The organism is Deltaproteobacteria bacterium (genome assembly GCA_023382265.1).
GTDB lineage: Bacteria > JAMCPX01 > JAMCPX01 > JAMCPX01 > JAMCPX01 > JAMCPX01.
In genome coordinates this window covers 1-57,671 of record JAMCPX010000073.1, presented here as the reverse complement: position 1 = coordinate 57,671, position 57,671 = coordinate 1, and the positions used below count along the sequence as shown (strand labels likewise).

The 57,671-nt window shown below is 38.6% G+C and carries 54 protein-coding genes and 1 tRNA gene (1 of these 55 running past the window's edge); 34 read left to right on the top strand and 21 right to left on the bottom strand.

Annotation, left to right across the window (positions count from 1 at the left end; translation table 11 throughout):
- The 7 genes from M1381_12325 to M1381_12295 form a co-directional block, all read right to left on the bottom strand.
- A protein-coding gene (locus tag M1381_12325; GenBank protein MCL4479856.1) for a hypothetical protein crosses the window boundary here: on the bottom strand, nucleotides 1-1,284 show its 5' portion. Its footprint begins 1,062 nt before the window's first position; the window shows 1,284 of its 2,346 coding nt (coding positions 1-1,284); the start codon lies at nucleotides 1,282-1,284; its stop codon lies beyond the left edge, outside the window.
- A gap of 110 nt (nucleotides 1,285-1,394) precedes the next feature.
- Nucleotides 1,395-1,895: a DUF3106 domain-containing protein gene (locus M1381_12320; GenBank protein MCL4479855.1), complete on the bottom strand. Its 501-nt coding sequence runs from the start codon at nucleotides 1,893-1,895 to the stop codon at nucleotides 1,395-1,397.
- Complete coding sequence (locus M1381_12315) at nucleotides 1,895-2,155, bottom strand: hypothetical protein (protein MCL4479854.1); 261 nt, start codon at nucleotides 2,153-2,155, stop codon at nucleotides 1,895-1,897. Before M1381_12315 ends, M1381_12320 begins: the two co-directional genes overlap by 1 nt.
- A 1-nt stretch (nucleotide 2,156) precedes the next feature.
- Nucleotides 2,157-2,648 (bottom strand): hypothetical protein, encoded by a 492-nt coding sequence (locus M1381_12310; protein MCL4479853.1) that lies wholly within the window; start codon nucleotides 2,646-2,648, stop codon nucleotides 2,157-2,159.
- The gene (locus M1381_12305) at nucleotides 2,623-3,156 is read right to left on the bottom strand and encodes a sigma-70 family RNA polymerase sigma factor (GenBank protein ID MCL4479852.1); all 534 of its coding nucleotides are present in this window, start codon (nucleotides 3,154-3,156) and stop codon (nucleotides 2,623-2,625) included. Before M1381_12305 ends, M1381_12310 begins: the two co-directional genes overlap by 26 nt.
- Nucleotides 3,157-3,244: 88 nt before the next feature.
- Entirely contained in the window at nucleotides 3,245-4,690 is a 1,446-nt protein-coding gene (locus tag M1381_12300; protein ID MCL4479851.1) for a hypothetical protein, read from the bottom strand.
- A gap of 118 nt (nucleotides 4,691-4,808) precedes the next feature.
- Nucleotides 4,809-5,687, bottom strand: coding sequence for a hypothetical protein (locus M1381_12295; GenBank protein ID MCL4479850.1), 879 nt, complete (start codon nucleotides 5,685-5,687; stop codon nucleotides 4,809-4,811).
- Between the two features lie 207 nt (nucleotides 5,688-5,894).
- Here M1381_12295 and M1381_12290 point away from each other — a divergent pair, with 207 nt between their 5' ends.
- From M1381_12290 to M1381_12215, 16 genes are all read left to right on the top strand, one after another.
- Nucleotides 5,895-7,100, top strand: a complete 1,206-nt coding sequence (locus tag M1381_12290; GenBank protein ID MCL4479849.1) for a cofactor-independent phosphoglycerate mutase — start codon at nucleotides 5,895-5,897, stop codon at nucleotides 7,098-7,100.
- 177 nt (nucleotides 7,101-7,277) lie between these two features.
- On the top strand, nucleotides 7,278-7,919 hold the full coding sequence (locus M1381_12285) for a Crp/Fnr family transcriptional regulator (protein ID MCL4479848.1): 642 nt from the start codon (nucleotides 7,278-7,280) through the stop codon (nucleotides 7,917-7,919).
- 6 nt (nucleotides 7,920-7,925) lie between these two features.
- Complete coding sequence (locus tag M1381_12280) at nucleotides 7,926-8,684, top strand: 3',5'-cyclic-nucleotide phosphodiesterase (protein MCL4479847.1); 759 nt, start codon at nucleotides 7,926-7,928, stop codon at nucleotides 8,682-8,684.
- A 1-nt stretch (nucleotide 8,685) separates the two neighbouring features.
- Nucleotides 8,686-9,531 (top strand): acetyl-CoA carboxylase, carboxyltransferase subunit beta, encoded by an 846-nt coding sequence (gene accD / locus M1381_12275; protein ID MCL4479846.1) that lies wholly within the window; start codon nucleotides 8,686-8,688, stop codon nucleotides 9,529-9,531.
- Between the two features lie 2 nt (nucleotides 9,532-9,533).
- Nucleotides 9,534-10,046 carry a DUF456 domain-containing protein gene (locus M1381_12270; protein ID MCL4479845.1) on the top strand — a complete coding sequence of 171 codons (513 nt, stop codon included), beginning with the start codon at nucleotides 9,534-9,536 and terminating at the stop codon, nucleotides 10,044-10,046.
- A gap of 103 nt (nucleotides 10,047-10,149) precedes the next feature.
- Nucleotides 10,150-11,124 carry a porphobilinogen synthase gene (gene hemB, locus M1381_12265; protein ID MCL4479844.1) on the top strand — a complete coding sequence of 325 codons (975 nt, stop codon included), beginning with the start codon at nucleotides 10,150-10,152 and terminating at the stop codon, nucleotides 11,122-11,124.
- 16 nt (nucleotides 11,125-11,140) lie between these two features.
- Complete coding sequence (locus M1381_12260) at nucleotides 11,141-12,247, top strand: radical SAM protein (GenBank protein MCL4479843.1); 1,107 nt, start codon at nucleotides 11,141-11,143, stop codon at nucleotides 12,245-12,247.
- 11 nt (nucleotides 12,248-12,258) lie between these two features.
- Nucleotides 12,259-12,462, top strand: a complete 204-nt coding sequence (locus M1381_12255; GenBank protein MCL4479842.1) for a DUF4177 domain-containing protein — start codon at nucleotides 12,259-12,261, stop codon at nucleotides 12,460-12,462.
- Nucleotides 12,455-12,859, top strand: coding sequence for an RDD family protein (locus M1381_12250; protein ID MCL4479841.1), 405 nt, complete (start codon nucleotides 12,455-12,457; stop codon nucleotides 12,857-12,859). Before M1381_12255 ends, M1381_12250 begins: the two co-directional genes overlap by 8 nt.
- 84 nt (nucleotides 12,860-12,943) lie before the next feature.
- Nucleotides 12,944-14,530, top strand: coding sequence for an Ig-like domain-containing protein (locus M1381_12245; protein ID MCL4479840.1), 1,587 nt, complete (start codon nucleotides 12,944-12,946; stop codon nucleotides 14,528-14,530).
- 296 nt (nucleotides 14,531-14,826) lie between these two features.
- Nucleotides 14,827-16,014 carry an iron-containing alcohol dehydrogenase gene (locus M1381_12240; protein MCL4479839.1) on the top strand — a complete coding sequence of 396 codons (1,188 nt, stop codon included), beginning with the start codon at nucleotides 14,827-14,829 and terminating at the stop codon, nucleotides 16,012-16,014.
- Nucleotides 16,011-16,466, top strand: coding sequence for a PTS sugar transporter subunit IIA (locus M1381_12235; GenBank protein ID MCL4479838.1), 456 nt, complete (start codon nucleotides 16,011-16,013; stop codon nucleotides 16,464-16,466). The genes M1381_12240 and M1381_12235 overlap by 4 nt, the downstream gene beginning before the upstream one ends.
- Nucleotides 16,467-16,468: 2 nt before the next feature.
- Nucleotides 16,469-17,227: a hypothetical protein gene (locus tag M1381_12230; GenBank protein MCL4479837.1), complete on the top strand. Its 759-nt coding sequence runs from the start codon at nucleotides 16,469-16,471 to the stop codon at nucleotides 17,225-17,227.
- 5 nt (nucleotides 17,228-17,232) lie between these two features.
- Nucleotides 17,233-17,979, top strand: a complete 747-nt coding sequence (locus tag M1381_12225) for an ABC transporter ATP-binding protein (protein MCL4479836.1) — start codon at nucleotides 17,233-17,235, stop codon at nucleotides 17,977-17,979.
- Complete coding sequence (locus M1381_12220) at nucleotides 17,980-19,665, top strand: hypothetical protein (GenBank protein MCL4479835.1); 1,686 nt, start codon at nucleotides 17,980-17,982, stop codon at nucleotides 19,663-19,665.
- A gap of 4 nt (nucleotides 19,666-19,669) precedes the next feature.
- Nucleotides 19,670-20,656 carry an HD domain-containing protein gene (locus M1381_12215; protein MCL4479834.1) on the top strand — a complete coding sequence of 329 codons (987 nt, stop codon included), beginning with the start codon at nucleotides 19,670-19,672 and terminating at the stop codon, nucleotides 20,654-20,656.
- Nucleotides 20,657-20,701: 45 nt separating this feature from the next.
- Here M1381_12215 and M1381_12210 read toward each other — a convergent pair whose 3' ends face one another.
- Complete coding sequence (locus M1381_12210) at nucleotides 20,702-21,391, bottom strand: hypothetical protein (protein ID MCL4479833.1); 690 nt, start codon at nucleotides 21,389-21,391, stop codon at nucleotides 20,702-20,704.
- 249 nt (nucleotides 21,392-21,640) lie between these two features.
- On the opposite strand from M1381_12210, the gene M1381_12205 reads away from it, so the two are divergent.
- Nucleotides 21,641-24,343, top strand: a complete 2,703-nt coding sequence (locus tag M1381_12205; GenBank protein MCL4479832.1) for a DEAD/DEAH box helicase — start codon at nucleotides 21,641-21,643, stop codon at nucleotides 24,341-24,343.
- 50 nt (nucleotides 24,344-24,393) lie between these two features.
- Nucleotides 24,394-24,466 (top strand) — tRNA-Lys (locus M1381_12200).
- 185 nt (nucleotides 24,467-24,651) lie between these two features.
- Here the strand turns inward: M1381_12200 and M1381_12195 are convergent.
- Nucleotides 24,652-25,020, bottom strand: coding sequence for a DUF488 domain-containing protein (locus M1381_12195; GenBank protein MCL4479831.1), 369 nt, complete (start codon nucleotides 25,018-25,020; stop codon nucleotides 24,652-24,654).
- Between the two features lie 313 nt (nucleotides 25,021-25,333).
- Nucleotides 25,334-27,154, bottom strand: coding sequence for an NHL repeat-containing protein (locus M1381_12190; protein ID MCL4479830.1), 1,821 nt, complete (start codon nucleotides 27,152-27,154; stop codon nucleotides 25,334-25,336).
- Between the two features lie 383 nt (nucleotides 27,155-27,537).
- Here M1381_12190 and M1381_12185 point away from each other — a divergent pair, with 383 nt between their 5' ends.
- Both M1381_12185 and M1381_12180 read left to right on the top strand, forming a co-directional pair.
- Nucleotides 27,538-27,831, top strand: coding sequence for a type II toxin-antitoxin system prevent-host-death family antitoxin (locus M1381_12185; protein MCL4479829.1), 294 nt, complete (start codon nucleotides 27,538-27,540; stop codon nucleotides 27,829-27,831).
- Nucleotides 27,828-28,259: a type II toxin-antitoxin system VapC family toxin gene (locus tag M1381_12180; GenBank protein ID MCL4479828.1), complete on the top strand. Its 432-nt coding sequence runs from the start codon at nucleotides 27,828-27,830 to the stop codon at nucleotides 28,257-28,259. Before M1381_12185 ends, M1381_12180 begins: the two co-directional genes overlap by 4 nt.
- Before the next feature lie 84 nt (nucleotides 28,260-28,343).
- On the opposite strand, the gene M1381_12175 is transcribed toward M1381_12180, so the two are convergent.
- The 5 genes from M1381_12175 to M1381_12155 form a co-directional block, all read right to left on the bottom strand.
- Complete coding sequence (locus M1381_12175; protein ID MCL4479827.1) at nucleotides 28,344-29,501, bottom strand: anhydro-N-acetylmuramic acid kinase; 1,158 nt, start codon at nucleotides 29,499-29,501, stop codon at nucleotides 28,344-28,346.
- A gap of 84 nt (nucleotides 29,502-29,585) precedes the next feature.
- Entirely contained in the window at nucleotides 29,586-31,808 is a 2,223-nt protein-coding gene (gene priA / locus M1381_12170; GenBank protein MCL4479826.1) for a primosomal protein N', read from the bottom strand.
- The gene (locus M1381_12165; GenBank protein ID MCL4479825.1) at nucleotides 31,808-32,227 is read right to left on the bottom strand and encodes a hypothetical protein; all 420 of its coding nucleotides are present in this window, start codon (nucleotides 32,225-32,227) and stop codon (nucleotides 31,808-31,810) included. The genes priA and M1381_12165 overlap by 1 nt, the downstream gene beginning before the upstream one ends.
- Nucleotides 32,228-32,428: 201 nt before the next feature.
- Complete coding sequence (locus tag M1381_12160) at nucleotides 32,429-33,034, bottom strand: GNAT family N-acetyltransferase (GenBank protein MCL4479824.1); 606 nt, start codon at nucleotides 33,032-33,034, stop codon at nucleotides 32,429-32,431.
- Between the two features lie 135 nt (nucleotides 33,035-33,169).
- On the bottom strand, nucleotides 33,170-34,306 hold the full coding sequence (locus M1381_12155; GenBank protein MCL4479823.1) for a SpoIID/LytB domain-containing protein: 1,137 nt from the start codon (nucleotides 34,304-34,306) through the stop codon (nucleotides 33,170-33,172).
- A 69-nt stretch (nucleotides 34,307-34,375) separates the two neighbouring features.
- Here M1381_12155 and M1381_12150 point away from each other — a divergent pair, with 69 nt between their 5' ends.
- From M1381_12150 to M1381_12135, 4 genes are all read left to right on the top strand, one after another.
- The gene (locus tag M1381_12150) at nucleotides 34,376-35,845 is read left to right on the top strand and encodes a DnaJ domain-containing protein (GenBank protein ID MCL4479822.1); all 1,470 of its coding nucleotides are present in this window, start codon (nucleotides 34,376-34,378) and stop codon (nucleotides 35,843-35,845) included.
- A gap of 11 nt (nucleotides 35,846-35,856) precedes the next feature.
- A complete protein-coding gene (locus tag M1381_12145; protein ID MCL4479821.1) occupies nucleotides 35,857-36,780 on the top strand; it encodes a branched-chain amino acid transaminase in 924 nt (307 codons plus the stop codon).
- Nucleotides 36,777-37,793 carry a TrkA family potassium uptake protein gene (locus M1381_12140; protein MCL4479820.1) on the top strand — a complete coding sequence of 339 codons (1,017 nt, stop codon included), beginning with the start codon at nucleotides 36,777-36,779 and terminating at the stop codon, nucleotides 37,791-37,793. Before M1381_12145 ends, M1381_12140 begins: the two co-directional genes overlap by 4 nt.
- A gap of 159 nt (nucleotides 37,794-37,952) precedes the next feature.
- Entirely contained in the window at nucleotides 37,953-38,396 is a 444-nt protein-coding gene (locus M1381_12135; GenBank protein ID MCL4479819.1) for a hypothetical protein, read from the top strand.
- 233 nt (nucleotides 38,397-38,629) lie between these two features.
- Here M1381_12135 and M1381_12130 read toward each other — a convergent pair whose 3' ends face one another.
- The 5 genes from M1381_12130 to M1381_12110 all read right to left on the bottom strand — a co-directional run bounded on the left by M1381_12130 (nucleotide 38,630) and on the right by M1381_12110 (nucleotide 43,876).
- Entirely contained in the window at nucleotides 38,630-40,696 is a 2,067-nt protein-coding gene (locus tag M1381_12130; GenBank protein ID MCL4479818.1) for a heterodisulfide reductase-related iron-sulfur binding cluster, read from the bottom strand.
- 180 nt (nucleotides 40,697-40,876) lie between these two features.
- Complete coding sequence (locus M1381_12125; protein ID MCL4479817.1) at nucleotides 40,877-41,854, bottom strand: electron transfer flavoprotein subunit alpha/FixB family protein; 978 nt, start codon at nucleotides 41,852-41,854, stop codon at nucleotides 40,877-40,879.
- An 11-nt stretch (nucleotides 41,855-41,865) separates the two neighbouring features.
- Complete coding sequence (locus M1381_12120) at nucleotides 41,866-42,618, bottom strand: electron transfer flavoprotein subunit beta/FixA family protein (protein ID MCL4479816.1); 753 nt, start codon at nucleotides 42,616-42,618, stop codon at nucleotides 41,866-41,868.
- Between the two features lie 17 nt (nucleotides 42,619-42,635).
- Nucleotides 42,636-43,247, bottom strand: a complete 612-nt coding sequence (locus M1381_12115) for a TetR family transcriptional regulator (GenBank protein MCL4479815.1) — start codon at nucleotides 43,245-43,247, stop codon at nucleotides 42,636-42,638.
- A gap of 86 nt (nucleotides 43,248-43,333) precedes the next feature.
- Nucleotides 43,334-43,876 carry a hypothetical protein gene (locus tag M1381_12110; protein ID MCL4479814.1) on the bottom strand — a complete coding sequence of 181 codons (543 nt, stop codon included), beginning with the start codon at nucleotides 43,874-43,876 and terminating at the stop codon, nucleotides 43,334-43,336.
- Nucleotides 43,877-43,965: 89 nt separating this feature from the next.
- Here M1381_12110 and M1381_12105 point away from each other — a divergent pair, with 89 nt between their 5' ends.
- The 6 genes from M1381_12105 to M1381_12080 all read left to right on the top strand — a co-directional run bounded on the left by M1381_12105 (nucleotide 43,966) and on the right by M1381_12080 (nucleotide 50,623).
- Nucleotides 43,966-44,238 carry an HU family DNA-binding protein gene (locus M1381_12105; GenBank protein MCL4479813.1) on the top strand — a complete coding sequence of 91 codons (273 nt, stop codon included), beginning with the start codon at nucleotides 43,966-43,968 and terminating at the stop codon, nucleotides 44,236-44,238.
- Nucleotides 44,239-44,310: 72 nt separating this feature from the next.
- A complete protein-coding gene (locus tag M1381_12100; GenBank protein MCL4479812.1) occupies nucleotides 44,311-46,305 on the top strand; it encodes an ATP-binding protein in 1,995 nt (664 codons plus the stop codon).
- On the top strand, nucleotides 46,302-47,804 hold the full coding sequence (locus M1381_12095) for a response regulator (GenBank protein MCL4479811.1): 1,503 nt from the start codon (nucleotides 46,302-46,304) through the stop codon (nucleotides 47,802-47,804). Before M1381_12100 ends, M1381_12095 begins: the two co-directional genes overlap by 4 nt.
- A gap of 14 nt (nucleotides 47,805-47,818) precedes the next feature.
- Nucleotides 47,819-48,787, top strand: a complete 969-nt coding sequence (locus M1381_12090) for a P1 family peptidase (GenBank protein ID MCL4479810.1) — start codon at nucleotides 47,819-47,821, stop codon at nucleotides 48,785-48,787.
- On the top strand, nucleotides 48,787-49,350 hold the full coding sequence (locus tag M1381_12085; GenBank protein ID MCL4479809.1) for a HEAT repeat domain-containing protein: 564 nt from the start codon (nucleotides 48,787-48,789) through the stop codon (nucleotides 49,348-49,350). The genes M1381_12090 and M1381_12085 overlap by 1 nt, the downstream gene beginning before the upstream one ends.
- A 19-nt stretch (nucleotides 49,351-49,369) precedes the next feature.
- Nucleotides 49,370-50,623 (top strand): M48 family metallopeptidase, encoded by a 1,254-nt coding sequence (locus tag M1381_12080; GenBank protein ID MCL4479808.1) that lies wholly within the window; start codon nucleotides 49,370-49,372, stop codon nucleotides 50,621-50,623.
- A gap of 92 nt (nucleotides 50,624-50,715) precedes the next feature.
- On the opposite strand, the gene M1381_12075 is transcribed toward M1381_12080, so the two are convergent.
- Nucleotides 50,716-51,378 carry a nitroreductase gene (locus M1381_12075; GenBank protein ID MCL4479807.1) on the bottom strand — a complete coding sequence of 221 codons (663 nt, stop codon included), beginning with the start codon at nucleotides 51,376-51,378 and terminating at the stop codon, nucleotides 50,716-50,718.
- 224 nt (nucleotides 51,379-51,602) lie between these two features.
- On the opposite strand from M1381_12075, the gene M1381_12070 reads away from it, so the two are divergent.
- From M1381_12070 to M1381_12055, 4 genes are all read left to right on the top strand, one after another.
- On the top strand, nucleotides 51,603-53,165 hold the full coding sequence (locus tag M1381_12070) for an NAD(P)H-hydrate dehydratase (protein ID MCL4479806.1): 1,563 nt from the start codon (nucleotides 51,603-51,605) through the stop codon (nucleotides 53,163-53,165).
- The gene (polA, locus tag M1381_12065; GenBank protein ID MCL4479805.1) at nucleotides 53,146-55,740 is read left to right on the top strand and encodes a DNA polymerase I; all 2,595 of its coding nucleotides are present in this window, start codon (nucleotides 53,146-53,148) and stop codon (nucleotides 55,738-55,740) included. Before M1381_12070 ends, polA begins: the two co-directional genes overlap by 20 nt.
- Nucleotides 55,741-55,846: 106 nt before the next feature.
- A complete protein-coding gene (locus M1381_12060; GenBank protein MCL4479804.1) occupies nucleotides 55,847-56,737 on the top strand; it encodes a hypothetical protein in 891 nt (296 codons plus the stop codon).
- A gap of 78 nt (nucleotides 56,738-56,815) precedes the next feature.
- On the top strand, nucleotides 56,816-57,349 hold the full coding sequence (locus M1381_12055) for a transposase (protein ID MCL4479803.1): 534 nt from the start codon (nucleotides 56,816-56,818) through the stop codon (nucleotides 57,347-57,349).
- Nucleotides 57,350-57,671 lie beyond the last annotated feature (322 nt).

The window sequence follows — 57,671 nt, the reverse complement described above, 5'->3', positions numbered from 1 at the left end:
CTGAGTATTGTAGGGCTCGTTTGCGCCCGGATACGTCTGAGCCTCATCAACTCCTAGCAGACCTTCAATAATAAGCCCGTTCAGGTTAACCGTATCCCATAGATTCTGGGGGCTCCCGAGTGTAATGGTGGGAGCCTGTGTAGGTATGATCTTGAGAATAAGGGAACCGCTGCTCGGTAGTTGAGGTATAATAGTTTTGAGCAAACCAACAGGCAATGGCGGCGCGGTTATGCATATCATGCCGCTTTGATAAACAGCATAAAGTGCATCATTTATAACATCCTGTGAAACACCAAATGCCAGCATAGAATCCGTTCTTCCCGTATCTATTGTCGGAGGTATTACATTGTCCGGCGGCTTTTGTGCAAGGGGGGTTGGAGGACAATCGACTGAACCAATAGCAGACCCAATGCCTGCATCAAGATTTATTTGTGCGGCATTAGCCGTGATATTTAGTGCCTGATAGAAAAAAGAAGGCCTTACCTGATATGCGATCGGGGTGAAACTGCCGTGCATATAAAGGTTAACGTTTACGTTATTTATCATACCGGAGATGCTTGGTAAAAGCTGAGTGTTTACAAACTGTGTAATGACAGTATCAACCAGACTTTGTATAATAGGCTGAAGCAATTGATAGAAAAGATTGGCTACCGCACCTCCTGCCTGACACAGTATGCTGCCGCTGTTACTGCTTATATTCCCGACCGTAACATTGTTAAAAGTAATACTTGGGTTTCCAACCGTCTTAAATTTAAGATAATCTCCCGTAATCTGGGGCTGGATGTTTAGTGCGACGTTATTTGCATCCACATTTATATCATCTAAAGTTGTGCTGCAAAATCCCGCACAGAGAGGACATGAAGGAAGCGGCCAAACACATAAATTAAGAGTTGTCTCTGCGTCAGCAGTACCCTGTGGAATGTATCCATGGATCTCATTTACTGTTACCAATAAGCTCTGCGTGGATCCCTGCCATGAGAAGTTAAGGTTTGGCTGGCCATTGTACTGGGCAGGTATAGTAAGATGTAGATTCATGGGATCGATATAGCTTGTACATTGGCCACAGTCTCCACAGCTTCCACCCGAACAGATATGACTGCATGGGATGGGAATATTTGCTGTCAGTCCGGTAAAACTTTGTGAAATGTAATTAAACAACCTTTGATATATAACGAGGTTGACAGCATCGGGATGCCATCGAGGCGGACCATAAACATCTGCGTGTGAAATGATCGGTATAAAAATAAGAAAAAGTAACATTATTGTGAAAAAAGTCTTTTTCATGTACACCTCCGTTTATTTAATCATACACTAAAATCTGCAAAAGGCAAATGGCTTGACTAAAAAAATGCAACAGCATTGTCCCCTTATTTTTTTAAACGCATCTTTTGGTATTACTCTTTTTTGAGTTTGCGGTTTCTGATCAGTTCTTTTATTCTTTCCCTTTGTGCCGGTGTAATGCCTTTCCACTTTAAATATTGCCTCCTAAGAGCTTCTTTTTCTCTCGGTGATAAGGATTGGTAGATTTTATAATTTCTTAAAATGATCTGTCTTTTTGCGGATGGCATGGATTTCCACCTTTGATAATTATCCATTACGAGTCTTTTCTTATCCTCCGGGAGGTTTTGAAAATGTTTGTATTCCTTTATGATCCTTTTTTGCTCATCCTTTGATAAGGACTTGAACAACATATAATTTTGGATGATCTTCCCGCGTCTATCCTCGGGCAGGGACTGCCATTTTTTAAATGCCTTACTCAGTTCCTGTTTTTGTGCTTTAGACATTGATTCCCATTGTTTTTGGCCATTGGATACATTCACGGCTGTTTGTGCGTACACAATGGCTGACATAAACATAAGCCATAAAAAAAACACAACTAATTTAAAATATTTCATTATTTTTCCTCCTGCTCAAAGACCTTCATATACCTGTAAAGAGCAAGGTCCTCATACATAGCCATATCTTTTAAGATCTCCAAGTGTTTAATGATGTCTTTATCTTCTTTTTTGATGCTTTTATTTTGCTTTGCTGTTTGGGTAATGTAATGGGATGCCGTTCCTGTAAAAGTTGATGTATACGGCATACGCGGATGTGAGCTGCTATTTGGCCCTGCACCAATACCTGATAAAAATATCGCAATAATAATACCTGTCATCTCAACCCCCAGATTGATTTGTTTTACTTATAGCTCTTATTTCATCCATGTGTTCATACATGTCCATGTGTTCATACATGTCCATGTTTTTATACATATTCATATTTGCAAACATGCCGGTTCCGTGTATTCTTGCCCGGTAATTATGAATATGTGTTAAGGTCATTACCACAAGCAAAATAGCCATAACCGATGAGAGGGCATACACCCATTTAAGACCCTTCTTTCTACTGTCATATCCCGCATCCCGGTTTATTATAGCCCGATCGATCCTGTTTTTAAGTGAATCGGAAGGTTCATATTCGGGGATGGCTTTTATTGCATTGTCTATGTGCTTCAATTTATTGTAGTATGCGTTTGCTGCAGGACAATTGCCGATCAGGGCTTTTACCCTGTCAATGCCTCTATCATCAAGCTCGTTATCGACATATTCGGAGATACGGGACCTTGAAAATTTTAGCCTGATTTTACATATCAGATTTTTTATACTCATTGCTTAACCTCTTTCTCGCCCTGTTTAAAAGGGATTTTACGGCTTTTGTCGTATTATTGATCACCTTTGCTATTTCTTCATAATCCATGCCTTCATAGCTCCTGAGAACGATTACGGTTTTTTGATTCTCGGGCAGATTGTTTATACTGTTTAGTAAATCCTGCTCCATCTCATTAATTATGATCCTGTTCTCAGTGAATTGCTCTGCATCCACGGAAGGCTCTGCTTCGAGAGATGTGGTCCGTTTATCTTTACGATGTTCGTTTATGATTGTATTTGTGGCAATTGTGAAAAGCCATGTTGTAAATTTTCCCGTTGGTTCATAATACTTTGCGGATACATACATCTTTACGAATACCTCCTGTGTTATATCTTCTGCTGTTTCTTTATTCCCAGCCATTCTAAATACATAATTATATATCTTTTTGTTAAATCTTCTATACAGTTCATCAAATGCCACCCGATCGCCATTTTTGAGCTTGAGCATAAGTACTGTATTTTTATCCATCTCATCATTCATATTGTTAAACATGTCATAATAAATAAAGTTCCGGAACTAATCATATCTTATCTTAAAACGTGCGTTGAGATTCATATTACCATGTAATATCAGCGCCGAACAGTACCTGGGCAAGGGACACTGATGAATAGTATTTAAAATAATCGCCAGCTTTGAAATAATCGAATTCAAAAGGAAATGAAACATGTTTATTAATCGTATATGTGAATGTAAAATCGGTTTCAAATCCATAGAAGTCCGCTGTCATCTCGGGATATAACAATGCAGGCGTGATTGTAAATTCAATCGATTTTACAGGATAGAAATCCATGATACCTCCATAGGCAACAATTCCAAGTCCATTCCTGCCTGCAATCGCTATTGTTCCTGAATTAAGATTCTGGTTTATGCCGCCGTTAAAAAACAGATCTGTTTCTGTATTGTAAGGAAACACGGACATAAAGCTGTTTAAAGTACCCTGTGATATAATAGCCTGCATGGGTGTTTTATCGCCAGAGGAGATATTAAAGAATAAACCGATTTTACCAATATCGTCTATATGATATTTTATCTTAGCATCACCAAGATAACCGTAAGTCAGAAAATCACGGTTAAAGACCGGCTTTACGTTAGGACTGAAACAATTAACGCCTGAAATACTTCCGTTACCAAAATCAAGCACACCTGTAACATTAAATTCTAATTCGCCAAAATACTTGTCACCTGTTAACCCTGCCCAGTTTATGTTTGTACGTGATGAGGTTACCGGACCTCCATTTGAATACTCTTCCTGAATGCAGGTTTCTATCTCTGCTGCTTTTACCTTTCCGTAGACGGCAGACAGGCGATCCAAGGTTTCTCTATTAAAATCGGCCGAGTATATCATGCCGTTAAGTAAAGGTGCGAGTGTATTATCGGTGTCGTCAAAATTAGCATAAAACAACGTAATATACTCGAACAAGGAAAAACTATACGTTAATTCATTATCGTAAAACATGCTGGTTCTTGATGGGTCATAAAGCATGTAAGGCTCAACCTTTACTATGTTTAATTCATAAGAAAGAGGAATATTGAGTGTATCCGTCATATCATAATCAAATGTAATGGAAGGCTGATAATTATCAAAGATCAGGCTTGAACCGCCAATGATATGCATTTCACCTGCGGACAACGTTATACTATCCGACGGGTTAAAAGATACATAAGCCTTTCTGATAAAGTGTGTATCATTAAAATAATCGTTTACATTCTCTACACCGTAAAGGTTCAGGCTGTTATAAGAAAATGTCCTCCTCGAAAGCTCACTTGTGTAGAGTTCTAAAGCACCATCAAACCAGCCGCCCTGACTCAAATCAACCTCTGGCATAAGATATGCTGATGAAAAAGCTTCATCAGAGTATTGAACGCCGGGATTAAGCAAGCCAAGGTTTTTACCCTTCTGATACCTCAAACTTATGCTCCCTGTTGTAGAAACAGACCAGGCGTACGCTTTTACGGACATGATGTTAATACTAATGCATAGAAAAAGAAATTTATATCGCATATAATAATCCGTTATACGGTAACAAAGAACGGATTTATGTCTATGACAAACATCACAAAAAACAGGGGCGTATTGCCACACACCCCTGTAGAACACAAACCCGGTTTCTTACAATTTTTCAATCACAAGGGTTTAATGTAATTGGATTGCCATTAAGCGTTGCTGAACTATGTGAGAATACGAGAGTGTATGTTCCGATCGGGCTTCCATCCGTATCTTTTGTCAGGACGAGTATCACCGTGCCGTCTACAGGATGACAATAGCCTTGTTCATAGGTGAGGTTCGTGACCGTTATACCGGCAAGCACCTTTGCGAGTAAATGATCAACGCTGCCTGTTCCGTTCAATACCCTCTGGATAATAGTTGATGGAGTTGAAGAAGAAAGTGTATCGGCTGCATTAAAGTTTAAGCTAAGGTTGTGATTCATCACAACCTTGCCTCTTGGACTTATTGCAACCCGCGTCTCGTTAACCGTTATTGCCCTTGTTCTTGTGGTGCTTGTCTGAGATACAGTACCAGTTCTTACAATATCTGTGGTACCGCTTATATAGAGAGATGCGCCGTCCCATCTTGTTCTTTCAATGTCGCCATTCGTATCGATTGTTGTAGCTGTTACATTAGTTCCATCCGTAAATCTTGTAACAGTCATTGTTATGTTGCCGCTTGTCATAATGTTGGTGAAATAATTTGGTATACAGCCATTGCCAAAGTTGATGTCTAAAGTCCATGTTGTTGAATTCATTGTATTGGTAACTACCGGTTTTGTTACATTTGGACAAGCAGATGCCACAACACTTAAGCCGTAATCGGCTATACCAAGCTGGGAATTACTTACATTGGATAATGCAATTGAATCATTTGAAGCCCCGCTGATGGATTCCTCTGTCGTTTGAGCTATTTGAGCTGATGATTCGCCAACCGTTTGTTTGCCGCACCCTGTTAATTGAAATCCAACCAACACCATTATACCTAAAACCACTAAAGTCTTTTTAACCATTTTACCTTACCTCCCTTTTTACTTGATAAACAGGCTGTCTTAAAAAAAGTTCCGATGTGGTTATATATACATACTATTTTAATATCCTTGTGATATACATCACATGCCTGTCGCGCATTTTTGCGTAAGAATTAAAACAGGCTTTACTTTTGATTATAAATTATATAGCTTAGTGGTTATGCTTTACAGTATTTGAAAGGATTGGCTATGAAATATGTTATATTGCAAGGCGATGGTATGGCTGATTATCCCATTGAAAAACTTGACAGAGGCACACCACTCTCGGTCGCCAGAAAAAAGAATATAAATGAGCTTGCGAAAAAAAGCATTGTCGGAATGACAAGGACTATCCCTCACGGCATGCATCCTGGCAGTGATGTAGGTAATATGTCCATTTTTGGTTATGACCCGGAAAAATATTATACAGGCAGGGCTCCTATAGAGGCAGCAGGACAGGGCATAGAACTTAAGGGTAATGACGTTGCATGCAGGTGTAACCTTGTTACTCTGGGCATGCACGGGGCTAAAACAACCATGGATGATTACAGTGCAGGCCATATAACAACAGAAGAGGCCACGGAGCTTATAAATTCCCTTGCCGGTTCATTAAAAAGAGACGGTATAAAATTTTATCCCGGTGTTAGCTACAGGCATATAATCGTATGGTCATACGGTAATGATAAAATAAAAACCATGCCTCCGCATGACATAACCGATCAGGACATAAACTTAAATCTGCCTGAGGGTGAACGTTCTGATGAATTGATCTCGCTGATGAAAGATTCATGGGACATACTGTCATCACACCAGGTTAACAAAAGCCGCATAAAACAGAACAAAAAACCCGCAAATAGTATCTGGCTATGGGGGCTAGGAAAAGCAATGGCAATCCCTTCTTTTGAAGAGTTGTATGGTATTAAGGGCGCATGTATCTCTGCTGTTGATCTTGTAAAAGGCATAGGAAAACTTGCAGGACTTGATATAATAGATGTGCCCGGGATAACGGGTTATGTTGATACCAATTATAAAGGCAAGGCTGATTACGGGATTGAGGCATTAAACTCACATGACCTGATCTATATTCATGTCGAAGCACCCGATGAGGCAGGACACGAAGGTAATCTGCCCTTAAAGATAAAGGCAATAGAGGATTTTGATGAAAAGGTCGTAGGAGGTGTACTAAAAGGGATAAAACGATTTGGGACATTCAGAATGCTGATCATGCCCGACCATAGGACCCCTATCATAAAAAAAACCCATACAGAAGAACCTGTACCATTTCTTTTTTATGATTCTACAAACGAGGTAAAAAATGAATATGCTTACGATGAATTTGATGCAGAAAAGGGTGGTGTGTACATAGAGAATGGCTTTGAGATTATGCAGAAGCTGTTAAACGGCTGGGATGGATGACTTGTATGCCTGTTTGTATGCTAATACGGACGTGTTTAGTAAAGCGTCATTGTGAGGAATGGCACTTTGTACCATGACGAATCAATCCCTCATGGCCGGCAGATTGCTTTACTCGCGGAGACAATGTAATGATATTTAGTTCGTTCGTATTAATTAATAAAAGTTTACGGAGGTACCATGGAAGATGAATTATTTAACAGGTTTGGCAAAGAATTTCCAAAAGGGACAATCCTGTTTAAAGAGGGTGATACCGGTGATGATATGTATATTGTCAATACCGGTAAGGTAAAGATTTATAAAGAAGTTAGCGGTGCAGAGAAGGTACTTGCAATGCTTGGTGCATCCGATTTCTTTGGAGAGATGTCTTTACTCAACAAAAAACCGAGATCAGCAAGTGCAATGGTTGAAGAAAGCTCAAAGATACTCGTTATAAATAACAACACTTTTGATACTATGATCCGCAATAATGGTGAAATCGCAATAAGGATAATCAGGATACTTGCAAAAAGGCTTGAGGACGCAGATACCCAGATAACGAATCTTATGATAAAGGATGCAGGACAGCGGGTTGTAGTAACACTTTTAAAGCTTGGTGAAAGCGGTACAGGGGCAGAGAATGGAACACTAATACGTGCAGATATCGGCAGGCTCTCTATAATAACAGGGCTTGAGCATGATAAGGTAAAAACAATGATAGATAAACTTATAAAGGGTAGATTTGTAGAAACAACAGATCAGGGTATTGTGGTCAGGAATACGGATAATCTTAAAAAGTATCTCGATTATCTTATAATGAAGGAACAATTTGAAAACATGTGAGGTTGTATGAATATAAGAGTGCTCGGCTGCCACGGCGGAGAACTGCCCAATTACAGAACAACATCGTTTCTTATAAATGAACGGATCATACTTGATGCCGGTGCAATAACAGGCGTACTAACAATGGAAGAACAGCTCAATGTAGAACATATCTTTATCACACATTCACACGCGGATCATAGCAGGGATATTTTATTTCTTGCAGATAATGTTGTTGGATCTAACGGCAAAGGTTTTACCATATATGGAATGCCTGTTGTTCTTAAAGCCATAAAACAACATCTTTTCAACTGGCATATATGGCCTGATTTTACCGAGATACCTACAAAAGATGCACCGATTGTAAAGATGAGAGAAATAGGTGCACGGGAGACTATAAAGTTGGGAGGAATATCTTTTACAGCCTGCCCTGTAAATCATACCGTTCCAGCATCCGGTTTTATTATGGACGATGGGGAGAGCAGCGTTGTGTTTAGTTCGGATACGGGTTCAACGGATGAAATATGGAATATGGCATCAAACAAAGATAATCTTAAGGCCGTATTCATCGAATCTTCATTTCCTGAGGATAAGAGAGATCTCGCGTTATTGACAAAACATCTTACTCCACGAATGATTACAGAGGAGATAAAAAAGATAGGGAAAAGGGTTGCTGTTTACGTGTACCATATAAAACCGCAATTCTATGATCAGGTTAGCGGAGAACTTGGTAAAATCGATCCATCCATAGAGGTTTTAAAACTTAATCAAATAATAAAGATTTAAAATGGCACTATTGGGTTCTGGAGATAAAACAAAAAACAGTCTTGATGGCATGTGGTTAAAATGCAATAACTGCGGTGAAATAGTTTATAGAAAAGAAGTAGAAAAGAACCTCAAGGTTTGCCCAAAGTGTAATTATCACTTTAGATTATCTGCAAAAGAATGGATAAACATACTTATAGATGACAGCACTTTTCATGAATTATGGGCTACAATGGAATCTACAGATCCATTGGATTTTAGGGACAAAACTAAATACAGAGATCGATTAAAAGAGACAATCAAACAGACAGAATTAAAGGACGCCGTAATAACAGGTTATGGAACAATAAACGGATTGTTTATAAATATCGGTATCTTTGATTTTGATTTTATGGGTGGCAGCATGGGTTCTGTTGTGGGTGAAAAGATTACAAGACTTATAGAGAAAACTACAGAAGAGCAGTCTAATCTAGTTGTTATAACATCTTCCGGCGGCGCAAGAATGCAGGAAAGCATTTATTCACTTATGCAAATGGCTAAAACAAACGCAGCTTTAAATCGGTTAAATAAAACAAAGGCACTTTACATTTCACTGCTCACAGACCCGACAACTGGGGGAGTTGCAGCAAGTTTTGCAAGTATTGCAGATATAATGATTGCAGAGCCAAGGGCACTGATAGGCTTTGCAGGACCAAGGGTTATATCGGATACGTTAAGCCAAAAATTACCGGAAGGTTTTCAAAGAGCAGAATTCTTACTTGAACATGGGATGATCGATATGGTTGTAGAGAGAAAGGTTATAAAAAAAACCATTACCCAGTTGATAAGGCTGACAGGGAATATAGAAAAAAAATTACGGACCGATTAAGAATGAGCTTTTTTCAGACACTATTAGTAATACTTTTATTTTTGATTCTGGCGGCAGCATCTATATCTGTTGTGTTCGGTATGCCTGGGACGCTCATATCATTTATAGCCATTTTGGGCTTTGTCATCATAACAAAGGCACATTACATAGGATGGATAACGGTAATAATCTTTGGAGTCCTTACGTTGATCGGGGAGCTGGGAGAGACATTATGGGGCATTAAAGATGCAAAGAGGGCAGGGGTCTCCCGAAAGGGCCTGATTGCATCCGTAGGAGGTTCTATAGCTGGTTCGATAGTGCTTGCACCGTTCTTACTCGGGATTGGAGCATTGTTTGGTGCAGTCATAGGCGCATTTGCGGGTGCTTTTATTGTAACTCTTGCGGAGGCAAAAGGCCTTGATAATGCAACCAGAGGCAGCATAGCGGCAGCCTTTGGCAGATTAAAGGGTACCCTATTAAAGGGATTTATTGTAATAGCCATGACTGTTGTATGCTTTCTTGAAATAGTATTTTAACAAAACGAAATTCGTTTTATGCTTAGACGACTTAATATTTGTAAAAGTTGGAAATTTGATATAAGTATTATTAAATTCGTAAACAGGAGTTATTTATATGCCGATATACCCTATACACAGAGGTAGAAGAATAAGACGGACAAGCCAAATAAGGGACCTTGTAAGTGAAACGTACTTGAGTGTTAATGATTTCATATATCCTGTTTTTGTGACTTATGAAAAAAATACAAAAAAGGAGATTCGCTCAATGCCTGGCTGCTATCAAGAATCAATCAACTATTTGATTGAAGATATTCAGGAAGCAAAAGTGCTTGGTATACCCGCTGTAATGCTTTTCGGCATACCGCCTCAAAAAGATGAAACAGGTTCTGATGCATATAATGAAGAAGGCATTGTTCAAGAGGCAATAAAAGTTATAAAACAAAAGGTAAAGGATATCACTATTATTGCAGATCTGTGTTTATGTGAGTATACATCACATGGACATTGCGGGATAATTTCCGATAAAGATGTTCATAATGACAGGACACTTGAGTATCTTGGGAAGGTTGCAATAGCACAGGCAAAGGCAGGAGCAGATATTATAGCCCCATCGGGGATGATGGACGGCATGGTTCAGAAAATAAGACATTCACTTGATGAGAATGATTTTTCTTCCATAGCGATAATGAGTTATGCTGCAAAGTATGCAAGCAGTTTCTATGGTCCTTTCAGAGATGCGGCGGAGTCAATTCCGAAGTTCGGGGATAGGAGATCATACCAGATGGATTATAGAAATACGCGAGAGGCTATAAATGAGGTTTTAACGGATGTTGAAGAAGGCGCTGATATCGTAATGGTTAAGCCTGCATTAAGTTATCTCGATGTGATCTCCAGGGTAAAACGGGCAGCACTTTTACCAGTTGCAGCATACAATGTAAGCGGAGAATATTCAATGGTAAAGGCTGCAGCAAAGCTTGGATGGATTGATGAAGAATCGGTAATGATGGAGATACTGTATTCAATAAAAAGGGCGGGTGCCGACATGATACTTACATACTTTGCAAAGAGTGCTGCCAGAGAACTTAAACGCGCATGAGGGAATAAGCATAAATATGGAAAACACATATTTACCAAGGTTGATATTCTGGGAACTAACAGCACAGTGCAATTTAAGATGCATACACTGTAGGGCAGTTGCAATGCCGGAGAAGATGAAGGGTGAGCTCTCAACAAAAGAGATTTTCAATATCATTGATAATATTGCAGACTCTTACAAGCCCATACTCGTTCTTACCGGCGGAGAACCGTTATACAGAGAAGACATATTTGATATTGCGTCTTATGGCGTTTCAAAGGGATTGAGGATTGCACTTGCCACGAATGGAACCCTTATAGATGAGAAAAAAGCAAAACAAATAAAAAATGCCGGCGTAATCCGTGTTGCGATCAGCATTGACGGCGCCAATGCTGACGTTCACGACAGCTTCAGGGCTTTACCCGGATCATTTGAAGCAGCTATGAATGGAATCAGGTATGTCCAAAAAGCCGGCGTGGAAGTGCAGATCAACACAACAATAGCAAAGCATAATGTGCATCAGGTTGCCGACATATTTAACCTCGCACTGAACTTAAAGGTAAATGCGCTGCATTATTTCATGCTTGTTCCTGTTGGATGCGGAGTAATGATAGCGGATAGCGAGATGCTGCCTGCGACTCAGTATGAGGATATATTGAACTGGATGTATGATCAATTTACAGCTCATAAAGAGATCGAGTTAAAAGCCACCTGTGCGCCTCATTACTACAGGATTATAAGACAAAGGGCAAAGCGCGATGGCGTAAAATTGAGTTTCCAGACTCATGGCATGGCTGCTATGACAAAGGGTTGTCTTGCTGGCAGTGCTGTTGCCTTCATCTCAAGGCTTGGTATTGTACAGCCATGCGGTTATCTGCCGGTTGCAGCAGGCGATTTAAAGAAACAAACATTTGAAGACGTATGGGAAAATTCCCGGATCTTCAAAGAATTTAGGGAGCCTTCGCTTTTGAAAGACAAATGTGGTGCGTGTGAGTATAAAGCTGTATGCGCCGGGTGCAGGGCAAGAGCTTATTATCAAACGGGTGATTATCTTGATGAAGAGCCGTACTGTATCTATGTCCCGCCAGGATATGAAAAGAATATGACTGAGAATAAAAAAAATATAAGTATAGAAGTTCTTTAAGTATAACAAATATGGATAATAGCGGCGGGTTGGAGTATAAGGTAGTTGAGTTAAGTATTGTGACGGATTCTGAAATTGAGAAAGCCCTTAACGAATGGTGTAATAAGGGATGGGAATTTGACAGGATAACCTATGCAATGAAAGAAGCCCAGAGAAGACCTGTGATGGCATTCCTTATGTTTATTAAAAAAGGTGAACTGACAAAAGATGAATAGAGCGACCTTTCTTGAAAGGGTATCCGCAAAGTTTATAGATATGGCTTTTGCACTCATACTGGCGAGTGTACTATCTCCTATTGGTTCAATTACAGGGCTCGTCTATATACTCATTGCGGATGGGCTTATGGAGGGCAGATCCATTGGTAAACTATTGGTAGGCACAAAGGTTGTAATTCAGGATACATCTGCTCAATGCTCAATCCATAAATCCGTCCTGAGGAATATACCTTTCGGCTTTGCAGTATTTATGTTTATTATACCTGTGATAGGATTATTTTTATTTATATCATTTGGCTTGACTGTAATAGCAGTAGAAGTATATTTCCTTTACACGGACATTAATGGCCTGCGCATAGGTGATGTACTTGCAGATACTTTTGTAGTAAGGAAATAGTGTGCAAACAAAAAATATAAAAAATAATGTAAATCGTTTGTATATATGCTTACATAATATATGCTTACAGGGGGCACGGTGATAATGGAAAAAAAGGAATTAAAATATTTTAAGTGGAACGCAGGTTTGAGCAGGAGTAGGAATAGGTTTAAAACCAACCGCTACTACACTACCGCATTATTAGGATTAATAACTGTGATCGCGACCTTCCTATCATCCTGTCAGCATTCGGCATTAAATATGGGTTCCAATCCTGTTTTAAAAAATGCAACAGTCGCATACAATGATGCAGTATCTGTGGGTGCATTAAAATATGCAAAAGAAGAGATTTCAAATGCGCACAGACTTCTTATAAGAGGCAGACAACAGATCGCTGCAAATTCTATAGATGAAGGTAATCTGCTGTTAAAACTGTCCACACAGCTTTCTAACGAGGCAAAAGAAATTACCCTGATGAACAAAGCGAATGAAAATAAAAGCCAGAAATTTAACTTTAACTTGGCTCAGGCAAAAATGAAAAACCTAACCCCTGCGGAGCTTGAATATGAAAAATTATTGGCTGCTCATGGTGTAATCGGGCATGTTGTTCTAAATCCAATGATAGAATACACAAATGCTCCTGTAATAGAAGTCTCTGGTTATTCGATACCCGGGAGTATAATCAGGATCTATGGTGCAGAGTCCGACATGTGGGCAATGGCTGATGGAAAAACCGGTCAGTTTGATGCTGAAGTGCCGTTGGCACCAAATAAACTGAACCAGTTACAGGTTTATGCATTAAATACGGATCTCGATCCGGGAATAGCCAATATATTTCAGGATTCCATTATTCCTTCAGCCCCGAAAATGGGCAAGAGTATTGTTATGACAGGCTATAGTGTAGAGCATATAACGGGTTCTACAGAGCCCGATACGGTTGTTACAATAAATGGCAGCTTTGGTAAGATTTCCGGAACAACAAATGCGAGCGGTAGTTTTGATCAAAAAGTACCCATCAATATAAAAACAGCAAATCAAATTACCATTGCAACCATTGATAGAGCAGGCAATGTCGGTTGGCCTGAGCATTATGTCGTATTCCAGGCCGGCTCACCGCCTGCTTATGCACTTGAGGAGAGCAAGCAATATATCGGGATAACGGCTGCTTATCAAAACATTTTTGATAGCTCGTATCTTGATAGTCTGCATAGTACCTATGGTATAAATAAAGTGGCTTTAAATCCTTACGGAGCCTTTGTTGACTATACGAGGAAATTTTCTCATAGCCTCGGTGTTGATCTGTCCGGCGGATTTGGATATGCAAAATCGAATTTTGTATTTAATAACAGCAATGGTACATATAGAATGGTTATACTGTCAGGCTTGATTGCGCCGGAGTATCACATACTTATTAATAATTTTGATATTCATTTAGGACCCGGTATCGGAGTCTATTACCTCATGAAGCATTTGGATTATGCCTCTGTAAGTACATCGGAGGAGAATCTTAACTATTTCACATATAATGTGTCCGCTCAATTAGGTGTTAACTATTTATTTTCCTCAAGTTTTGCAATCTCCGGATTAGCGCGGCTCTCATGGGGAGATATCTCCAATATAAACAAACAAGGTGCTTCTTTAAATCTTGGTGGACTTTATATGGGAGTAGGGTTTGTTTATTATTTACATTAGTTTGATGTGAAACCCGATGTATCCGGCTGTGGTAGTTTGCTAAACATAGAATAAACAATGAAGCTACACAACGCAAGCGTCGGGGTATCCGTTATACCAGAGTACGCGGGCATACATTCTCTGGGTACCCGCTTTCGCGGGAATGACAGCATAGACGCTTTACCCCGGATGTAAACGCCGATGAAATCTTTTGATTATCCCGAAACAGTGAAAAAAGAGAGGCTCCATTCACACATTAAGCGTCATTTCCAAATAATTGTTGTAATAGGCAAAAAACTGCACTAAATTGGTCTATTATGGATAGTTTTTACTGGTATAGAAAAACAAAGGTTTATTTCGGCACCGGTGAATTTCAAAACGCAGCTAAGAGGGCAAGAGGATTCGGCGATAGGGCTTTGCTTGTAACGGGCAGGTCTGCGATGAAAAGGCTTGGCTTAACCGATAAATTGCTTCTTATGCTTGATAAAGAAGATATTCAAGCGGTTGTTTATGACAAAATTGAACCGAACCCAAGGGTTGATTCGGTTGACCAGGGCGCAATGATGGCTGAGAAAGAAGGCTGTGACTTTATAATAGCACTCGGCGGCGGTTCTGTTATGGACGCATCCAAAGGCATTGCCCTTGTTTCTGTAAGCAAGGGTTCTGTATGGAATTATATAAGAAGCTGGGATAAAGAACCCGATAGAATTAGCAATGCACTGCCGGTTATTACCATACCTACAATAGCTGCTACAGGCTCGGAACTGAACGGAACAGCAGTTATAACAAAATGGGATACGCACGAGAAGGCAGTACTCGAACATGAGATACTTACCCCTGTTTGTTCAGTGATCGATCCGGAGCTAACCGTTAGCACTAACAGCAAGACAACGGCAGATAGCGGAACCGATATATTATGCCATTTGCTTGAGACCTATATAACTGGTAATAATACATCGGATGTCTCCGATCGAATGACAGAGGGGCTCTTACAGATTGTTATTGAATATACTATAAAGGCAATTGCTTATCCCGATGATATTGAAGCAAGATCATATTTAAGCTGGGCAAGCAGTCTTGCGCTATCAGGCATACCGTCAGCAGGACGGGGAGGAAGTTTCCCAATCCATCAAATTGAGCATGTATTGAGTGGATGGTATGACATCAGTCACGGCAGGGGACTCGGCATTATACTTGTGCCGTATCTTGAGTTTATGCTTGACGTGAGACCGGAAAGGATTGCAAAACTTGGAGAAAGGCTTTTTGATTATACAGGTACCATGGAAGAAAAGGCAGAAGCCGCTATCCTTAAGATTAAAAATTGGCTTAATGAGATCGGTATAAAAGAACACCTGGAGAATGTAGGCATAAAACATGAAGCACTTGCCGTACTTTCAGAAGATGTTATAAGGTTGTACGGCTATAAGCATGGTAGCCTTTCAGGCAGTTCAAGACTTAATAAAGATGCTGTAGTTACTATATTAATTAAATCAATGCATGTATGACTATAAAACTTTCGAATATTGCAGATAAAAGACTTATACAAATAGGATTTGATATAAAAAAAAGAGATCCTGTACTTTTGCGTCTTATAGATATGCTTGTAAAAATAGATCCTTTTGAAGAAAGGGATATTTTATTTAACAAATTCATAGAGCGCGAGAGTGTTATGTCGACATCCATAGGCAGCGGTATTGCACTGCCGCATATTATATCCGATAAGATCGATAATACCTTGCTTGTGATTGGTATAGATAAGGATGGTATCGAGTATGACAAAACTACCGAGCCTGTAAAGATCGTATTCATGTTCATAGGACCGGCTCGAAACCGTGAATCATATCTTGATGCACTTGTAAGGGTATCAAGACTTTTAAAAGTAGAACAGAATAAAAGTAAGCTGCTCAATGTGAATACCCCCGAAGATGTTATGAACATAACAAATGGAATGGATTGAGCATGCCGGAATTACCAGAGGTCGAAGTGAGACGCATAGCAATGGAAAGAAACTTTAAAGAAAAGCGTTTACAGCATATAAATATTGTCAAAAAGGGTATTATTAAGCATAATGGATCGGAAAAAGATTTTTTAGAGAAATCGCTTGATCGGATTGATAGAAGGGGTAAATATTTAATATTTAAATTTTCAGGGAATAAAACCTTTGTATTGCATTTTGGCTTATTTGGTGAAATGGCTATTGCCGATTCAACGCGTGGTTTATCATCAATATGTGCAGAATTTGGTTTTAATACAGGAAAGAATTTATACATTTTTAAATGGGCATCAATATGGTTTAACAAGCAAATTGAGGAACTTGCCGTGCTTGGGTATGATCCCGTTGCAGAAAAGGATCGATTTACTCTGACATATCTGAAAGATTCATTATTGAAAAAGAAGACGAAGATGAAACGGTTTCTAATGGATCAGTCTATTATAGCGGGCATAGGTTCTGTTTATGCGGATGAGATACTATTTAAAGCAGGCGTACTTCCCATGCGGGATACCGGCTCGCTGAAAAAAGATGAATCAGAAAGGCTTTATCAAATGATTGTAAAAGTACTTGAAGATGCAATAAAAAAGACAGTGGCGTACGGAAGAGAAGACAGGCGATTTCTATCACTTGAAAATAGGGTTGACTGTCCTGTATGTTCTACAGGCATTGTAAAAATAAGATTTGCAGGGAGACGCACGGTTTACTGTCCGGTATGTCAGCATTGAACAATATGATCAAGATAGATAATATAACAAAAAATTTTACGAATATTAAAGCTGTTGATGATGTAAGCCTTGTTATAAAGGATGGCGAATTGTTTTCACTGCTTGGTCCTAATGGTGCAGGTAAAACAACACTTATGAAAATGATAGTAGGACTTTTAAATCCTGCATCAGGCGATATCCATATCGATGGACACAGTATCATGAAACAGCCTGTCGGTGCAAAAAAGCTCATTGGCTACATCCCGGACAGACCATTCGTTTATGAAAAACTTACCGGTTATGAATACATGCTTTTTGTTGCCAATATGTATAATCTCGACGGTTTTGACGTAGAGGAGTACGCACAGGAATTACTAAAGTTGTTTTCAATAGATAACTTTAAGGATGAACTCATAGAAGGGTATTCGCACGGGATGAAACAGAGACTTGTATTTGCATCAGCAATGATTCACAATCCAAAGTATATCATAGTGGATGAGCCCATGGTTGGACTTGATCCCCGCGGAATGGCACTGTTAAAAGCCATATTTAAAAGTATAAAGAAGAAAGGCAAGACTATACTCATGTCAACCCACGATCTGTTCATAGCAGAACAGCTTTCAGACAGGGTTGGGATCATAGATGGGGGCAGGATCATAGCGCTTGGTACTGTTCAGGAGCTAAAGGAGCAGGCAAACGTAAAAGGCGGTTCACTTGAAACCGTTTTCTTAAAGCTCACTCATGAAAACCTTGTTGAGGAGCTTGATCTATAAATGCGAGCCATCCAACCTGCACTCTTATCATTCAAAAGATTCACCTCTTTAAAAGATAATAAAAATAGAATAAAAATCATTGGTATGTTCTTACTGGCGATGAGTTTTTTTGTGGGTGAGTATCTCTTTTTTTCAACAATGCTTGTGTACTTCTCAAAGACAGAACTGATAGGTCAATTACTTATAGGAAAGATGCTTTACATGGTCAACCTTATATTTTTTGCCATGCTGATTTTCAGTAATATAATTACCGCCATATCAACTTATTATGTTTCAGATGATCTTTCTCTTCTTATCAGTATCCCTATAACCCTTGAGGAGTTTTTTTATGCAAGACTTGTACAAACAACTATTAAGAGTTCATGGATGGTTCTTTTATTCGGTGCACCCATTTATATTGCTTATGGTACAGTAATTGGAGGGAATATTTATTATTATATTGGTATGATTGTAGCACTCGCATCCCTTACCTTTGTTGCGTCAACCTTGGGTATTATATTCACAATGATTATTACATACATATTACCCGCAAGACGTTTTAGAGAGTTTATGCTGTTTATTTCTATTGTGGTGTTTATATCCATGTACATAGGTTTTAGAATCGCAAGGCCGGAACAGTTTTTAAATCCGCAGAAATTTGAGAATGTAATAGGCTATTTAGCAGCACTCCGCTCATCGCAATCAATGCTTTTACCGAGTACATGGCTAAGTATGACACTCTTATCTATGCTTTCATATAAATATAATGATGCCTTAAAGTCACTACTGCCACTTATCACAACAGCCTTTGCGGGTGTCAGCATAGGTGTATTCTCGGCATACCTTTTTTATATGAAGGGATTTACAAAGGCTCAAGAATCTAAAACTGCCAGGCTAAAAAGGAAAGGCATATTTTACAGATCATTCAACAAAATAATCGGGAAGAAGAATATATTTGTAAATGCGATAATCAAAAAGGATGTCCTTGGGTTTTTCAGAGATGCATCTCAGTGGTCACAGCTGCTTTTGCTTGGTGCGCTTGTACTTGTTTATGTTTACAATTTTACAGTGCTGCCTCTAAACGGCATACCTTTCCCGACCCTGTATATAAAAAATGCAGTTGCATTCTTTAATCTTGGACTCGCTGCATTTGTTATTACTGCTATATCTGCAAGGTTTGCGTTCTCCGCTGTCAGCCTTGAGGGACGGGCTATGTGGTTGATAAAGGTTTCCCCGAATGAACTTTCCGAACTGTTAAGAGCAAAGATTCTTTATAACCTTGTACCACTTTTGATTGTTGCATTCGGCATTGTTTATTTTACAAACCATGTGCTCGGTGTTTTCTGGTACATTATGTATCTGTCGATCTTTACGATGATGTTGTTGACGGCAGCGATTGCAAATCTTGGTGTTAGTTTTGGTGCAATCTACCCGAAATACCATTATGAAAATGTTGCCGACATTGCAATGGGGTTCGGCGGATTGTTGTTTATGATTGTAAGCCTAGGAATTACGGGGATTGTGCTTCTTATACAGTCAATACCCACATACAGGGTTATGAAGGAATTTGTATTTCCAGCAGGTCTTACATTTTATGATTACATCTGGATAAGCTTTATGTATCTTATATCATTTGCAACTATCGTGTATCCTGTTTTATACATAAGAGAAAAAGCAGAAAATGCGTTAAAGACGCAGGAAGGGTAGATATATGAAAAAAAGTATGGTTACAGATTTAAAAGAAGGAATGATAGTTGACAGCACCTTTCTTATTAAGGATAAGAATCTTGGTACAGGAAAGACTGGTAAAGATTATCTTACAATTGTATTGGGAGACAAATCGGGTGATGTAGAGGCAAGGGTGTGGGATAATGCAAAAGAGATAGATTCTACAATAAGCACTAATGACGTAATACAGGTGAGGGGAAGGGTAAATAATTATAAAGGTAAACTGCAGGTATCAGTTGACGAGATCAGATGGATCGATAAATCACTTGTAGAACTCTCCGATTATGTAATGAGATCTCTACGTTCATCCGATGAGATGTTTTACGAATTAAAGATGCTTATGGCTACGATGGACAATCCGCATTTGAAATCACTCACGGAGTTGTTTTTTTCGAAAGAAGATATGATTAATTTATTCAAAGCATCAAGTGCCGCAAAGAGCATACATCATGCTTATGCAGGAGGTTTACTTGAGCACACACTTAATGTTGTAAAACTTGTGGATATGATCGTTAGCATATACGAAGGCATTGACAGGTCCCTGCTTCTTACAGCGGCTATGTTTCATGATATAGGTAAAATAAAAGAACTCGGAGGTGAATTTGCAACAGAGTACACGGATGAAGGAAGGCTTATAGGGCATATTGTTATTGGTACCGTGATTGTTGATAAACTTATATCCGAAATAAAGGATTTTCCTTTGGAGCTTGCTATGCTTTTAAAGCACAGTATACTAAGCCATCACGGTGAGTATGAATTTGGATCTCCTAAGAGACCCAAATTAATGGAAGCAATAATACTGCATTATGCGGAGGATATGGATGCGAAGATCGCAAGTATGCGCGCTCATATCAAGAATGAAACGAATAATGATGGAAACTGGACAAGCTTTGACAATCCACTTGGTAGATATATCTACAAAAGGCATTACATAGAGACAATGGGTAAGGACGAGGATAGAGGAAAATGATCGTATTTGTTCACTAACCCAGGAATGCGATTTTTGGGCTAATGCTCACAGGTGTGATATCCCATCATCTTTATCATTTCTGGAATCCTTTACCATTTTTTCAAGCCATTCTTTTACAAGGTCCTTTGCACCAAAACCGAATGCGATTGCAAGTCCCAGCACAGCGCCTCCAAAAATTATAGAAAATGCCGCAACGATTACATTCTTTCCTATCTCAAGCAGATCAAGTGAAATAAAGATAAAGAATATTACAATAGCAAGCTTCGTTAATCTGCCTATTGCTTTTGCATGAGGAAGATGGGAGCCAACTGCCGCAAGGACCATAATGCGATCAAGAAAATCTCCTAATAAGTAGCCTGCTATAAATATAATAATTGCTGCAATTAATTTTGGGAGATAAAGAAAAAAGCTAGTTATAAGATGATCTATTGGTGTAAGTTTCAGAGCACTGAGTCCGAGCATAAGGAAAACAAACACTATAAACCAATATACGAATCTCTCTCCAATAACACTTAAGGAATTATCGTTGAATATCACGGAAAGCCCTGCTTTTTCTCCGAGTTCATTAAATTTTATAAGCTTAAATAAAAATCTTGTCATCCTCTTCAAAAGCCATGCAAGTATAAACCCTATTACAATTACAAACAGCATCGTCATGATATTCGGTATATAGCTCACGACCGTGTGATACCACGCAACAAATGGTTTTATAATTATTGTGTTTAGAAACTCCATTGTATTCCTCCTTTAACGTACCTGAAAATTATGCTTTTATGCCGGGCAGTTATAAATAATCTTGAATCCATTGTAAATCGGATGCAGTACAAAGTCCAGCCATTTTTAAACTTTCTGACTCCGAATAAAGCTAAGACAAATACAAAGGCTTGCCGGAGGATATGTTTAATATGGATAAGAGGAAAGTATATAAAAATCAACACCCATATTTGACATCTGTTTATTTCTTGATAAAATGAATAATTTGATATGATAAATGCTGATTTAAAAACCGTAAATTATGGACATATCAGGGATATGGTTACACATGAAATATGGCAAAAGGGGCTTTCATACTTTCATAATAATAATGTCCTGTCCATTAACATCAAGGAAAATGTCTTATCGGCAATAGTGCGCGGTCACAACAAGAAGCCGTACGAGGTAAACATATTTCAGAACAGCGATAAGATTACTACCATGAAATGTACATGCTCATATTCAAGCGAATGGGGATGGATATGTAAACATGAGGTTGCTGCATTGCTTGTATGGATACACAAGAGGGAGGATTTATATAAGCAAAACAAAAAATCATTACCCTCGTTATCCGTTATGAGGGATATATCAAAAAATCCCGGTTATAGTATATTTGTATCATGGTTCTCATTATTGGATCAGATTAGTCTTTCCGTTGATCTTCTTAATGACGGTCCTTCTATCGAAATAACACTTCAGGATAAATCAAGCGGCAGAACGGCAAGACTTACTGTTCCACCACATGAATCACCGGATTTACTGCGGCAATTATGCCTGTCTCCGGACATAAACATATCCGAGCGTGCATCAAGTGTAACATTCACCGATAAACCCATTCGTTATGAATTGCTTGCCGACTTTGATAGCGGCAACAGACTTATTCTAACACCGGTTTATCGTATTATGTCGGACCATAATGAAATCATATTGAATGCCGATCAGGTAAAATCTCATATCATAAATGATAAATGGTTCTGGTATAATAATTCCTTTATCAGGATACAGGGACTTCCGGATACACTTATGCCTTACTTTAAAGGTGAACAGCCTCTTATATATGAGGGTGAAGAGATAATAAACTTCTTTAGGTATAACATTATCTCTCTTGAACAGGAAAAACGATTCAAGCCTTCGGAACAGGTAAAAAAAAGCCGTATATTAACAGGATCAAAGCTTTCAAGATTACGGGTAGAAGATGCATCAGACTGGATATACCTTTCTCCGTACTATGAAGTTTCCGGAATAAATTTAAGCCTCGGAGAAATCCTTAAACAAAAAGACAAAAACGGCTTTGTCAGGTATAAAGACGACTGGCTATACTTCTCTGATGATATCTTAACAGGCTTCACAAAAAAGGGTAATATGACGGATGACGGGAGAATCAAGTTATCAAGGCTTGACTATATAAGGCTTAAAACAGAAATGGATAAAACAGATATAGAAGAACCCGAGCCGCTTAATAAATTCTATTATGAACTAAACCGCATTTCAGAGCCATCTCCTGCCCCTGAAGAAAAAGATATCGGTATGATTGGGGAGCTAAGGTCGTATCAAATGGCGGGTTATAACTGGTTGTGGTTTTTATATAAAAACAATTTAAACGGCGTGCTTGCCGATGAAATGGGACTCGGTAAAACTCACCAGGCAATGGCACTGCTTGCCGCCTTATACAAGGCTGGATCCACACTTCCAAGCATTATCATATCTCCGACATCTGTTATTGATCACTGGGAAAATAAATTGCAGAAATACCTCCCATGGATAAGGATAAACAAATATTACGGAAAAAACAGAGTTATTACTGCCGATTCGTCATACGACATATTGCTGACAACATATACGGTAATGATAAACGATATCGAAAAATTATCAAAGCCGGAATGGCAATATGTTATTCTTGATGAGGCGCAAAAGATAAAAAACCATCAAACAAAAACCTTTAAGTCCGTAAAATCTTTTAATGCAAGACATAAACTCGCGTTGACAGGAACACCTATAGAAAATAGACTGTCCGAGCTATGGTCTATATTCGATTTCCTCTTACCTGGATATCTCGGCTCTATTGAAGGGTTTATTAAAGAATATGATACACCAATAACAAAAGACGGGAATCAAGATAAAAAAGAATTACTTAAAAAGATCATACATCCATTCAAATTAAGAAGATTAAAAGAAACAGTACTGAAAGAACTGCCGCCAAAAGTGGAGGATTTAAGATATTGCACACTCACACCCCATCAGGTAGCTATATACAAGGGATTTATTGATGCGCAGGGCAGCAAAATTATAAAAAATCTGCAAGACGAAACAAAACCTGTTGATTATATGCATATATTTGCACTCATTACAAAGCTCAAAAGGTTATGTGACCATCCGAATCTTATAATAGACGATCAAGCAATACCAGCCACATCAGGCAAATTCGAGTTATTTAAAGAAATCATGGAAGAAGCATTGGATTCTGGTAAAAAGATTGCAGTGTTTAGCCAATATCTTGAGATGCTTGATATAATAGAACGCTGGCTGTCAAAGAAAAGAGTTTCTTTTGTTTCACTGAGAGGTTCAACCAGAAATCGCTCTAATGTGATAAAAAAATTCCAGGAAGATCCAAGATACACAGTGTTTGTAGGCAGCCTTCTCGCTGGCGGTATCGGCATAGATCTAACGGCAGCATCTATTGTGATACATTATGATAGATGGTGGAATGCAGCGAGGGAAAATCAGGCAACAGACAGGCTTCACAGGATAGGCCAAAAAAACAGCGTGCAGGTGTTTAAACTCATAACAAGAGGCACTCTTGAGGAAAAGATTAATAACATTATAAACAAAAAGGCAGAGCTGATGAACAGCGTTGTTGAAAGTGACGATACAGGTATCGCAAAAAGTCTGTCAAGAAAAGAGATAATTGAATTGCTCAGCTTACCCGTATCCTAAAAGTAATTACTTGACTATTACATGCTATCTATTATTTATTATCAAATCTTGGGCTGTTAGCTCAGTTGGTAGAGCAGCTGACTCTTAATCAGCGGGTCGCAGGTTCGATCCCTGCACAGCCCATTTTGTTTTTCAAACAATTAGATATTGTTGTAAGAGACTAGCCCGGCCAGGATACCGGCGACTGCGGCACCAGCCGGAAGAAAGAACAACCTGTACCTTGAATCGTGAGACCCTACTATATCTGTTTTCATTCAATCATCGTATCATCATGAAAAGACGGATTTAGATTATCCTGGAAAGAAATATTAAATCTCATATTTTGTGTGCAGGTATTCCATAATTGCAACGGCATTATTATGGTCCTCGTCCTTTGCTGCATATAGCAGCGTAACAGCACCTTTTCGTGAATACTCTATAATAACGTTGAGAAGGTCTTGTTTTTCGGTCAGGGAATCCAGCTCCTTAAAATACCTGCGCTTGAACTCATACCATTTTTCAGGGTCATGGCCAAACCATTTTCTTAAATTGTCCCCAGGTGCAATCTCCTTTAACCACAGTCCAACCTTTGCATCCTTTTTGCTCATTCCCCTCGGCCACAATCTGTCAACGAGTATCCGGAACCCGTCTGTCTCTGAGGGTTTATCATATATTCTCTTTATCCTTACCGTATAAATTCCCTGTGTATACACTTTAACCGATAGTTTTATTTAATAATAGCATACTGCAAGAAATAATGATATAAAATAATTGTAATTCTATGCGGTACCCAAGTTTGCCGATGCAGTGTAAGAGTCCATAACACATACGAAGCTGCTTATGAAATCTGCCTGAGTAATAATAAAAAAGGATGCTCATGTTTCTGCTGGACATGTTCAAGACGATTGCCTATTGCAACAACCAAATAGTTGGAATAGCTGGATTGCTTATAAAATAAGGGCGGGGAAAACCCGCCCTTATTTTATAACTCAATCACTTCTTAGCTTAAACCTAAAAGTTTCCTCCGCCCGGGAATTGAGGACCTGTGTATGGGAAGTATTGAGGCCCTTTTGTAATACCCATTGATTCGGTTACACTATCACTAACAGAATTCGTAACCCAGACATTGCCTGATGCGTCTATCGCTATACCAATGGGAAAGGTGCCTACAGCATAGGTGCCTATGGTAGCACCGGCAGGGCTTAATTCGGTTACATTATTACTGCCATAATTCGCAACCCAGACATTGCCTGATGCGTCTATTGCTATACCAATGGGAACGGTGCCTACAGCATACGTGCCTATGGTATCGCCAGTAGGGCTTAATGCGGTTAAAGTACTACTGCCATAATTCGCAACCCAGACATTGCCTGATGCGTCTATCGCTATACCACGGGGATAGGAGCCTACGGTAACCGTGGTGATTGTAGCGCCAGTAGGGCTTAATGCGGTTACAGTACTACTACCAGAGTTCACAACCCAGACATTGCCTGATGCGTCTATCGCTATACCACGGGGATAGGAGCCTACGGTAACCGTGGTGATTGTAGCGCCGGCAGGGCTTAATTCGGTTACATTATTACTGCCATAATTCGCAACCCAGACATTGCCTGATGCGTCTATTGCTATACCAATTGGAGCGGTGCCTACAGCATACGTGGTGATTGTAGCGCCGGCAGGGCTTAATTCGGTTACATTATTACTGCCATAATTCGTAACCCAGACATTGCCGGATGCGTCTATCGCCATATCATAGGGATAGGAGCCTACGGTAACCGTGGTGATTGTAGCGCCTGTAGGGCTTAATTTGGTTACAGTACTACTGCCAGAATTCGCAACCCATATATTGCCGGAAGCGTCTATCGATATACCATAGGGACTGGTGCCTAAAGCATACGTTGCTGAGATAAGCTTACTCCCCTTTACTTGGTTTGAATATCCACTTTCTGCGGCATTGTTCAGTGCGGTAACAACAAAGTAGTAAGGTGTGCTGATTGTTATACCGGTTACCGTATAGGCTGTTGTTGTGGTTGTTCCTACCGCTGTATATGGTCCGCCGGAAACCGCTGATTCATAAATATTATAACTTGCAGCCCCTGTTGAAGCATTCCATGTAAGCAGAATGCTTGATGTCCTTGACAATGCTGTGAGATTTGTAGGTGTTGAAGGTATTATGTCTGAGGTGCTTACACCTATTGTACCGGTTACTGCGTATCCATAATTATCACTTACGGTTACGGTTACATATCCACCGGTGTTGTATGTTGACGGTGCTGCTACAGTAGCAGTTGTTCCATAACCGGTTATTGCCCATCCTGAAGAAGCCCCCCATGTATATTTCAAACTATTCCCTTCTGCATCATAGGTGTTGACGACTGCTGTTATAACGCCGTTCGGTAATACGGGATTTGGTGACGCTGTTATACTATTTATCACCGGTGCAGTATCCCCCTGAGTGCTTAAAGCAATTACCCCCATTGCATACATACCGTTACTGTCTGACACCTCTATGATAGCGGTTCCTGTAACATCATATCCACCTAGTGCTTGTATTGTTGCTGTTTGACTATTCCCACCATTTATTATTTTCCATTCACTTGATGGAGATACTGTCCACGTGTAGGTCAATGCAAGCTCCTGTGCGCTCTGGGCAATGACAGTTGTTGTAACATTGTTACCCGGTATTACAGGTAATCCTACAATAGATAGACTCTGTATTACCGGCATGGTAGGTCCGGCAGGACCTTGTTTTCCATTTGTTCCGCTGCACCCTGCTAAAAACATAAGCAACAGAAATGTAAAAACAGGAAATGTTTTAATGGTTACTTTCATATATCCTCCTCTTTATCTTCAGCCTGTTCATCAGGCTCAAATATACAAATAGAAAGCCCTTATAACTGTGAAGTAACGAATGGAAACTACAATATGCCGATGAGATAGAACTGTCAAACGTTTCTTAATATTTCGTCCGTCCGGATATCGCGGCTTTTATAAATCGATTTTAATGCCTTTATTTTATCCGGGTCCGTATACAGGGCGCAACAAAAACTAGATGATCTGAAGGCATGGCAGCGGTATACACCGCAGCCGGATGAAAAAATAAATAATACCTTGATCACAGCTATCTCTATCAAACGGGTTCCCGGTAAAGCTTGACAGATCCGATAGATTAGACTATATTAGTCATATCAAAAGGGATAAAGAGGTTAAATATAATGAAAAGCGCTGCAGTCTCCAAATTGAAGGCATCTCTGAGCGAATACTTGTTAAAAGTTAAAGCCGGTGAAGAAGTTATTGTAACCGACAGGGGCATGCCAATTGCCAAGATAGTCCCGTTAGGAAGAGATGAAAGCAAGATACCTTTACATATGTTGATGCTGGAAAAAGCAGGGGTTGCCCGTATTGGTTCAGGGACATTGACGGAAGATTTCTGGAAAATGCAAAGGCCGAAAGATATAAAAGGACACGCACTTGTAAATCTTTTAAGAGAACGCGAGGAAGGCAGATGAAGTTCTGGGATTCTTCAGCAATTATTCCATTATGCATAACAGAACCGAGGACCAAAACCGTTGAGGATATTGCTAAAGAAGACAATGCCATTATTGTATGGTGGGGAAGTACCGTAGAGTGCCATTCTGCGTTTTCCCGTTTACAACGAGATGGCATTTTAAAACCTGAAGAAAACGAGGATCTTAGGGAAATACTTGTTTCCCTGTCCGGCGTATGGACCGAAATAGAGCCATGTGAGGATATCAGGGACATAGCGATACGCCTGCTTATGAGTCATCCGTTGCGAGCTGCGGATGCTTTGCAGCTCGCTGCTGCTATAGTGTGGGCTGATAAGAAACCGAAAGGGCACCATTTTGTATGTTTTGATATCAGGATGAGAGAAGCGTCAAGAAAAGAAGGTTTTGGAGTATTACCGGCAAGTATATGAGACTCACAGTTCTCCAACTGGACATTCATACGTTGTGGTATGATCCACGATTTAACACAAAAGATGCAAAAACCCGAATTGTACTTATGGATAATATATCCCGCCGGGCACAAATGCGGATAATGATCCTGTTATGTTTTTAAGGCTCACGGGTATTTTATTGAATCCGAGATACCCGAGGTATGCAAACAGCATTGGCTCTATCACATAAGGTTTATAGCCGAATTCCTCTACTGTTTTAATACTCACACCGTGCATCAGTCCTGACAGATGTCTTATTATTGTAAGGTTATTGGCACCACCGCCGCATATAATAATATTCTTGATTTTATGCCCTGCAAAATGTTTTATGTTATACATAATGGAGTGTGCTGTAAAGGCTGTTAGTGTAGCAATAGTATCAATGTCATCGAGAGGAATATCAAGCATTGTAATATACGTTTTATTGTAAAGATCTCTGCCTGTGCTCTTCGGCGGATGTTTTTTGACAAACCGATCGTGCATTAGCCGCTCAAGCATGTCCGCATTAACAATGCCTTTGGCTGCAAATCTTCCGTTTGTGTCAAAAGTCTTCCTGCCGTTCGTGTAAGCCTCGACTGCAATATCAATGAGCCTGTTGCCGGGTCCGGTATCAAAGCCGTGCACTGTATAAAAATTTGAATGTGAAGGTATTGCCGTTATATTTGAAATACCGCCTATGTTAAGGACAACCGCCGGTGCATATTGTCTGAAAAGCTCAAAGTGCAGAACGGGTGCAAGAGGCGCTCCCTGACCTCTAAGGGCAACGTCCTTGTCCCTGAAATGGGCTACAACGGGTATGCCTGTCCTCACTGCCATAACGGAAGGGCTGCCGAGCTGGATTGTTGAACCCGTGGAGAATTGTTTGTCCGTATGGATTTTTTGAGGTTTCGGTGAATGCCATACTGTCTGACCATGAGATCCTATGAATGCTATACCGGATTTTTTGATGCCCGATGAGTTGATCGCTTTTAATAATGCATCGGAGAATGCCATACCAAGTCCAAAATCAAATTGCCCTGCCATGGCAAACCATGTTGATGGTGTAAACGTATTTGTATGATCAACCAGTTCTAAAAACAATCGTTTTAATGCTGCCGGATAGGGGTATGTGCCTGACCACAGAGGTTTTATTCCAGGGTAAGGTAATGCCATGTCGAACTTTATCATTGCGATATCAATTGCATCCGCCGACGTACCTGTATTTATTCCAATTCCAATCATATGCCTTCCATAGAATCCATGCATTAATAATATCACAAGCTCGATATAAAGAAATCAAAAATAACTGTATTGCATTTTGGGCATTTATAGAAAGTGCTGAGGGTCCACATCAAAGGTGGTTATAATATCACCGATTGTTCTTTTAAGATTCTTGTTCAACGTATGAAGCACATCTAACATGGTTTTTGAGGAATGTGCTTTTAGAAGCACATTATAAATATAAAATCCTTTCACACGAATGAGTGGTGCAGGTGCAGGCCCTAAAACGGTTAACCGATTATTGAATGCTTTAAGTTCCTCTGTAACTTTGGACATCGCATTCTCAAGCTTCTCAAGCTTTTTATGCTTGAATAACAGCAATACGAGCCTTGAGAACGGCGGATAATCAAGCTCCTTTCTATATTTTAATTCCCTCTCATAGAATGTCTGAGTATCATAATTAACGGCATATTTTATTGCATAATATTCTGGATTGTATGTTTGAATATAAACCTTTGCACCAGAGGTTAGCCTTCCGGCCCTTCCTGCCGACTGGGTTATAATATTAAAAACGTGTTCAGCACTTCTAAAATCGGGAAGGTTAAGACCGATGTCAAGTAAAGGCAGGCACACAAGATCTACCTTTGGAAAATCAAAACCTTTTGAAACCATTTGTGTCCCTAGCATAATTATTGCTTCTCCGCTGCCAAATGTATTAAGTATCTGTTCGTGTGAGCCGGGCTTGACTGTTGTATCACGATCCAGCCTTACAAGCGGGACATCTTTAAATAAATGTTTCAATTCCTCCTCGATTCTTTGGGTGCCGGTGCCGACCGGTTTGAGATTAACAGAACCGCATGAGGGGCATTTTCCTGTCGCATTAGTTTCATATCCACAGTAATGACATTTCAGCTTGTTTACCGTTTTGTGATAAGTTAGTGAAAGCTCACAATCGGGACAATGTTCGGTATGACCGCAATCATCGCATACAAGGCTTGAAGAAAAACCTCTTTTGTTAAGCATTATGATGGCTTGTTTGCCTTTTGAAATAGTATCCGAAAGGGCATCCATAACAGGTTTTGCCAAGAGTTCATTTCCTATCCTGTGCGGGTGTTCTCTCTTGAGATCTATGACATGTATTTCTGGCATTGGAAGCTCATTTATTCGTTTGGTTAATTTATAAAGTCTGTATTTGCCTGTAACAGCGTTATAATATGATTCCATAGAAGGTGTTGCACTGCCGAGTACAACAATGGCCTGTTCTAATTTTCCGCGCATTATTGCAACGTCACGAGCGTTATACTTAAACCTGTCTTCCTGTTTGTATGTGCTTGAATGTTCTTCATCTACAATAATAACGCCCACATTTTTTATAGGAGCAAAAACCGCAGACCTTACGCCTATGACAATCCTTATACGCCCGGATAGAATTTTTTGTTGGCTTTCAATGAGTTCCTTTTGCTGTACCCCGCTATGCATAATTCCTACCAATTCCCCGAACCTGCTTTTAAACCTCTGTAACATTTGTGGGGCGAGTGCAATCTCGGGTACAAGGACAATTGCATTTTTGCCCTGTTCAATTGCGTAGTGTATGAGCCTTAAATAGATTTCAGTTTTACCGCTTCCAGTTATACCCATTATAAGATTTGTGGAAAATATTCCGCTGTTGAAAGACTTTTGCAGTGCTTCAATAATAGCGTTTTGTTTAGCCGTAAGTATTACATCTGGAATAAAATATTTTTCAGGTGTATATTCGTTTTCTCGAATGAAATTACCCGGCTCTTTGTTATCAGGCCCTTTAAAAGATGATTCTATGATCCCCAATTTTTCAAGTCTATTTATAATGTTGATGCCGAATTTTTTTAAAAGTCTGTTCTTTGATATGTGTTTTCTCTTTTCTAAATGTTCAAGCACCTCAAGTTCTTTTGCTGTAAGAGATGAAGAATTATACGGCAGACGGCTTATATTGTAGAATTTGTTAAGCTCAAGCCTTACCCCTTTATGCGGTATGAACTGTTTGAATACGTCACCAACCGGATGCATGTAATAGGACGAAGCCCATTCAAGCACAGACATAAGCGGTTTTGATACACTCGGTTTATGATCAATGAGCTGATTTATGAGTTTTATATCAATCGCAGGTTTATCAATGCCAATCTTTCTTATGATCCCAACAAGCATTCTTGAACCGAATGGAACAAGTACGCGCATACCCGGGATAATAGGGTTTTCTTCATTATCCAGTTGTTTTGGAGCGATTCTATATGTAAAGCTTTGATCAATCGGGACGGGCAGGATTATATCAACAAAAAGCTCTTTATTCTCCATTATTGTTCAGGGGATATACTTTTTTTTGCAACACCGATTCCCGACTTAATCATGATCTGCTTTGGCATGTAATTATTGGGCGGCAATGGTGTAAAGGTGTTAAAGTAAACAACAGCAGACGCTTTTGGTTTTATAGACTTTATGGATGACTCGTATTGATTGTCCATAATGACTTTTACATTTTTAATGGTTGATGATGACTGGTTATTTATGAGTACAGAAGGGTTACCGAGGAGTCCTGTAGTGTCAACACCTATAATAACATTAAGGTTTCTCAAAGAGAAAAAAACGATTAAACCTATTAGTATGAGTGTAATAAAGATACTCATTCCAATGATTGCAAATAGTCTTGTTTTCTCATAACTATTCATGTTTTCTATTCTTCTTGATAATCTTCTATAAATTTTTTTTGTATCCATAATCACTCCGCATAAAAATGATTTCACATATTAATAATATTGTTATTGGTTTACCATACATGTCTGTAACAGCTTTAGCTACAATAGAAAAGATAAAACGCCTGTCCGCCGATTTATTATTTACCAGAGTATTCTGTCATCTTTTGTTGCTTCCATACGTTTTAGAGATATCTTGCCTATAAATTTAGATATATAAAAGACCTATCCTTCCATAGGATTAAGGTAAAGTTTTTCAACTTCATACTGCTCCATTAATTTTACCGCTTCCTTCACGTCATTGGTCATGATAACAAGATCATGCGTAAATCCTTTATGGTTTATTATATGATTTTTAAGCTGTGCCTCTTTTATAAAACCAAGTTTCTCAAATACATTAATAGCACCCTTTTGTTCTGCGGCCATCTCTGCAATAAGTTTAGACAGCTTTTTTTCAAGTGCAACAAGGAATATCTCTCTTGAGAGAGCAAAGCCCAGCCCTTTACCTCTGTACAATCTTGAAACGACTATTCTTATTTCACCGATATGTCTTGTCCATCCGTACGATTCCGAATGAAGGCTTGCGTCGCCGACTATTTTATCATCTTTATCAAGGGCAAGCAGAGGTAAGACTTTATCATAATCAAGTTCTTTGCACCACTTGTCAATTAGTTTTTTGTCTGACACATCATGCCTTAAAAACTCTCTATCTTCTTCAGGTATATGTATAAAAAAATCGTAAAGTTTGTTTCCGTCTGATTTAAGCATAGGTCTTATAGTTATTTTAGAACCATCTTTAAGCGTATAAGCCTTGGAAGAGTTTTTATTCATAAATTATCCTCCTTCATTTATCTATAATTATGCATCACAATCAGTGGAAATACAAGTTTTAAGTAAACCATATCTTGTCTTGTTCAAAACGAAGCCGTTTTATTTGCAGAAGAGCAAACAAACTTCCTTTTCAGGTTAATAAAACTTCTTTATATGAACATCAGTATAGTAATAATGGATGATCTGTTTATAGTTATAGCCTTTTTTTGCCATACCATACGCACCCCATTGACACATACCAACTCCATGTCCAAAACCTCTGCCGTTAAATAAAATATCGCCATGTTTTATCCTGAACCAGAACAATGTACTTCTTAATTTATCGTAACCCACAATACTTCTTAAGGTTGTACCGTCGAGATCAAGGTAACCATGATCAATAACGATTCTTGCGGTCATAACCCTTTTAGTCCTGCTTCTCTTTAAAACTGCAAAACCATAAACACCTGAAAGCCTGTATCCATTAGCTATTAATCTTCTTGTAAGCTCATTGAAGGAGATAGTGTATTTCCAGTTAAACCCAGGTGCAAATCTACAAAAATCGCACTTTTTAGTACGGAGATATGGATAATCATGACCAACAGCATCTTCTGAGTTCTCCGTTTCACCGCCGCATATAGCATGATACATGGCAAGGATGGGTTTATCGTGATAAGTTATAATCTCGCCCTTTGTTGAGTTTACGGCTTCCCATCCCTTTTTGTCTTCTGATTCTGCACCGTCATAAACCTGATCCATAAAATTTGCAGACATATCATAATAATCGTTTAAATGCCGTTCTTTCTGCCACATAGCATAAGTTCTTGCAACAACAGCCTGTGCTTTCAAAGCCTCAATAGACCAATTATGAGGCATCTCAGCGTTTACTATACCCGCAACATAACTTTCGAGATCAACCTCATTTATCACAACAAGCCTATCCGAAGTTAAAACAGCTATCTCAAGATGTCCTCTTAAGAGTTTTCCGTTTATCCGGATAATGCCTTTTGAGAAAAGGAGCGTAACAAGCCTTGTTGGGTAAATCTTCTTGTTTACCATTATTCCATTATTTGTAGCGGATACGATAATATAGGAATAGCCGTTGTTTTTGTAAATATATAGGTTTCTGTATGTATCTATAAGCATTAGATCATTTCCTTCTATGTGAAGCGTACTAATGTTGTTAAGTACATCAATTCTGACAGTTGGTATGGATTGAGCATGCACTGCGCACGCTTTAAAAAATAAAAAAACACATATAAATACAAAAGTTCCGGATATCTTTTTAAACATTTAAGTTATTTACACAAATATTGAACGAACTTGCAATAGTTTATTGATTTATGCTAATAGAAGGCTATTATGAATTATAGTAATTCTGGTAATATTGAGGAACCATTACTGATAAAAACATTTTATAATATTTCAGTAAACAGGCTGGAAGGTATTCTGAGGGCTGAAATAGGTAAGTTTAAGAAGGAGTTATACTTTAAGAATGGAATGCTCGTAGCCGGCAGGTCCAACATATTGAAAGAAACACTTGGCAGGGTTTTATTTGAAGCAGGGCTGATAAATCAATCCGATTATGAGACTTCTTTAAACGAGGTAATACAGAATAAGGAACGGCAAGGAGCTGTTTTACAGAAAAGAGGCTTATTGCCCATCAATATTAATGATGCCCTAAAATTACAACTCAGAATGAGGTTTGTTTATACATTCACAATGGCAGGGGGTAAGTTCCATTTTAGAGAAATGACTTTACCGGAAAGTCTTTTATCATCTTTATCATTACCTTTATTCCCGCTTGTCCTGGAGGGTGTAAAAACCTATTTACCAAAAGATATTATATTGGATTTTATAAATAAAAATCTTAACAAGAGATGTATAAAAGGACATTATAACTATGAGCCGTCTTTGTTTCAACTAACACAGGAAGAGCTAAATATACTGACAAAGCTGGCATCAAACAAAACGCTTAAAGAAATTATCACAGCATTCCTTGCAAATAATCAAATAAGAAGCATGATATTTTTATTTTTTGCTCTTGAATATGTAATGTTCGATAATAATCAGGCACATATGCAAGCAAAACAGGAGCTATCGCAGGAGCATAAAAAACTGTTGGAACAATTGAAAGACAAAACCGAAAATTTAAAAGAAAAAAACTTTTACGAGTGTCTTGGTGTTAATCAACAGGCAAATAAGGCTTTAATAAAAAAGGCATATTTCATGCTTGCAAAAGAATATCATCCGGATCATTATTATGAATATCCACCCGAGGTAAGAGATATCGCGGCAGAGATATTTACGATCATTACAAATGCTTATGAAACATTGTTTAGTGAAGAGGAACATGCCAAATACGATAATTACCTGAAAACGGGTAAGAAAAATACTGATGATAATGAAGCAGATGCAATACTCAGGGCAGAGTTGCAATTTCAGAAAGGAGAGGTACTTCTTAAAACAAATGATGCGAAAGGTGCTCACGATAATTTTAAATGGGCTGTTGAACTTAATCCCAATGAAGGTGAATATATAGCATATCTTGGATGGTCTATATTCAAACTTGATCCAGATTCTGAACAGGCGAGATCAAAAGCGATCGATTATATAAAAAGAGGGCTGCAATTAAATAAGGAACAGGATTCGGGGCATTATTTTCTTGGAAGGATACTCAAGGTGAAAGGTGATGAGGGTAAAGCAATGGAAGAATTTGCAATGGCGTATAGTCTGAATCCAAGCAACATTGATGCTCTTAGAGAGATAAGGGCTTACGAACTTTCAAAAAAAAATCAGACAGGTGTATTCAAAAAACTTTTTAAGCAATAGAAGGGAAAACAATGATACAAAAAACCGATTATATTTGGATGGACGGCAAATTTGTAAAATGGGAGGATGCAAAGATTCATGTGTTGACACACTCATTGCACTATGGAGTTGCACCATTTGAGGGTATAAGAGCCTATAAAACGGTTAATGGCAAATCAACGGTTTTTAGAATTGATAGCCACGTAAAAAGATTTTTTGATTCAGCACATATAATGCTTATGGATTATCCGTTCACGCAGGAGCAGATAAAGGACGCTATCGTAAAAACTTTACAGAAGAACAAGTTAAAAGAGGGTTATATAAGGCCCATAGCATTTATAGGTTACGGCGATATGGGTTTGTACGTGGAAGATAATCCAATACATATCGTAATAGCTGTATGGCCATGGGGCGCGTATCTTGGCGAAGAAGGGCTTCTGAACGGCATTAGGGCAAGGATATCCTCTTATGCGCGGTATAACGTTAATGCTGTAATGAGCAAGGCTAAAATAAGTGGAGCGTACATGAACTCTATACTTGCTAAAAAAGAAGCTAAACTGAATGGTTATGATGAAACCATACTTCTTGATCAAGACGGCTATGTTGCAGAGGGCAGCGGTGAGAATATTTTTATTGTTAAAAATGGTGTTATTAAAACTCCACCGCTTACATCAATATTACCCGGTATTACCCGTGAAACAATCATACAGCTTGCAAAAGAGTCCGGTATCCCTGTTGAAGAAGAAAGATTTACGAGGGATGAACTTTACATAGCAGATGGTGTATTCCTCACCGGGACAGCAGCAGAAATTACACCTGTAAGGGAAGTTGATGACAGAAGAATAGGCGACGGTAAACCATGCAAGATCTTTCAATTACTGCAAAAAAAATTCTTCAATATAGTAAAAGGCAGAGATAAAAAGCATAAAAACTGGCTTTTCTATTATACTGCATGACCATTCCTAAGAACATTTATAGGTACTTAATAACACTTATTATTATAATTGCTATTGGGACCGCGGGATTCATGTATCTTGAGCAGTTTAGCTTTGTAGAGGCGGCGTACACAACCATCGTAATCTTGAGTACTGTCGGGTATAGTGGAGGGGCAAGGCGATTGGATCCAAAAGGTGAGATATTTGCTGTTTTCATGATTGTTATAGGCATAGGTTTTGTTACATACAGTGCCGGCGGATTATTCAGGGCTATAATAGAAGGTGAATTAAGGGAAACCATAGGGAGGAATAAAGTGATAAAGGCAATAGAACAACTAAAGGATCATTACATACTATGCGGTCTTGGACGAATAGGTACCACCGTGGCTAAGGTGTTGAAGAATAATAATGTTTCATTTATTGCAATAGATCGTGATGCAAGTATTTTAGGCATGACAGAACAGAATGAATACTTATTTATTCAAGGTGATGGAACAGACGAAGAAGTTTTAAAAAAGGCAGGCATAGATAAGGCAAGAGGTCTTATAGCAGTTATGGCAAATGATGCAGACAATGTTTATACAGTTCTGACAGCAAGGGATATGAATTCTTCACTTTTTATAATATCAAGGGCCGGTGATAGTTCTTCAATCTCAAAGTTATATAAGGCTGGTGCTAATAGAGTAATATCCCCATACATCATAGGTGGTGAAAAAATAGCACATAGTGTAATAAAACCGAATGTGATTGATTTTATGGAGCTTGCCATTGATAAATCAAATATTGATCTTAAAATAGAAGAACTTTCTATAGATAAAACTTCTACGTTGAATGGTAAAACACTCGAAGAGTCAAAAATAAGACAGCTTTTTGATATTATTATTATTGCTGTAAGAAAACCTGATGGGCAATTTATGTACAATCCCGCTTCACAATTTGCTATCAGTAGCGGAGATATTCTTATAGCCATTGGCAGGGCGCAGACTCTTGAAAAATTGGAACAGATCACTTCTCCTCAAAGGCCAACAAAGTAAATTGATTTGTCCATCCCCATACGCAGTCTGCAATCGCTTGTTCACTCCCTGACTTTTTAAATGCATTTTTTGTTCAAAGGATAAGGCTTAACTTTTCTTTGACATGATAGATTTAATGCGGTATAGAATATTAATAATAATTTAATTAGGAGGTTTTGTATGGCGAAAGCACAAACAAATTTGGTAGATTTAGTAAGGAAATTTGAACAACAGGCAATGGATCTGGTAAAAAAGACACAATCACAGGCACAGGATTTAATAAAAAATGCACAAAAGGATCTGATGAAAAAGGCTAATAAGAATCCACAGATCAAAAATCTTATTAAGAGGGTAGAACAGGAACAGAAGAAATATGAAGAACTGTTCATGGACGTGCAAAATAGGGCCTTAAACCTTTATAAGGATAGAGCTCCAAAGATCATTGCTGACGTTAAGAAAAAGATAGAAGGATACAGAAAACAGGCGGAAAAGCTTTATAAGGAAGCAACATCGTCTGGTCCTGTAAAGAGTAAAACAGTATCAAAACCAAAAGCGAAAAAATCGGTTAAAAGAGCAAAGGCAAAAACGCCTGTAGTAGAAGTTTCATCAGAGAGCGAGAACTAACTCATAGATAAAAAATAAAATTTAAAGGCTGCAAAAAGATCATTCTGAAATGACAGATTGAAGCGTATAAACGCTAGATTTATCGTTTCAGCGGCGATGATGGGTTGTGACAGTTTCTTCACGAAGTTTATACTGATCGCAGTTAATGTGTTCGGTATACGTTTTATGCACCCTGTTTCATTACCTCGTATTAGTGTTTTTCGTACACCCCTGCAATAATAAAATCCTTTTGGTTACAATGCCCGTTGCGCTATTTCTGCGATATCAAGCACTTTTACATTATCTTCTACACCTTTATCCTTAACACCATCATCAATCATAGTCATACAGAATGGGCATGCTGTTGCTATAATATCGGGATTAAGGGAAAGTGCCTCAGCAGTTCTTACTCTATTTATACGATCGCCTTCTTTTTCTTCAAGCCACATTCTTGCACCTCCGGCGCCGCAGCAGAAGCTGTTTGAATGACTACGTTTCATTTCGATCATCTTTACCTGCGGAACAGCGATTACAACATCACGCGGTTCTGAGTATATGTTATTGTGCCTGCCGAGATAGCAGGAGTCATGGTATGTAACGGTCTTTTCCATGGACTTTGTTGGTTTAAGCCTGCCTTCGTTTATAAGCCGATTTATGAATTGTGAGTGATGTATAACTTCATAATTACCGCCGAATTCGGGATAATCGTGCTTGAGTGTATAATATCCATGCGGACATGCCGTTACAATCTTTTTCACTTTGTACTTATTCAGTGTTTCTATGTTTTGCTTTGCAAGTGCCTGAAACGAGTACTCATTGCCCGCCCTTCTTACCCAGTCTCCGCAACATGTCTCTTCTGTACCAAGAACGGAAAATTTAACGCCGGCTGCTTGCATGAGCTTAACGAATGCAATTGCAATTTTTTTGTTCCTGTCATCATAAGCTCCCGCACACCCAACCCAGTAAAGGATCTCCGCATCCGGTTGATCTGCCATAGTTTTAACGCCGAGTCCCTCTGCCCAATCAAGCCTTGCATCAGCGCCAAGCCCCCATGGATTGCCGTTGGTATCATTATTCCTTAATGTTTTTGCAAGCTCCTGTGGCATCTTGCTCTCTGTCATGACAAGGTACCTTCTCATATCAATAATGTCTCTTATATGTTCGTTCTCAACAGGACAGATCTCCTGACATGCACCACATGTCGTACAAGCCCATAGTTCCTGGGGAGAGATAGATGTGGCTGTATTATGCTCTGAAGGATGCTCTTTTTTGAAAGCCATGCGCTCCTCGCCAACTGCCTCATCTGCTATGAGCTGGACTCTTTGAGCATCCTGAAGTTTTTCACCTTCTTTTAACTTCAGAACCATCGGTCCATTTTCCTTCATATTATCCTTGATGTTAAGAATGATTTCCCTTGGTGATAAGATCTTGCCCGTGTTTGCTGCTGGACAATCATCCGTGCATCTGCCGCACTCCGTACATGCTAGCCCGTCAAGCAGTTGTTTCCATGTTAATTCTTCAAACTTCGAGACACCGAAGGTCTCGGCACCCTCTGCCTCGAAGTTTATGGGCTGGAGCTGCATTGTTTTATCTGTAAGATTCAGAAAGAAGTTGTTTGGTATTGCACCGAGAAGATGCAGGTGTTTTGAATTCGGGATAAAATCAAGAAAGAATAAAAGCATGAGTACATGGAGCCACCATATTATCTCATAGGCTATATGGGAAAAGGGTTGTGTAACATGAAAAAGACTTATATATGTACCGGCAAATAGCATCCAGTTCACGGCTTTGGATATTGGCTCTTCGGAGTTTACCCCGTTGCTTATATTCATTGCAAAAAGTGTAAGCATAAGCCCGGTTATGAGTCCAAGTATTAAGTAAGAGCTTAGATGATAGTTTAGTTTTTTTGGATGTTCTATAAACCTTCTTGCAAACGACATTATCATGGCAATTAGGACTGTTGCTGCCATAAGATCTTGTGAGAAGATGAATATGTTGTAAAGCGGATAACCTAAGAACTTAAAGGTAAACCCGTGTACCAGTCCTCCAATGAGTATCTCTATCTCTCCTAGCAGCAGGATCATAAAGCCCCAGAAGATCATGAAATGCATTATGCCGGCATAGAGTATGTCGCCTTTAGGACGCTTGAAATTGGCAAGCTGAAAGATCGCATTTCTTAACATCATCCATGTCCTCTTGCCCATTTGATCAAATCTGTTCTCCGGTTTGCCAAGCATAACAAATCTGGCCAATGTGACAACCTTGTAGAAGAAATAACCGAAAGATACAATCAAAGCTATGGCTACAAATATCGATTTCATATTACCTCCTTAAAGATTCCTTTCCCATAACCCGGTAAATGCAATAGTGAGAGCTGTAGGGACGAAATTTTTTTCGCCCCTGTGTATTCTATTGACGCTGTGATTCACAAAATACATATTTTTCTTTCCTGCCCTATTTTTTGATATTCTCTGATATAGGGGACAGTTCTCTTCACAACCTTATTTTACCTTCTTGATCTCTGCTATCAATTCAGGTATTGCCTTTGAGAAATCGGCAACAAGCCCATAGTCTGCTACCTGAAATATGGGTGCATCGGGGTCCTTGTTTATGGCTACAATAGTTTTGGAATCCTTCATACCGGCAAGGTGTTGAATTGCGCCTGAAATACCAACAGCTATGTAAAGGGCAGGTGCAACAATCTTCCCTGTTTGTCCTATTTGAAGGTCATTCGGAACCCAACCTGCATCAACTGCAGCTCTTGATGCCCCTACTGCAGCACCAAGCAGATCGGCGAGTTGTTCTATCGACTTAAAGCCTTCAGGCCCCTTTACTCCTCTTCCGCCAGACACTATTGCAGGGGCTTCTGTTAATTGAGGTCTTGTAGATTTGTGCTCTATTGTTTCTATAAACTTTGCCTTTAATAACTGAGGATCGATTTTAACCTGCACATTTTTTACCTCAGATGTTTTATCAGTATTTTGTGCATGCTCAAAAGCCGTTCCCCTTATAGTTGCAATTATAGGTTCGCTTTCTACAGCAACATCAGCAATAATACTTCCAGCCCACATAGATCTAGTGAATCCGGAAATCTTTCCGCCATCATAAGTTATCGATAGTATATCCGATGCCATTCCTGCATTTAATTTTACTGCAAGTCTTGGCAGGAGTTCCTTTGAAAATGCGGATATGGTTGAAAGTACAAGGCCTGGAGAATACTGTTTTATAGCCTCTATTGCCGCAATGGCATATGCTTCTGCTGTATAATCTTTGAGTGCAGGGTCATCAACAAGTATTATTCCATCCGCGCCATAATGCGATGCACTATCTTTTAGCTTATCAATGCCATGCCCCATAAAAAGTAGATACGCTTTGGCATTTATTGCTTTAGAAGCTTCAATACCGGCTTTTACCCCTGAGAGACTGTTTTTTATAATGTCTCCGTTTTTCTGTTCACAGATTACGATTACATTTCCCATGTTTATCTCCTTTATATGACCTTTGCTTCATTCTTTAGTTTGCTAACGAGATCCTGTACAGATTCAACCTTTACCCCACCTTTCCTTTTTGGCGGCTCTGAAAGTTTTTTAATGATGATATGCGGTTTTACACTTATACCGAGATCGTTTAAAGATAATTCTTTTACTGGTTTCTGTTTTGCCTTCATTATGTTTGGTAAAGAGGCATACCGCGGAGTGTTTAACCTTAGGTCCGCTGTAATTACACATGGTATTTCTACCTCTTTTATTTCAAGGCCGCCATCAATTTCCCTTGTCACTTTTATTTTTTTCTTGTCATCAGAGAACTCCAGTTTGGATGCAAAAGCGGCCTGCGGGTAGGATAATAATTCTGCAAGCATATAACCTACCTGTCCCATATCGTCATCTACTGCTTGTTTCCCGAGTATAAAGATATCCGGGTTTTCTTGCTGGGCTATCTTTGAAAGTATATTTGCGATATCCATTGAATCATAATTTCCAGAATAGTTTACAAAAATACCTCTGTCAGCTCCCATGGCAAGGGCAGCTCTTAGCTGTTCTGTTACTTCTTTACCGCCTATAGATACTACTACTACCTCGCCCGTATGTTTTTCCTTGATTCTTAAGCCTTCTTCTACAGCGATTTCGTCGAATGGATTTACAACAAATTTTACACCTTCGGTTTGGATCCATGTGCCATCCGGTTTTAATTTAAGCTTTGCCTCCGGATCTGTTACCCTTTTTACTGTTGCAAGAATCTTCACTGCTACCTCCTATATGTTTATTTTTTTATAGCTATGCCGTTAATCAAAACTTCTGTGGCATCATTGCTTAATTTTTCTATAGTGTACTTAGAGTCGCCTGCAAGAACCCAGATCAAGGTAAGTTCATCAAGTGCACCGAATATTATCCTTTTCATAATACCGGGCATCAAATGTCTTGCTACCAACCCTTTTGCCTGAGCATCCCTTATAATGCCGGATATAATATTCAGGTATTCTTTGAATTTTATATTCTTGTATTCCTTTATGAACTTATTACTCTGTCTTAACTCAACGGATATGACCTCTGCAAGGAATTTGTCTTTTTTTATTAGTTCAAAATGAATTTTTATAAAGGTGCGTAATTGTTCGATCGGATCGTTTATAGTGGAAAGCCTTTCTTGTACCATTTGAATAATCTGATTCATGCTTTCTTCAAAAAGGGATACAAGAAGTATATCCTTGTTCTTAAAATAAAGATATATTGTGCCATCGGCTACATTGGCTTCTTTTGCAATGTCTGATATGCGGGTATTGTAAAATCCTTTTCTTGCGAAGGTTTTAATGGCGGCCCTCAATATTTGTTCGTGCTTATCATTCTTATCGTTATTTTGTCTTATATTTTTTTTCATTTATTATTTTGACTGAATAGTCATTCATTATTAGTGTCAATACAATTTGTCAAGAGTATCTATAGGATGCAGGATCATTTTTTGTATCAATATTTTGGTACTGCTTTAAATTTTAATTTGCTGTTCTCAAAATCCACTTTAAATTCTATGTCCTTACATTTATACTGTGCTACGAGTTGGGCACGCTTGGTTTCGAGTGTAGCTTTAAGAGCATTGTAGGATAACGGTTTTAATGAAGGGATTCGTAATGATATTAACTTAAGATATTCGTCATAAACGTCCCTGTACTGTTCCTTTTCTATACGGTTATTATGATCGTTTGATTTGACAGGCATTCCTTCTTCTTTTTTGATTTTGGATAATTCAAGCATCTTTGATCTATTATCCCAGTACCGTTTTAGGGCTACGAATTTAGAGATGACATTCTCATAAGTAAACTTTTGACTCGCTTTTATAAAATGCATCTGACTAAACTTTACAAGAATTCTGTCTATGTCTTCGCGTTTTCTTACCGGCTCTAATTTCAGATCTTTTGCGAAATATCTTTCGTAATCAAACTTTAGGTCCTGCATTTTTATTTGTAACAATCTTAATTGTTCATCTATATTATTTTCATCTAAATTGGCCATATTAAAGCCTGTTTGTGTCTAAAATTGTTCTTGACTTAACTGTTGGTTCTGATATTAACGCAAACAACATATAATGTAAAGGAGGGTTTATGACAAAGGCAGATTTAGTAAAGAAACTCGCTGACGAAGCAGAAATTGCTAAGTCAAAAGCAGAACAGGTTTTAAACGCTTTTATCTCACAGGTAACAAATATATTAAAAAAGGGTGATAAGTTAACATTACCCGGATTTGGTACCTTTAGGGTAATTAAGCGTGCAGCAAGGAAAGGTATTAATCCTCAAACAAAGGCTGAAATCAAAATACCCGCGAGGAAAGTTCCAAAATTTAAAGCCGGATCTGGTCTGAAAAAGGTAGTAAAGTAAAGACATTTTTAGTGACGGGTGTTCCCCGTCACACCTTTTTAGTTATTATTTCTTTCTTTGATTGTTATTCCTATGCCATTATTTAATTCCTTGAAGGTAGCATACTTAAAAAACTGGCAGAGGTGGGGTATCAATGCCCGCTATGTAGTTTATATCTTTGCTGCTATTCTTTTACTTTATTATTTCAAAGCTCACCCGGGCATATATCTTTACATAATCGGCTTTGGGTTATTACTGTTGATTATAAACTTCTTAATAGATCGTGTAATCTTTTACCCTCCTATCAAGTATGCTCTTTTTATATCTACCATAATACTGGATACAGTTTTAATTGGGTTCGCGGTTTTAATCACCGGCGGGTCTAAAAGCCCCTTTTTTTTATTATCTTTTATTCAACTAATTCTCATAAGTTTACTAGGTAACCTCATTATTGATGTATTTTTTTTTGGTCTCAATATCGTTTCTTATGTTATCGGAGTATACTTATACGGATCACTTAAAAGCGGAAGTTTTGTATTTATAGATAAAATTATTTCACGTACTATTGTTACTACGGAACCAAACAGGTATGATTTCATTTTAACGACTTTTGTAATATTTACCATAATAGTCGGCATTCAGTTTTATGTAGCGGAGAGACTTAAAAAAAACGAATTAGCTATATTGAGAGAAAAAAATAGGTTAGATTTTCTGTTAAACGTGTCGGAAAGCTTCAGAAAGCTTGAGCCTCTCGACTCATTTTTATACAATATAACCAGAATGGTAAGGCATTCCTTTGGATACAGTTATAACGGTATCGGACTTTTGAATGATAATAAAACAGAGCTGACCATGTACAGCTATTCACCACGGAAAGGTGTTGAACGTGTAAATAATATTCTTGGCATAGAACTTTCCAAGATAAGATTTATAATGAGCAGCGGGGAAAATTATGTTGCTAAAGCAGTAAAAGAAAGGGCAAGCTTTATCATTAACGATGAGAGATTATTGTTTGTAGACACTATTCCATCTTTTCAGAAAGAACAGGCAAAAGCTATCCAGGAATTAACAGGAACTAAAACCTTCATACTTATTCCTATTATAGCAGTTGGAGATGTGATAGGTGTGTTTGAGGTTGAATCAAAAAATGAACAGGTGGAGCAAGACGATATTATTCTGTTAGAAAAATTTGTTTCTCAAATAGGCATAAGCATTTTAAACAATAAACTGTACTCTAAAACATTAATGCAGAAAAAAGAAATAGAGAACCAGTATCAGGGCAGGAATCATGTTTTTAGTGAACTTCAAAAGGCATATTCAAAGCTTGAGAATTTTACATCTGAGCTTGAACTGTCAAAAAAGAAACTTGAAGAAATGAAGGGTATACTTTATCACACGGATAAACTCGCAAGCATAGGGCAGGTTATAGCAAGTGTTACACACCAATTAAGTAATCCGATATCCGTAATATCCGGGCAGAGTGAGTTATTACTGAGAGAACTTGATCATGATGGAATAACAACAGGCAAGGATAAGATAGAGAAGATTATTAACGGAACTAATAAACTTAATTCTTTTGTTAAAAAACTAATGCTTTCCATAAGACAGACAAAACAAGAAATTTCTTTGGTTAATCTTAATGATTTAATCAAGTCAATCGTGATGTTATGGGAATACGAATTCAAAACACGCGGTATTGAGCTTGTCATAAAATTATTTGTTGATCTGCCTCAAATAGAAGGGATTTCGGATGCACTGGAACAAATGATCGTAAATCTTATTTCAAATGCAAGGGATGCAATGGAAGGTAAAAATGGTAGGGTGACAATAGCCACAAGGATCTTTGACAAGGAAAATGTTGAGGTTGAAGTATCAGATGAGGGTATCGGCATAACGGATGAAGATCTTTCGAAAATATTCAATCCATTCTTTACGACAAAGCCTTCCGGCAAGGGCACAGGCCTTGGCATGGTAATTGTTATGAACGCGGTACAGGAACATCACGGCAGGATACTGCTCAAAACAAAATTGAATATCGGCACGACATTTACTATAATATTACCGATAGTGCACAAAAAAGATTTATGACAAACAACTATAATAACGGTAATGTACGTATACTCGTGGTTGACGATGAGAGTTCTATAAGGGAGCTCATAAAAGAATACCTTTCTATAGAAGGCTATCAGGTTGATACTGCTTCAGATGGAAACAATGCTTATGAATACATGAGGCATTCCTATTATGATATCATCATTACCGATCTTGAGATGCCAGGGCTTAATGGTATTGAATTGCTCGAAAAGGCAAATAAAGAAGGGCTCAATCACAAGTTTATAATTCTAACAGGTTTCGGGACTGTAGAAACAGCCATTACAGCACTAAAACTTGGCGCACTTGATTATATATTAAAGCCTTTCAAGCTTGAAGAGTTCGGGTTGATCATAAAAAATGCCATAAGAAGACGAAAACTTGAAGAAGAAAATATCCAGTTAAAAGAGGCACTATCCCTATATCAGATAAGTGAGGCAATGATTTTAAATGATAATGTCAGAGCAGTGCTTGATCTCGTACTTGAAAAAGTGCTTACAGAATTTGATTCTGATATTTCAATTATTGCTCTTAAAGAAGTAGATATCTTTTCAAGAAAAGAAAAGATATACTCACCTGTGATTACGAAGATCTCCAGGTCCACAATGGAAGTAAGTCAGGAAGAACTCGAATCAGGATTTAACAAAGATATTGTTTATAGGGTATTAGAAAAAGACCGTATATTGAATCTTACAGGCAAGGATATAAATAAGATAAGAAACGATAAACCATTGTCTTTTGAGATAAAGTCTTACCTCGGTGTTGCTATTGGATTAAGGGATAGATTTTACGGCTCACTCTGTGTGTTCAGAATAAAAAATGGTATACCCTTTACTCACGCTCAGGAAAAGCTTCTGGCTATTTTTGCAGAAAGGGTTACATCATTGCTTGAGGTAAAACGTTATGATGAAGGCCTACAGATAACAATGATAGAATCGATTGAGTCACTTGTTAAGGCATTAGAAGCAAAAGAGCCGTACACGAGAGGTCATTCCGAAAGAGTTTCTGCTTATGCCGTCATATTAGCAGAAAAGATTGGTTTTGATGAAAAGCTAAGTTCCCGCATTGCATTAGCAGGAAGGCTGCACGATATAGGAAAAATAGGTATCAGGTATGATGCTCTTACAAAAAAAGAAGGACTTGATAAGGAAGAGTATGAGCAGTTTAAGCTTCATACGATAATAGGCGCCAACATACTTAAACCGATGTCCTTCTTATCGGATATAATTCCATATATTCTGTATCATCATGAAAGGTATGACGGCAGAGGGTATCCTGAGGGACTTAAGGGAGACCATATCCCTTTTGTAGCAAGGATACTGTCAATATGTGATAGCTTTGATGTTATGACATCTGACAGACCGTACAGAGATGCCCTTAATAAGGAGGATGTAATTTCAGAATTAAAAAATAACAGCGGTACTCAATTTGATCCCGAGCTTGTGAATACGATGCTGCAATTGTTAGAAGAAGGCAAGATCCCATTAGTAATGTAAATTGGGGGAATAATATGCCAAAAGGCATTACTATATTTGATAAGGTTTTTATCGGGGAATTCACCGATATAGTGAACAGGACAGGGGTGAGTGTTATATACTTTGAAGATGGAGCCATTGCCGGGGTTTATAAATATGGTTTTGCAACAAGTACAAGGCAAATAGACTCACTTGAAGCAGGACATATTGTTTCAAAGATTGATGCTATTACACTTACAGGGGGCAGCGCATTTGGTCTTGATGTATCATCAGGTGTTATGAAATGGCTAAAAGAAAAAAACAAAGGTGCAGATATTCGGGGTATAACAATACCGATTGTTCCATCTGCAGCCATTTTTGATCTAAGATTTTCAACAGGAATAACCCCTGATTTTAATATGGGTTATTCAGCATGTAATGCTTTATCAAAAGAAGTGCATGAAGGCTCTTACGGTGCTGGTACAGGAGCTACGGTCGGGAAAATACTCGGCGTTGATAACTCAATGAAAGGCGGGGCAGGGACATTACATGAAACGTTGTCAGATGGTTCAACAATTGCTGTGTATGTTGTGGTTAATGCATTTGGGGATGTCTTAGGGTATGAACGTAATATCATCGCAGGCGCGAGGAAAGAACGATATTCACATGAATTTATTAACACCTCAAACTTTTTAATGGGTGGCGGTCTATCAGAGCCTATAGATCCTGTAACAGAGAGTACAAACCTAAGTGTTGTCATAACCGATGCAGAATTTGATAAAACAACACTTATAAACATAGCAAGGATGGCGGCATCCGGGATTACAAAGGCGATCTCCCCTGCCGGAACGAGTTTTGACGGAGACGTTGTATTTGCCGTATCGGTAGGGAATAAGAGAGCCCTTATTGATGTGGTAGGATATGCAGCTTCGGTGCTTACTGAAGAAGCGATTAAAAGGGCCGTTAGGAACGCAGATGGGTTTGGCGTGGTTCCATGTTACAGTGATTTTTTAAAGGGGCATTAATGATAAACGAGCGTTTGGAGGCATTAAAGTTACTTTTAAAAGACAGGGATGAACAGGTGAGGCAGCATGCTGCCGAAGCCATAGAAAAGCTTAATGCAAGGAGTGAAATAAATAAATTTGCAGAGGCACTGAAAAACGATGATGTTATGACAAGATCAAGGGCTGTTTTTGGTCTTGCAGGCATTAACACCCAAAAGTCATTGGAGTATCTTGCCATAGCTAGTGCAGATATAGAAGCCAACATAAGAGCTCATGCGGTTAGATTACTCGGTGAAAAAAAGGCTGTGCAGTATATTGATATTATTTTAAAACGTATTGGAGACAATGATGTAAATGTAAAGATAGAAGCAATTAAGGCGCTTGGTGAAACTGGCAGCTCTGCGCATCTTGCTTATTTATTACAACTTTTAAAAGATCCGAACAAGGATGTTGTTGCTGCTGCGGTTTTAGCGATAGGCAAGATCAGGGATGCAAGGGCCGAAAAGCCGTTAATGATTCTTCTATCACATCCGGTTCCTGAAATACGGAGCGCATCGGCGATAGCACTTGCTGAGCTTGATTGAGCAGGTTAAAGTAAAGACTATGAATATATATTTAATAATTATTTTGATTTCATATCTTGCCGTAACAGGATTTGGATATTGGCTTGAATATTTGAATATGGCATATCTTAAAAGGTACGGCTCTGTAGTTCCTTCTGAATTTCAAGGACAGATAGACAATGAATTACTGATAAAAACACAGAACTATACTATTGAAAATACAAAATACGGAATTGTATTATCGGTTTTTAATAGTATTATTGCACTCATATTTATATTCGGCGGATTGTTAAATATCTATAATACGTGGATTGAATCTCTCAATCTGCCTTTTATGGCAGAGGGCATAATATTCTTTATTACGCTGTATTATGTTGAAAGCATTATAACGATGCCGTTCAATCTTTATCAGGTATTTATAATAGAAAGAAAATATGGATTTAATAACACAAACCCGAAATTATGGCTTACAGATTTCATAAAATCCATAATCTTATCTACCATTATTATGGGAATTGTTATAGCAATAGGTCTATTCATTGTTACTGAAAGTCCCGATTTTTGGTGGTTGTGGGTGTGGGGCTTTTTTTTGATATTCAGCATATTCATAATGTATGTCTCACCCTATATTATAGAACCTCTATTTAATAAATTTACACCAATCGACGATGAATCACTTGTGCAAGGCATAAATAGCCTTATGAAAAAAGTTGGTATAATGGTAAGCAGGGTATTTAAAATAGATGCATCAAAAAGGACATCACATACAAATGCATATTTTACCGGTATAGGAAAAGTAAAACGGATCGTGCTTTACGATACCCTTCTCAAAAAAATGAATATTCAGGAGATATTATCTGTACTTGCACATGAGGCTGGACACTGGAAAAAAAAGCATCTGTTGAAAAGTATGATCGTAATAGAAGGTATCGGGCTAATAGCTTTTTATGTTTCTTTTAGATTACTTAAGTTTGATTTACTTACGGAACTTTTTCATATAGAAAAGAGCACATTTTTTGCCAAGCTTGTTGTTCTCGCCTTCTTAGGCGAGATTGTTATGTTTCCTTTTACACCATTTTTAAATTTTCTTTCAAGAATGCATGAAAAAGAGGCAGATCGTTTTGCTTGTGAAATTACCGATGATCCGGAAAGTATGATAAGTACACTTGTCAAGCTCTCAAAAGATAATCTATCGAATCTTCATCCTCATCCGGTTTATGCGGCGTTTCATTATTCACATCCGCCCATTATCCAGAGAATAAAATTTATCAGGGATGTTTTAACCAAAAAATAAAAAGATAAACAATCTCAATCCTCAATGCATGTTTTTATTCTAATCTTTATCTGAATTGAATATCTTTAAATTAAGCAAGCCTCAAATATGAGTTAGTCATAATACTTAACGGTATCGTTTAAACCATTTCTTGAAGTAACTATATTATTAATAGTGGCTTCTTTATTGTAGTAGCCTATAGATATCCCCAAAATAAATTTTTTACTTGCCGGTAAATGAAATGCTTCTCTAAGAATGTCAGGGTATCTAACGAGATAAGCCTGAGGGCAAGCACCGAGTCCTAATTCATGCGTGCATAAAAGAATATTTTGGGCAAGCATGCCGCAATCAAACACCGACCAGATGCCGAGTTTTTCATCCATGTAGATGAAGATAGCCGTCTGTGAGCCAAAAAAAAGATAGTTTGATAAAGTTACATCTTTTCTTTTTAAAACATTATCTCTCGGTATGCCGAGTGATTCATACCTTTTTTTACCGGTTTCAAATATGTTTTTGTATTGTTGTTCCGGCCAGAAAGAGGGGAAGGGAAAATCCGGATTTCCCGGATCGTCATTACTTGCCAATTTGTGTATTTTATTTTTTATGAATTCACTGGTTCTGCCTGTCGATACTGCAAGCTCCCATGGCTGCGAATTAGCCCATGAAGGTGCTCTTAAAGAAACATTTAATATCTTATTTATCAATTCTAAAGGGACCGGAATATTTTTAAAATCTCTCCTGGATGAGCGGGTGATTATTGCGTCAAAAAGCTCCATAATATTTTCTCCTGTTAAGATATTTATATTGAATGTACGGCATTTTTATGAATTAGACAATAACTTCATGGATTATGTTTTTTAAATTACAAGAAGATGATTGGGAGCATACGCAAGCGTTTCTGTACACTGCTTTAAAGACATGGTATTAATTTTAATGTATCATTAACACATGAGCATGATTATGCTATTGCATTTATGACCCTTTAGGTAAAGGAGGCAAAATGAAATTGGTAACATCGGAAATTATGAGAGGACTTGATAAAAAGGCCCTGGAGTTTGGTATTGAAAGTATCATTCTTATGGAGAATGCAGGCAGATCGGTTTATCAGGCAATCATAAAGGGTTTTAAAAACGATGCGGATAAGGGTGTTGTTGTGTTCTCCGGAAAAGGCAACAACGGCGGGGATGGATTTGTTACTGCAAGATACCTTATTAATAACGGCTTTGAAACGGATGTAGTGTTTTTAGGGGATCCGGGTGAGCTTTCGGATGATGCAAAAGCAAACCATACGGCATTAAGCAGGATAACGGAACGCATACATTATATAAAGAGTACCGATGAACTTAAATCTCTCGGTATTAATATAAAAGAAAAGGGACTTGTCGTTGATGCACTGCTTGGAACAGGGATTAAAGGCGATGTGAAAGTATTGTATATGGAGATAATAAACATGATCAATGAGTCGGGTTTACCCGTCGTTTCTGTCGATATACCATCGGGTGTTGATGCAGATTCAGGTCAGGTACTCGGTACTGCGGTAAGAGCTAAAAAAACCGTTACTTTCGGGCTCGCAAAGATAGGCCTTGTTGTCCATCCAGGATGTGAACATGCGGGTGATCTTGAGGTAGCTGACATATCGATACCTAAAAGGCTTATTGATAGTATAAGTGTACCTTATAACCTCGTAACACATAAGCTGGTTGGTTCTATGTTTAAACCCAGAGGGCTATCCACAAATAAGGGTGATTATGGACATGTGCTTGTTATCGGCGGTTCGGAGGGTAAAAGCGGGGCCGTAATACTCGCAGCAAAAGCTGCGTTGCGTGCTGGCAGCGGACTTGTTACTGTTTCAGGACCGGAAGGTTTAATGCCTATTTTTGAATCAACGGTTACAGAGGCTTTGAAAGAACCTTTGAATGAAACCCTCGAGGGATTTATAGCACGCTCTGCAATAGAACAGGTAGATAAACTTATGCAGACGAGTGATGTTGTTGCTTTGGGTCCCGGCATGGGTACTGAAAAAGAAACAATTGATTTTGTTCATAACCTTCTTGATAGATGTAAAATACCGATGGTGATTGATGCAGACGGTATAAATATAATCGCGCATAATCCGGACGTTTTGCTTTCGAGGGGCCGTGAGGATCTTGTGCTTACCCCGCATCCCGGTGAGTTTGGCAGGCTTGTAAACATGCATGCACATGAGATCAATAAGGACAGGATAAGACTTTCATCCGATTTTGCGAAAAGGTACAGATGTACACTTGTACTTAAAGGTGCAAAGACTGTTATAGCAGCAAAGAATGGGGATGTCTGGGTAAATCCAACAGGCAATCCCGGTATGGCAACAGGTGGTATGGGAGATGTGCTTACAGGACTTATTTCAGGCCTTATTGCAATTGGATTGACCACCGAGAATGCTGCAATAGCAGGCGTGTTTATACATGGCATGGCAGGAGATATGATCTATGCATATCGTAAGAACAGTGCCATACTTGCAGGGGATCTCCTTGATCGTATACCTTATGTAATATCAAATCTTAATGAATGTCCCAGTCTCTAAAAGACCATTGTTGTTCATGGTTGACGGGAGCTCATATATCTTCCGTGCATACCATGCACTCCCGCCGTTAACCAATAAAAAAGGCATACCCACAAATGCTGTTTACGGCTATACAAATATGCTTATAAAGGTTATAGAGAAGTATAAGCCTGATTATTTTATTGTTGTATTTGATTCTAAAGGTCCAACCTTTAGGGATGGCATAAGTGTAGAATACAAAGCAAACAGAGGTGCTCCACCGGATGATCTTTCCGTACAGTTTCCTTACATCTTTGAGATCAATGATGTGCTTGGTGTAAGTCAGGTATCAAAAGAAGGTTATGAAGCTGACGATATTATAGCAACCTTAGCTGATAGGGCGGTTGATAAGAATTTCGGTGTTATTATTATCAGTTCTGATAAGGACATAATGTCCGTTATCTCCGACAATGTTGTTATGCTTGATACAATGAGAGACCAATGGATTTCGGAATCTTATGTTGTCGATAAGTTCGGGGTAAAACCATCGCAGATCTCTGAATTCCTGATGTTAACAGGCGATGCTGTTGATAATATAAAAGGCGTTTCAGGTATCGGTAAAAAAACAGCGGCAGAACTGCTGTCAAAGTATACAAACATTGACGGCATATATGAACACATTAATGATATCTCAAGCAATCGCATCAAACAATCGCTTATCAATGAAAAGGAAGTGTTATACAAAATTACGAGACAGCTTATAGAGCTTAAACATGATGTTCCTGTTGAGATAGATTTTAATACGGTAACACTGCCAAAGCCATTTCTTCCACCATCGAGACAGGAGAAAAGAGAGATGCTGATAAAGACGTTTACAGAGCTGGAGTTTACCAGGCTTATGGATAAGATTGGTAAGGCGGATATAAATTTTGATTATAAGGAGATTCCATCATTCGATGTTGTTAAAGAAGCAGCTATCGAACAAAAGTGGATTACATTGTATATTCTTGGTAAAGAGATCGGGAGTTTTATAGACCAGCCGTATTATATTAAAGACTCTTCTGCAGAGCAACTAAAAGATATTCTTGGATTAGATATTAAAATCATTGTTCATGATGCAAAGGCTGTTTACAGATGGGCTGTTGAACATGATATTGATGTAAAGGCAAAGCTATTCGGGGTTGAGCTTGCATCATATCTTTGTAACCCTGAGATGAAAAGATATACCATCGATGCACTTGCTATTTCTGAACTCGGTGAAGAGCTGCCTGTTATAAGTGAGGATGAATTAGCAGAGCAGGGTGATATGTATAAAACGGTTAAAGATAATGCCATATATGTAGCAAAATCAGCAATGATTTTGGCAAAGTTATACAATATTTATTCAGAAAAGCTCAGCAAGGATGCGATTGAGCCGCTTTTTTCCAATATCGAAATGCCTTTATCAAAGATACTCGCGAAGATGGAATATACCGGTATTGCCGTTGATAGAGGATATTTAAATGAGCTGTCAAGTGTATACAGTCAAAAGATCAATACCTTAATAAAGGAAATGAAGTCTTATGTGACTTCGGATTTTAATCCCGATTCTCCAAAACAGGTAGCGGGTGTTTTGTTTAATGAATTAAAGCTGGCCCATTTAAAGAAAACAAAAAACGGCTATTCTACCGATAACGAAGTGCTTCTGGCACTTAAAGACAAACATCCTTTTGTAGCATTTTTGCTCGAATATAGAAACATTGCAAAGTTAAAAAATGGTTTTATTGATTCTTTATCAAGGTTCATAAATCAAAAAACAAATAGGATACACACGCATTTTATACAAACGGGAACAGCGACAGGAAGGCTTGCAAGCATCGAACCGAATCTTCAAAATATTCCGGTAAAGGATGAAAATGGCAAATTGATTAGAAAGGCATTTATTGCGGATAAGGGTTGTTCAATACTGAGTGCCGATTACTCGCAGATAGAATTAAGGGTTATGGCACACCTTTCATCGGATGAATCACTCATAAATGCCTTTTTGCATGATCGCGACATACATTCACTTACGGCATCAAAGATCTTCCATGTAGATATGGAACATGTAACCGATATGATGCGTACAAGGGCAAAGGTGATAAACTTCGGTATCATGTACGGTATGAGTGCTTATGGCTTATCAAAAGAACTTAATATATCTTCTGAAGAATCACAGATCTTTATAGATAGTTATTTCAATGAATATAAGGGCATAAGGGCATACATAGAAGATATACTAAATGGTGTACGGCAGACAGGTTATGTTGGAACAATACTCGGCAGACGCAGGTACATACCAAAGACGCTGGATAATCCTGCATATCAAAGGATAGCGATCAATACACCTGTACAGGGTAGTGCAGCAGACCTGATCAAGATCTCAATGCTGAGGGTTGATAATGCAATAAAAAAACACGGGTATGATGCAAAGATGCTTTTACAAATTCATGATGAGCTGATTTTTGAGGTAAAAAATGAAGAGATAGATGCATTTTCAAAGGTTGTAAAACATGAAATGGAGTATGCGTTCAAGTTGCATGTGCCTTTGAAAGTATCGATAAGCTCCGGTAAAAATTGGGGCGAGACACTTGGTTAGCCCAACCAATCCAATTTCATTTTACACTCATTAAACAGAGCTCTTGCATTGCTGTAATAATCTAACCATTTGACTTCACACATTTTTACATTTACTGATCTATCATATGCAAACAATAGCAACGGTTGATCTCGGAACAAATGCAATGCGGCTTGCAATTGCAAGTGGTTCTTATGAAAAATACGACCTTGTATATTATATAAGGTATCCAAACAGGTTAAGCGACGGCATGTATGCGGACAGAATGCTAAAACAACCCGCAATAGATAGAACCATAAATGCACTTGAGGAAATAAGAACCCTGATAGATAAATACGATGTAACAAGGATAAGATTAATCTCAACAAGCGTTTTAAGAACTGCAAAAAACAATAATGCCTTCCTGAAACTCGTCAAACAAAAGACAGGCTTTGACATAGAGATCATACATGGAGATGAGGAAGCACGGCTGATTCATACGGGTGCGGTGAACGGCATTGATACAGGAGGGAAAAAAGCACTGGTCGTTGATATTGGCGGCGGTAGCACGGAGCTGTCGATAGGAGATCGCGAACATATTGAAATGGCAGTGGCAATAGAAACGGGTGCGGTAAGGTTAAAAGAGCAGTTTATAAAACACGATCCCCCATCAAGAGGTGAACTGCTGGAGATCGAGAAAACCGTTAAGAATAACTTTTCCACCATACTGAAAAAGATAACAAGTGCAGAGCCTGAAATATGGATTGGTGTCCCGGGAAATATCGGGACTATATACAATATCCTGAAACCGCAGGATGGACTTACCTTAACCATGCTGGAAGGGTTTTACGGAAAGTTATCTTTGCTACATGTGTCCGAGATAAAATCATTAACAGGGCTTGAGGCTGATAAGGCTGACATATTGCTGCCAGGTTTAATGATATTGCTCGAAATTATTAAGGCAACAGGGAATAAGAGATTTCACATATCTCCGCATGGTTTACTTCACGGCATGCTCATACAGTTGTTCAGGATGTAATAGGCTAATGGATCACAGTTCTCATCTGCTTCTCAGCGAGGTATTGCCGCAGGGTTAGTTGCATAGGATTTATTGTAGTTGAAGCGTTATTCAAGACACAGAGCACGGCTGCGGGCACAAGACAACCATGTTGTTGAGATATCGTTGTTTTCTGCTGTAGGGGCAACCACGGAAGGCAATAAGCATACCCTTGGATTCTGGATATATAAGGGCAATGAGAGCAATGGATTCTGGACAAAGGTGTTTCAACAACTGATTACCAGAGGAGTCAACAGGGTTTTGCTGTTTGTTACCGGTAATTTTTCCGGTATCAGTGATGTGATCAAGAAATTATATCCGTATAGTGACCATCAACTGTGCCATGTGCATCTGGTACGCAATTTAGTACGCAACCTGACCAAGAAAACAGCATCACAGGCTATCCAGATTACCAAGCTTATCAAAAATGCACGGGAACAGACTGAGGTAGAAACCTATTTTAACCAATTGTGTGAGATTATGCAAAAAGAAAAACCACCTTTAGCTGAATTATACCGTAAGTTCAAAGATAATTACCTTGCGTTTTTGAAATATCCTAAGGCTTCCAGCAAATTTATCTTAGAACTGGAATAACAGTCAAAATGAATATACATAATCTATACAAATCCATTTGACAATTCCAGTCTCTTATGCTTTACATATAATCAAGACTGAATGTGACCTTATCCACCTCTTAATGCGGATTAGAATTTAGTTCCCGGTCAACCGGGGATTAGAAAATATAAAGCTTTACGGAGGGTTTATGACATATTTTAGCAGTGTGTTCCGCACACAGACGATCCAGTGTGCGGCCTTGGGGTTGGTTTTAGGCATTCTATTTTCAGGTGTATCTTTTGCAGGTAATTCAAATCCATCAGCAGCATCTTCATTTAACTTATTCAATATGCAAAACGGC

Bases quoted from the DNA above. Each gene is read 5' to 3' on its own strand.
- M1381_12320 (MCL4479855.1), bottom strand. From the start codon at position 1,895: ATGAAATATTTTAAATTAGTTGTGTTTTTTTTATGGCTTATGTTTATG.
- M1381_12315 (MCL4479854.1), bottom strand. From the start codon at position 2,155: ATGACAGGTATTATTATTGCGATATTTTTATCAGGTATTGGTGCAGGG.
- M1381_12310 (MCL4479853.1), bottom strand. From the start codon at position 2,648: ATGAGTATAAAAAATCTGATATGTAAAATCAGGCTAAAATTTTCAAGG.
- M1381_12305 (MCL4479852.1), bottom strand. From the start codon at position 3,156: ATGGATAAAAATACAGTACTTATGCTCAAGCTCAAAAATGGCGATCGG.
- M1381_12300 (MCL4479851.1), bottom strand. From the start codon at position 4,690: ATGCGATATAAATTTCTTTTTCTATGCATTAGTATTAACATCATGTCC.
- M1381_12295 (MCL4479850.1), bottom strand. From the start codon at position 5,687: ATGGTTAAAAAGACTTTAGTGGTTTTAGGTATAATGGTGTTGGTTGGA.
- M1381_12290 (MCL4479849.1), top strand. From the start codon at position 5,895: ATGAAATATGTTATATTGCAAGGCGATGGTATGGCTGATTATCCCATT.
- M1381_12285 (MCL4479848.1), top strand. From the start codon at position 7,278: ATGGAAGATGAATTATTTAACAGGTTTGGCAAAGAATTTCCAAAAGGG.
- M1381_12280 (MCL4479847.1), top strand. From the start codon at position 7,926: ATGAATATAAGAGTGCTCGGCTGCCACGGCGGAGAACTGCCCAATTAC.
- accD (MCL4479846.1), top strand. From the start codon at position 8,686: ATGGCACTATTGGGTTCTGGAGATAAAACAAAAAACAGTCTTGATGGC.
- M1381_12270 (MCL4479845.1), top strand. From the start codon at position 9,534: ATGAGCTTTTTTCAGACACTATTAGTAATACTTTTATTTTTGATTCTG.
- M1381_12260 (MCL4479843.1), top strand. From the start codon at position 11,141: ATGGAAAACACATATTTACCAAGGTTGATATTCTGGGAACTAACAGCA.
- M1381_12255 (MCL4479842.1), top strand. From the start codon at position 12,259: ATGGATAATAGCGGCGGGTTGGAGTATAAGGTAGTTGAGTTAAGTATT.
- M1381_12250 (MCL4479841.1), top strand. From the start codon at position 12,455: ATGAATAGAGCGACCTTTCTTGAAAGGGTATCCGCAAAGTTTATAGAT.
- M1381_12245 (MCL4479840.1), top strand. From the start codon at position 12,944: ATGGAAAAAAAGGAATTAAAATATTTTAAGTGGAACGCAGGTTTGAGC.
- M1381_12240 (MCL4479839.1), top strand. From the start codon at position 14,827: ATGGATAGTTTTTACTGGTATAGAAAAACAAAGGTTTATTTCGGCACC.
- M1381_12235 (MCL4479838.1), top strand. From the start codon at position 16,011: ATGACTATAAAACTTTCGAATATTGCAGATAAAAGACTTATACAAATA.
- M1381_12230 (MCL4479837.1), top strand. From the start codon at position 16,469: ATGCCGGAATTACCAGAGGTCGAAGTGAGACGCATAGCAATGGAAAGA.
- M1381_12225 (MCL4479836.1), top strand. From the start codon at position 17,233: ATGATCAAGATAGATAATATAACAAAAAATTTTACGAATATTAAAGCT.
- M1381_12220 (MCL4479835.1), top strand. From the start codon at position 17,980: ATGCGAGCCATCCAACCTGCACTCTTATCATTCAAAAGATTCACCTCT.
- M1381_12215 (MCL4479834.1), top strand. From the start codon at position 19,670: ATGAAAAAAAGTATGGTTACAGATTTAAAAGAAGGAATGATAGTTGAC.
- M1381_12210 (MCL4479833.1), bottom strand. From the start codon at position 21,391: ATGGAGTTTCTAAACACAATAATTATAAAACCATTTGTTGCGTGGTAT.
- M1381_12205 (MCL4479832.1), top strand. From the start codon at position 21,641: ATGATAAATGCTGATTTAAAAACCGTAAATTATGGACATATCAGGGAT.
- M1381_12190 (MCL4479830.1), bottom strand. From the start codon at position 27,154: ATGAAAGTAACCATTAAAACATTTCCTGTTTTTACATTTCTGTTGCTT.
- M1381_12185 (MCL4479829.1), top strand. From the start codon at position 27,538: ATGAAAAGCGCTGCAGTCTCCAAATTGAAGGCATCTCTGAGCGAATAC.
- M1381_12180 (MCL4479828.1), top strand. From the start codon at position 27,828: ATGAAGTTCTGGGATTCTTCAGCAATTATTCCATTATGCATAACAGAA.
- M1381_12175 (MCL4479827.1), bottom strand. From the start codon at position 29,501: ATGATTGGAATTGGAATAAATACAGGTACGTCGGCGGATGCAATTGAT.
- priA (MCL4479826.1), bottom strand. From the start codon at position 31,808: ATGGAGAATAAAGAGCTTTTTGTTGATATAATCCTGCCCGTCCCGATT.
- M1381_12165 (MCL4479825.1), bottom strand. From the start codon at position 32,227: ATGGATACAAAAAAAATTTATAGAAGATTATCAAGAAGAATAGAAAAC.
- M1381_12160 (MCL4479824.1), bottom strand. From the start codon at position 33,034: ATGAATAAAAACTCTTCCAAGGCTTATACGCTTAAAGATGGTTCTAAA.
- M1381_12155 (MCL4479823.1), bottom strand. From the start codon at position 34,306: ATGTTTAAAAAGATATCCGGAACTTTTGTATTTATATGTGTTTTTTTA.
- M1381_12150 (MCL4479822.1), top strand. From the start codon at position 34,376: ATGAATTATAGTAATTCTGGTAATATTGAGGAACCATTACTGATAAAA.
- M1381_12145 (MCL4479821.1), top strand. From the start codon at position 35,857: ATGATACAAAAAACCGATTATATTTGGATGGACGGCAAATTTGTAAAA.
- M1381_12140 (MCL4479820.1), top strand. From the start codon at position 36,777: ATGACCATTCCTAAGAACATTTATAGGTACTTAATAACACTTATTATT.
- M1381_12135 (MCL4479819.1), top strand. From the start codon at position 37,953: ATGGCGAAAGCACAAACAAATTTGGTAGATTTAGTAAGGAAATTTGAA.
- M1381_12130 (MCL4479818.1), bottom strand. From the start codon at position 40,696: ATGAAATCGATATTTGTAGCCATAGCTTTGATTGTATCTTTCGGTTAT.
- M1381_12125 (MCL4479817.1), bottom strand. From the start codon at position 41,854: ATGGGAAATGTAATCGTAATCTGTGAACAGAAAAACGGAGACATTATA.
- M1381_12115 (MCL4479815.1), bottom strand. From the start codon at position 43,247: ATGAAAAAAAATATAAGACAAAATAACGATAAGAATGATAAGCACGAA.
- M1381_12110 (MCL4479814.1), bottom strand. From the start codon at position 43,876: ATGGCCAATTTAGATGAAAATAATATAGATGAACAATTAAGATTGTTA.
- M1381_12105 (MCL4479813.1), top strand. From the start codon at position 43,966: ATGACAAAGGCAGATTTAGTAAAGAAACTCGCTGACGAAGCAGAAATT.
- M1381_12100 (MCL4479812.1), top strand. From the start codon at position 44,311: ATGCCATTATTTAATTCCTTGAAGGTAGCATACTTAAAAAACTGGCAG.
- M1381_12095 (MCL4479811.1), top strand. From the start codon at position 46,302: ATGACAAACAACTATAATAACGGTAATGTACGTATACTCGTGGTTGAC.
- M1381_12090 (MCL4479810.1), top strand. From the start codon at position 47,819: ATGCCAAAAGGCATTACTATATTTGATAAGGTTTTTATCGGGGAATTC.
- M1381_12085 (MCL4479809.1), top strand. From the start codon at position 48,787: ATGATAAACGAGCGTTTGGAGGCATTAAAGTTACTTTTAAAAGACAGG.
- M1381_12080 (MCL4479808.1), top strand. From the start codon at position 49,370: ATGAATATATATTTAATAATTATTTTGATTTCATATCTTGCCGTAACA.
- M1381_12075 (MCL4479807.1), bottom strand. From the start codon at position 51,378: ATGGAGCTTTTTGACGCAATAATCACCCGCTCATCCAGGAGAGATTTT.
- M1381_12070 (MCL4479806.1), top strand. From the start codon at position 51,603: ATGAAATTGGTAACATCGGAAATTATGAGAGGACTTGATAAAAAGGCC.
- polA (MCL4479805.1), top strand. From the start codon at position 53,146: ATGAATGTCCCAGTCTCTAAAAGACCATTGTTGTTCATGGTTGACGGG.
- M1381_12060 (MCL4479804.1), top strand. From the start codon at position 55,847: ATGCAAACAATAGCAACGGTTGATCTCGGAACAAATGCAATGCGGCTT.